Annotated in this window: 47 protein-coding genes and 1 tRNA gene (2 of these 48 cut by a window edge); 25 read left to right on the forward strand and 23 right to left on the reverse strand. The window is 69.7% G+C overall.

The window, feature by feature from the left end; genetic code table 11:
- The 6 genes from ACZ5CW_RS12585 to ACZ5CW_RS12610 form a co-directional block, all read left to right on the forward strand.
- A protein-coding gene (locus ACZ5CW_RS12585) for a glycerol-3-phosphate dehydrogenase/oxidase (RefSeq protein ID WP_468600352.1) crosses the window boundary here: on the forward strand, positions 1 to 388 show its 3' portion. Its footprint begins 1229 nt before the window's first position; only the last 388 of its 1617 coding nucleotides appear in the window; its start codon lies beyond the left edge, outside the window; it ends in the stop codon at positions 386 to 388.
- Positions 389 to 662: 274 nt separating this feature from the next.
- Positions 663 to 1247, forward strand: coding sequence for a 1,2-dihydroxy-3-keto-5-methylthiopentene dioxygenase (locus ACZ5CW_RS12590; RefSeq protein ID WP_468600354.1), 585 nt, complete (start codon positions 663 to 665; stop codon positions 1245 to 1247).
- A complete protein-coding gene (gene mtnC / locus ACZ5CW_RS12595) occupies positions 1244 to 1963 on the forward strand; it encodes an acireductone synthase (RefSeq protein WP_468600356.1) in 720 nt (239 codons plus the stop codon). The genes ACZ5CW_RS12590 and mtnC overlap by 4 nt, the downstream gene beginning before the upstream one ends.
- Positions 1960 to 2568, forward strand: a complete 609-nt coding sequence (gene mtnB, locus ACZ5CW_RS12600; RefSeq protein ID WP_468600358.1) for a methylthioribulose 1-phosphate dehydratase — start codon at positions 1960 to 1962, stop codon at positions 2566 to 2568. Before mtnC ends, mtnB begins: the two co-directional genes overlap by 4 nt.
- 97 nt (positions 2569 to 2665) lie before the next feature.
- The gene (locus ACZ5CW_RS12605; protein WP_468600360.1) at positions 2666 to 3337 is read left to right on the forward strand and encodes a FadR/GntR family transcriptional regulator; all 672 of its coding nucleotides are present in this window, start codon (positions 2666 to 2668) and stop codon (positions 3335 to 3337) included.
- A 167-nt stretch (positions 3338 to 3504) separates the two neighbouring features.
- The gene (locus ACZ5CW_RS12610) at positions 3505 to 4425 is read left to right on the forward strand and encodes a PAC2 family protein (RefSeq protein WP_468600362.1); all 921 of its coding nucleotides are present in this window, start codon (positions 3505 to 3507) and stop codon (positions 4423 to 4425) included.
- Positions 4426 to 4585: 160 nt separating this feature from the next.
- On the opposite strand, the gene mshC is transcribed toward ACZ5CW_RS12610, so the two are convergent.
- The 4 genes from mshC to ACZ5CW_RS12630 form a co-directional block, all read right to left on the reverse strand.
- The gene (gene mshC / locus ACZ5CW_RS12615; RefSeq protein WP_468600364.1) at positions 4586 to 5815 is read right to left on the reverse strand and encodes a cysteine--1-D-myo-inosityl 2-amino-2-deoxy-alpha-D-glucopyranoside ligase; all 1230 of its coding nucleotides are present in this window, start codon (positions 5813 to 5815) and stop codon (positions 4586 to 4588) included.
- Positions 5816 to 5926: 111 nt separating this feature from the next.
- Positions 5927 to 6766 carry an SCO1664 family protein gene (locus ACZ5CW_RS12620; RefSeq protein WP_468600366.1) on the reverse strand — a complete coding sequence of 280 codons (840 nt, stop codon included), beginning with the start codon at positions 6764 to 6766 and terminating at the stop codon, positions 5927 to 5929.
- The gene (locus tag ACZ5CW_RS12625) at positions 6730 to 7320 is read right to left on the reverse strand and encodes a DUF3090 domain-containing protein (protein WP_468600368.1); all 591 of its coding nucleotides are present in this window, start codon (positions 7318 to 7320) and stop codon (positions 6730 to 6732) included. Before ACZ5CW_RS12625 ends, ACZ5CW_RS12620 begins: the two co-directional genes overlap by 37 nt.
- A 92-nt stretch (positions 7321 to 7412) precedes the next feature.
- The gene (locus tag ACZ5CW_RS12630; protein ID WP_468600370.1) at positions 7413 to 8099 is read right to left on the reverse strand and encodes a histidine phosphatase family protein; all 687 of its coding nucleotides are present in this window, start codon (positions 8097 to 8099) and stop codon (positions 7413 to 7415) included.
- A 60-nt stretch (positions 8100 to 8159) separates the two neighbouring features.
- Between ACZ5CW_RS12630 and corA the strand changes: the two genes are divergently transcribed.
- The gene (gene corA / locus ACZ5CW_RS12635) at positions 8160 to 9155 is read left to right on the forward strand and encodes a magnesium/cobalt transporter CorA (RefSeq protein ID WP_468600372.1); all 996 of its coding nucleotides are present in this window, start codon (positions 8160 to 8162) and stop codon (positions 9153 to 9155) included.
- A gap of 6 nt (positions 9156 to 9161) precedes the next feature.
- On the opposite strand, the gene ACZ5CW_RS12640 is transcribed toward corA, so the two are convergent.
- Positions 9162 to 9950: a ferritin-like domain-containing protein gene (locus tag ACZ5CW_RS12640; protein WP_468600374.1), complete on the reverse strand. Its 789-nt coding sequence runs from the start codon at positions 9948 to 9950 to the stop codon at positions 9162 to 9164.
- 203 nt (positions 9951 to 10153) lie between these two features.
- Positions 10154 to 11209, reverse strand: coding sequence for an LLM class F420-dependent oxidoreductase (locus tag ACZ5CW_RS12645; protein ID WP_468600376.1), 1056 nt, complete (start codon positions 11207 to 11209; stop codon positions 10154 to 10156).
- A gap of 245 nt (positions 11210 to 11454) precedes the next feature.
- Here ACZ5CW_RS12645 and ACZ5CW_RS12650 point away from each other — a divergent pair, with 245 nt between their 5' ends.
- Together ACZ5CW_RS12650 and ACZ5CW_RS12655 are read left to right on the forward strand one after the other, a co-directional pair.
- On the forward strand, positions 11455 to 12438 hold the full coding sequence (locus ACZ5CW_RS12650) for an aldo/keto reductase (protein ID WP_468600378.1): 984 nt from the start codon (positions 11455 to 11457) through the stop codon (positions 12436 to 12438).
- Entirely contained in the window at positions 12435 to 14825 is a 2391-nt protein-coding gene (locus ACZ5CW_RS12655) for a helix-hairpin-helix domain-containing protein (RefSeq protein WP_468600380.1), read from the forward strand. The genes ACZ5CW_RS12650 and ACZ5CW_RS12655 overlap by 4 nt, the downstream gene beginning before the upstream one ends.
- A 69-nt stretch (positions 14826 to 14894) precedes the next feature.
- Here the strand turns inward: ACZ5CW_RS12655 and ACZ5CW_RS12660 are convergent, their stop codons facing one another.
- On the reverse strand, positions 14895 to 15599 hold the full coding sequence (locus ACZ5CW_RS12660; RefSeq protein WP_468600382.1) for a hypothetical protein: 705 nt from the start codon (positions 15597 to 15599) through the stop codon (positions 14895 to 14897).
- Positions 15600 to 15646: 47 nt separating this feature from the next.
- On the opposite strand from ACZ5CW_RS12660, the gene ACZ5CW_RS12665 reads away from it, so the two are divergent.
- The gene (locus ACZ5CW_RS12665) at positions 15647 to 15835 is read left to right on the forward strand and encodes a DUF5703 family protein (RefSeq protein ID WP_014671721.1); all 189 of its coding nucleotides are present in this window, start codon (positions 15647 to 15649) and stop codon (positions 15833 to 15835) included.
- 112 nt (positions 15836 to 15947) lie between these two features.
- Here ACZ5CW_RS12665 and ACZ5CW_RS12670 read toward each other — a convergent pair whose 3' ends face one another.
- The 3 genes from ACZ5CW_RS12670 to ACZ5CW_RS12680 all read right to left on the reverse strand — a co-directional run bounded on the left by ACZ5CW_RS12670 (position 15948) and on the right by ACZ5CW_RS12680 (position 18631).
- Positions 15948 to 16769 carry a chaplin gene (locus ACZ5CW_RS12670; protein WP_468600384.1) on the reverse strand — a complete coding sequence of 274 codons (822 nt, stop codon included), beginning with the start codon at positions 16767 to 16769 and terminating at the stop codon, positions 15948 to 15950.
- A 155-nt stretch (positions 16770 to 16924) separates the two neighbouring features.
- Positions 16925 to 17158: a chaplin ChpH gene (gene chpH / locus ACZ5CW_RS12675; RefSeq protein ID WP_468600386.1), complete on the reverse strand. Its 234-nt coding sequence runs from the start codon at positions 17156 to 17158 to the stop codon at positions 16925 to 16927.
- 147 nt (positions 17159 to 17305) lie between these two features.
- Complete coding sequence (locus ACZ5CW_RS12680) at positions 17306 to 18631, reverse strand: M20/M25/M40 family metallo-hydrolase (protein WP_468600388.1); 1326 nt, start codon at positions 18629 to 18631, stop codon at positions 17306 to 17308.
- Positions 18632 to 18890: 259 nt separating this feature from the next.
- Between ACZ5CW_RS12680 and ACZ5CW_RS12685 the strand changes: the two genes are divergently transcribed.
- Positions 18891 to 18978: transfer RNA gene (locus ACZ5CW_RS12685), tRNA-Leu, on the forward strand.
- Positions 18979 to 19220: 242 nt separating this feature from the next.
- Here ACZ5CW_RS12685 and ACZ5CW_RS12690 read toward each other — a convergent pair.
- A complete protein-coding gene (locus ACZ5CW_RS12690; protein ID WP_351335842.1) occupies positions 19221 to 21122 on the reverse strand; it encodes a hypothetical protein in 1902 nt (633 codons plus the stop codon).
- Positions 21119 to 22123, reverse strand: coding sequence for a hypothetical protein (locus tag ACZ5CW_RS12695; RefSeq protein ID WP_351335839.1), 1005 nt, complete (start codon positions 22121 to 22123; stop codon positions 21119 to 21121). The genes ACZ5CW_RS12690 and ACZ5CW_RS12695 overlap by 4 nt, the downstream gene beginning before the upstream one ends.
- Positions 22124 to 22144: 21 nt before the next feature.
- Here ACZ5CW_RS12695 and ACZ5CW_RS12700 point away from each other — a divergent pair, with 21 nt between their 5' ends.
- Positions 22145 to 22465: a helix-turn-helix domain-containing protein gene (locus ACZ5CW_RS12700; RefSeq protein WP_351335836.1), complete on the forward strand. Its 321-nt coding sequence runs from the start codon at positions 22145 to 22147 to the stop codon at positions 22463 to 22465.
- 210 nt (positions 22466 to 22675) lie between these two features.
- Here ACZ5CW_RS12700 and ACZ5CW_RS12705 read toward each other — a convergent pair whose 3' ends face one another.
- The gene (locus ACZ5CW_RS12705) at positions 22676 to 23197 is read right to left on the reverse strand and encodes a hypothetical protein (RefSeq protein ID WP_359505058.1); all 522 of its coding nucleotides are present in this window, start codon (positions 23195 to 23197) and stop codon (positions 22676 to 22678) included.
- A gap of 278 nt (positions 23198 to 23475) precedes the next feature.
- Between ACZ5CW_RS12705 and ACZ5CW_RS12710 the strand changes: the two genes are divergently transcribed.
- Positions 23476 to 24243, forward strand: coding sequence for an IclR family transcriptional regulator (locus ACZ5CW_RS12710; RefSeq protein ID WP_351335830.1), 768 nt, complete (start codon positions 23476 to 23478; stop codon positions 24241 to 24243).
- A gap of 24 nt (positions 24244 to 24267) precedes the next feature.
- Here the strand turns inward: ACZ5CW_RS12710 and ACZ5CW_RS12715 are convergent, their stop codons facing one another.
- A complete protein-coding gene (locus ACZ5CW_RS12715) occupies positions 24268 to 24714 on the reverse strand; it encodes an NUDIX hydrolase (RefSeq protein WP_351336011.1) in 447 nt (148 codons plus the stop codon).
- 374 nt (positions 24715 to 25088) lie between these two features.
- On the opposite strand from ACZ5CW_RS12715, the gene ACZ5CW_RS12720 reads away from it, so the two are divergent.
- The 6 genes from ACZ5CW_RS12720 to ACZ5CW_RS12745 all read left to right on the forward strand — a co-directional run bounded on the left by ACZ5CW_RS12720 (position 25089) and on the right by ACZ5CW_RS12745 (position 31755).
- On the forward strand, positions 25089 to 25595 hold the full coding sequence (locus tag ACZ5CW_RS12720; protein WP_468600392.1) for a hypothetical protein: 507 nt from the start codon (positions 25089 to 25091) through the stop codon (positions 25593 to 25595).
- A gap of 430 nt (positions 25596 to 26025) precedes the next feature.
- On the forward strand, positions 26026 to 27699 hold the full coding sequence (locus ACZ5CW_RS12725) for a DUF262 domain-containing protein (protein WP_351335821.1): 1674 nt from the start codon (positions 26026 to 26028) through the stop codon (positions 27697 to 27699).
- A 219-nt stretch (positions 27700 to 27918) separates the two neighbouring features.
- A complete protein-coding gene (locus tag ACZ5CW_RS12730) occupies positions 27919 to 30342 on the forward strand; it encodes an AAA family ATPase (RefSeq protein WP_351335819.1) in 2424 nt (807 codons plus the stop codon).
- Complete coding sequence (locus tag ACZ5CW_RS12735; RefSeq protein WP_351335816.1) at positions 30339 to 30788, forward strand: hypothetical protein; 450 nt, start codon at positions 30339 to 30341, stop codon at positions 30786 to 30788. The genes ACZ5CW_RS12730 and ACZ5CW_RS12735 overlap by 4 nt, the downstream gene beginning before the upstream one ends.
- A gap of 155 nt (positions 30789 to 30943) precedes the next feature.
- Complete coding sequence (locus ACZ5CW_RS12740) at positions 30944 to 31273, forward strand: plasmid mobilization protein (protein ID WP_351335813.1); 330 nt, start codon at positions 30944 to 30946, stop codon at positions 31271 to 31273.
- On the forward strand, positions 31270 to 31755 hold the full coding sequence (locus ACZ5CW_RS12745) for a PIN domain-containing protein (RefSeq protein WP_351335810.1): 486 nt from the start codon (positions 31270 to 31272) through the stop codon (positions 31753 to 31755). The genes ACZ5CW_RS12740 and ACZ5CW_RS12745 overlap by 4 nt, the downstream gene beginning before the upstream one ends.
- A 1087-nt stretch (positions 31756 to 32842) precedes the next feature.
- Here the strand turns inward: ACZ5CW_RS12745 and ACZ5CW_RS12750 are convergent.
- Positions 32843 to 33532 (reverse strand): hypothetical protein, encoded by a 690-nt coding sequence (locus tag ACZ5CW_RS12750; protein ID WP_351335807.1) that lies wholly within the window; start codon positions 33530 to 33532, stop codon positions 32843 to 32845.
- A 272-nt stretch (positions 33533 to 33804) separates the two neighbouring features.
- Entirely contained in the window at positions 33805 to 34275 is a 471-nt protein-coding gene (locus ACZ5CW_RS12755) for an ATP-binding protein (protein WP_351335804.1), read from the reverse strand.
- A gap of 168 nt (positions 34276 to 34443) precedes the next feature.
- On the opposite strand from ACZ5CW_RS12755, the gene ACZ5CW_RS12760 reads away from it, so the two are divergent.
- Together ACZ5CW_RS12760 and ACZ5CW_RS12765 are read left to right on the forward strand one after the other, a co-directional pair.
- Entirely contained in the window at positions 34444 to 35316 is an 873-nt protein-coding gene (locus ACZ5CW_RS12760; RefSeq protein ID WP_351335801.1) for a helix-turn-helix domain-containing protein, read from the forward strand.
- Entirely contained in the window at positions 35313 to 35498 is a 186-nt protein-coding gene (locus tag ACZ5CW_RS12765) for a DUF397 domain-containing protein (protein ID WP_351335798.1), read from the forward strand. The genes ACZ5CW_RS12760 and ACZ5CW_RS12765 overlap by 4 nt, the downstream gene beginning before the upstream one ends.
- A gap of 134 nt (positions 35499 to 35632) precedes the next feature.
- On the opposite strand, the gene ACZ5CW_RS12770 is transcribed toward ACZ5CW_RS12765, so the two are convergent.
- The 7 genes from ACZ5CW_RS12770 to ACZ5CW_RS12800 form a co-directional block, all read right to left on the reverse strand.
- Positions 35633 to 38398 (reverse strand): ATP-dependent helicase, encoded by a 2766-nt coding sequence (locus ACZ5CW_RS12770; protein ID WP_468600398.1) that lies wholly within the window; start codon positions 38396 to 38398, stop codon positions 35633 to 35635.
- Positions 38399 to 38520: 122 nt separating this feature from the next.
- Positions 38521 to 41283, reverse strand: coding sequence for a site-specific DNA-methyltransferase (locus ACZ5CW_RS12775; protein ID WP_351335792.1), 2763 nt, complete (start codon positions 41281 to 41283; stop codon positions 38521 to 38523).
- Between the two features lie 5 nt (positions 41284 to 41288).
- Positions 41289 to 44507 carry a BPTD_3080 family restriction endonuclease gene (locus ACZ5CW_RS12780; protein WP_351335789.1) on the reverse strand — a complete coding sequence of 1073 codons (3219 nt, stop codon included), beginning with the start codon at positions 44505 to 44507 and terminating at the stop codon, positions 41289 to 41291.
- Between the two features lie 78 nt (positions 44508 to 44585).
- Positions 44586 to 45950 carry an AAA family ATPase gene (locus tag ACZ5CW_RS12785; protein WP_351335786.1) on the reverse strand — a complete coding sequence of 455 codons (1365 nt, stop codon included), beginning with the start codon at positions 45948 to 45950 and terminating at the stop codon, positions 44586 to 44588.
- Complete coding sequence (locus ACZ5CW_RS12790) at positions 45947 to 47464, reverse strand: hypothetical protein (protein WP_351335783.1); 1518 nt, start codon at positions 47462 to 47464, stop codon at positions 45947 to 45949. Before ACZ5CW_RS12790 ends, ACZ5CW_RS12785 begins: the two co-directional genes overlap by 4 nt.
- Entirely contained in the window at positions 47461 to 48579 is a 1119-nt protein-coding gene (locus ACZ5CW_RS12795; RefSeq protein WP_351335780.1) for a hypothetical protein, read from the reverse strand. Before ACZ5CW_RS12795 ends, ACZ5CW_RS12790 begins: the two co-directional genes overlap by 4 nt.
- Before the next feature lie 88 nt (positions 48580 to 48667).
- The gene (locus tag ACZ5CW_RS12800; RefSeq protein WP_351335777.1) at positions 48668 to 49543 is read right to left on the reverse strand and encodes a hypothetical protein; all 876 of its coding nucleotides are present in this window, start codon (positions 49541 to 49543) and stop codon (positions 48668 to 48670) included.
- 136 nt (positions 49544 to 49679) lie between these two features.
- Here ACZ5CW_RS12800 and ACZ5CW_RS12805 point away from each other — a divergent pair, with 136 nt between their 5' ends.
- The 4 genes from ACZ5CW_RS12805 to ACZ5CW_RS12820 form a co-directional block, all read left to right on the forward strand.
- Complete coding sequence (locus tag ACZ5CW_RS12805) at positions 49680 to 51320, forward strand: PD-(D/E)XK nuclease family protein (protein ID WP_351335774.1); 1641 nt, start codon at positions 49680 to 49682, stop codon at positions 51318 to 51320.
- Positions 51317 to 52492 (forward strand): pPIWI_RE_Y domain-containing protein, encoded by a 1176-nt coding sequence (locus tag ACZ5CW_RS12810; protein WP_351335772.1) that lies wholly within the window; start codon positions 51317 to 51319, stop codon positions 52490 to 52492. The genes ACZ5CW_RS12805 and ACZ5CW_RS12810 overlap by 4 nt, the downstream gene beginning before the upstream one ends.
- Positions 52485 to 55919: a pPIWI_RE_Z domain-containing protein gene (locus ACZ5CW_RS12815; RefSeq protein WP_351335769.1), complete on the forward strand. Its 3435-nt coding sequence runs from the start codon at positions 52485 to 52487 to the stop codon at positions 55917 to 55919. The genes ACZ5CW_RS12810 and ACZ5CW_RS12815 overlap by 8 nt, the downstream gene beginning before the upstream one ends.
- 84 nt (positions 55920 to 56003) lie before the next feature.
- Positions 56004 to 57170, forward strand: partial view of a pPIWI_RE module domain-containing protein gene (locus ACZ5CW_RS12820; RefSeq protein ID WP_468600403.1) — the 5' end (the start) only. It continues 1704 nt past the right edge of the window; the window shows 1167 of its 2871 coding nt (coding positions 1-1167); it begins with the start codon at positions 56004 to 56006; its stop codon lies off the right edge, out of view.

The raw sequence follows: 57170 nt of genomic DNA on the forward strand, positions 1-57170 counted from the left end.
GCTCGGTGACGACTTCGAGCCGATCTCCTCGCTGCCGAAGAAGCTGCCGCTGCCGGGTGTCGCCAACCCGCGCGCGGTCGCGCACCGCCTCCTGGTGGACCATCCGGCACCGGGCCCGCGCATGGCCGCCGACACGGCCAAGCACCTGGCCACCCACTACGGTTCGCTGGCCTTCGACATCGCCCGCATGGCGAACGACAACCCGGAGCTGGCCGAGCGCGTCCACCCGGACGCCCCGGAGATCTGGGCGCAGGTCGTCTGGGCCCGGGACCACGAGTGGGCCGAGACGACGGACGACGTGCTGCGCCGCCGGACGACGCTGACCATCCGGGGCCTGGCCACGGACGAGGTCCGCGCCAAGGTCCAGGACCTGCTCGACAAGAAGTAGGCCACGGCCACCGGCCTCTTCCCTGACCAGGGCCGGTGACCGCCGCGGACCGGCCCCGCCGCACCGGGGCCGGGAAACCGGGAGGGGCGGCTCCGTACCGACGGAGCCGCCCCTTTCTCCTGCGCCGGGCGCCTCGCCCGGTGGGGACCGTCACGGGGCGTACGCGGCGAACACGCGGTCCCGCCGGCCGCCGAAGGCCCTCTTCCGCCGCGGCCCCTGGGGTGCTTGTCTCGGTATCCGGCCTGCCCGCCCCGTCGCTCCTGGAGCTGCCGCCATGACCTTACTGACGACCTGGCCCGAGTCCGGTCCCCGGACCGTGCTCCGCCGCACCTCGGACCCCGCCGAGATCGCGGCCGCCCTCAAGCCCCTCGGCGTGCGCTACGAGCAGTGGCCGGTCCGCGAGGACGTGCCGTTCGACGCCGGCAGCGAGACGGTGTTCGCCGCGTACCGGCCGGAGATCGACCGGCTGAACGCCGAGGAGGGCTTCACCACCGTCGACGTGCTCGGCCTGCACCCCGGCGACGACCCCGAGTACCCGGTGAAGGCGAAGGCCGCCCGCGAGAAGTTCCTGCAGGAGCACACCCACGACGACGATGACGAGGTCCGCTTCTTCGTCTCCGGCTCCGGCGTCTTCTACCTGCACGTGCACGGCGAGGTGCACGCGGTCCTGTGCGAGCGGGGCGACCTGCTGGGTGTGCCGCGCGGCACCACGCACTGGTTCGACATGGGCACGAAGCCGTCGTTCACCGCGATCCGCTTCTTCCACGAGGAGGACGGCTGGATCGGCACCTTCACCGGCTCCGCCATCGCCGCCCGTTTCCCGGACCACGACACGATCGCCGCCGGGTACGAACGGTGAGCCTCCGCTTCGACGTGGACGCCGTGGTGCTCGACATCGAGGGCACCACGAGCGCGACCGGGTACGTCGTGGACGTGCTGTACCCCTACTCGCGCTCCCGGTTCGCCGCGCTGCTCACCGAGCGTGCCGACGAGCCGGAGGTGGCGCGGGCGGTGGCGCAGGTACGGGAGCTGACGGGCGATCCGGACGCCGACGCCGTACGGATCGAGAAGACGCTGAACGCCTGGCTCGACGAGGACCGCAAGGCGACTCCGCTGAAGACCCTGCAGGGCGTCATCTGGTCCGAGGGCTTCGCGCGGGGTGACCTCGTCTCGCACTTCTACGACGACGTCGTCCCGGTCCTGCGCGCGTGGCACACGGCGGGCGTGCGGCTGTACGTGTTCTCGTCCGGGTCGGTGGCGGCGCAGCGGGCGTGGTTCTCCGCGGCGCCGCAGGGCGACCTGCGGGCGCTGGTCCACGGCTGGTACGACACCGAGAACGCCGGGCCCAAGCAGGAGCCGGAGTCGTACCGCCGTATCGCCGCGGGGACGGGTGGGGCGCCGAAGCGGCTGCTGTTCCTCTCCGACCGGCCGGGCGAGCTGGACGCGGCCAGGACGGCGGGCTGGCACACCGTCGGGGTACGGCGGCCCGGGGAGCCGTACGACGAGCAGGGAGTCGGCGACCACACGCAGGCGAGGACGTTCGAGGGGATCACCGTCTCGAGGAGCATCACGTGACCGACGGCATCAGCGCGCTCGACCTGAAGGCGGCGGGGGCGGTGCTCGCCGCGGAGTCCGCCCGTTTCGCCGCGTTCGGCTGGATGCGGGGCACCTCGGGCAACCTGTCCGTGGTGCTCTCCCGGGATCCGCTGCGGCTCGCGGTCACCGCGAGCGGCCGCGACAAGGGAGAGCTGACGCCCGACGACGTGGTGCTGGTGGACGAGCGGGGTGCCGCCGTGCAGGGCGGAAGGCCGTCGGCGGAGGCCGAACTGCACGCGCGCGTGGCCGCGTTGACGGGCGCGGGCGCGGTGGTGCACGTGCACACGGTGGCGTCGGTGGCCATGGGCCGCCGGGAGCCCGGCGGGATCGTCCTGCGGGACCTGGAGATGCTCAAGGGCGTCGGCCAGCCCGCCCACGACACCGAGGTGCGCCTGCCGGTCATAGCCAACAGCCAGGACATGCGGGAACTGGGCGACCGGCTGGAGGCGGCCCGCGACCCCCGGATGCCGGCGGTGGTCGTCGCCGGTCACGGGCTGTACGTGTGGGGGCAGGATCCGCGGCAGGCCCGCCATCACACCGAAGTGGTGGAGTGGCTGCTGGAGTTGGAGCTGGCGGTGGGCTGAGCCGGGCGCCCGGCCGCCGCGCTCACCCGAACAGCCCCAGGTCATCCCCGCATAATGTGGCTGAGACATCCGATGTCTGGCGACAGGGAGGCCGGTCATGGCAGTCACCGACGAGGCGATCGAGAAGATCAAGGGCATGATCGTCTCGGGTGCGCTGCGGCCCGGTGACCGGCTGCCGAGGGAGAGTGAGCTGGCCGCCGAGCTGGGCCTGTCCCGCAACTCCCTGCGGGAGGCCGTACGGGCGCTGTCGCTGATCCGGATCCTGGACGTGCGCCAGGGCGACGGCACCTATGTGACCAGCCTCGATCCGCAACTGCTGCTGGAGGCGGTGAGCTTCGTCGTGGACTTCCACCGTGACGACACGGTGCTGGAGTTCCTGGCGGTGCGCCGCATCCTGGAGCCGGCCGCGACCGCGATGGCGGCCTCGCGGATCGACGAGCGGCAACTGGACGCCCTGGCGGCGGGGTTGGACGCGCTCGGCACCGATCCCTCGGTGGAGGAACTCGTCGCCGCCGACCTGGAGTTCCACCGGGGCATCGTGCGTGGTTCCGGGAACTCGGTGCTGTGCTCGCTGCTGGACGGCCTGTCGGGGCCCACCACGCGGGCCCGGATCTGGCGCGGGCTCACCCAGGAGGACGCGGTGGGCCGGACCCTGCGCGAGCACCGGGCGATCCTGGGCGCACTGCGCGACCGGGACGCGGAGGCGGCGCGCTCCTGGGCGACGGTGCACATCGCGAGCGTCGAGCAGTGGCTGCGCAGCACCCTGTGAATCGTCCGGACCGAGCGGTCGGGTCTCCCGGCTGACCGGGGGTGTTCCACGGTGGTGAACGGGGCAGTGATCCGTTCACTGCCCCGTGCGAAGGGGGCTGCGGGCGCCCCCGCCGGACGCCGTAAGGTTGGTGAGTCAAGCGAGGGCACGTCGGAAGGAGGCACTGGGTGATCGAGCTGGAGGGGGTTCCCGAGCTGATCGACCCAGTCATGGTGGCCGCGTTCGAGGGCTGGAACGATGCCGGCGACGCCGCCTCCACGGCGGTCGCGCATCTGGAACGCGAGTGGAAGGGCGAGGTGTTCGCGGCGCTCGACGCCGAGGACTACTACGACTTCCAGGTGAACCGCCCCACGGTGTTCATGGACGGCGGTGTGCGCAAGATCACTTGGCCGACGACCCGGTTGTCGGTGGTCCGCGTCGGCGGCGAGAAGCCGCGCGACCTGGTGCTGGTCCGCGGGATCGAACCGTCCATGCGCTGGCGCTCGTTCTGCAACGAGCTGCTCGGCTTCGCGCACGAGCTGGGTGTGGAGCTGGTGGTCGTCCTGGGCGCCCTGCTCGGTGACACCCCGCACACGCGTCCGGTGCCGGTCAGCGGGGTCACGTCCGACCCGGACCTGGCCCAGCGCATGGACCTGGAGGAGACCAAGTACGAGGGCCCTACGGGCATCGTCGGCGTCCTGCAGGAGGCGTGCACGCACGCCGGTGTCCCGGCGGTGTCGCTGTGGGCGGCCGTCCCGCACTACGTGTCCCAGCCACCCAACCCGAAGGCCACTCTGGCGCTGCTCAACCGCCTGGAGGACCTGCTGGACCTGCGCATCCCGCAGGGCGAGCTGCCCGAGGACGCCCGAGCCTGGCAGGTGGGGGTGGACCAGCTGGCCGCCGAGGACAGCGAGGTCGCCGAGTACGTGCAGACGCTGGAGGAGGCCCGGGACACCGCCGAGCTGCCGGAGGCCTCGGGCGAGGCGATCGCCCGCGAGTTCGAGCGGTATCTGCGGCGCCGGGACGTGGGCCCTCCGGGCGGGAAGCCGCGGCCCCCTGCCTCCGGCGGCGGGGCCAAGGAGGATGACGAGGACGGTTCGGAGGACTGAGGTACGGCGAAGGGGCGCCTCCCGTGTCGGGAAGCGCCCCTTCTTCTTGTTGCCGACGCGCTGTGGGGTGCCACTACAGGCCGTCGGGCGTCCGACGGTCCGTAGTGGCCTGATCGCGCAGTTCCCCGCGCCCCTTACGGGGCGCTCGTCCTCGCGGCGTCTACAGGGCCACCCCGAGCAGCGCGTCCACAGCACGCGTGACGACGCCGGGGGCGCCGGTGTCGGTGCCGCCCTCCTGCTCCTGGTGAGCCGCCCAGCGGTCCACCGCCGCCAGGGCGGCGGGGGCGTCGAGGTCGCTGGAGAGGGCCTCGCGGATCTCCTCGACCAGGGCGTCCGCGGACGGGCCGTCGGGCCGGGACACGGCCGCGCGCCAGCGGCCGAGGCGGTCGACGGCGTCCTGGAGGACCTGGTCGGTCCACTCCCAGTCGGCGCGGTAGTGGTGGGCCAGCAGGGACAGCCGGATGGCGGCCGGGTCGACGCCGTCGCGGCGCAGCCGCGAGACGAAGACCAGGTTGCCCTTGGACTTCGACATCTTCTCGCCGTCCAGGGCGACCATGCCGGCGTGGACGTACGCCTTGGCCATGGGGAACTCGCCGGTGAGCACCTGGGCGTGCGAGGCGCCCATCTCGTGGTGCGGGAAGGCCAGGTCGGAGCCGCCGCCCTGGACGTCGAATCCCATGCCGAGGTGGTCGAGGGCGATGGCCACGCACTCGATGTGCCACCCGGGCCGGCCCCGGCCGAGGGTGCCGCCGTCCCAGCTGGGCTCGCCCTCGCGGGCCGCCATCCACAGCATCGGGTCGAGCGGGTTCTTCTTGCCCGGGCGGTCCGGGTCGCCGCCGCGCTCGGCGGACAGCAGCCGCATGGCGGCCGCGTCGAGGTTCGAGACCTGGCCGAAGTGCGGGTCGGACTCGACGGAGAAGTAGATGTCACCCTCCAGCTCGTAGGCGGCGCCGAGTTCACGCAGCCGTTCCACGAGCGGGACGATGCCGGGTATCGCCTCGACGGCGCCTATGTAGTGCTGGGGCGGGAGCATCCGCAGGGCGGTCATGTCCTCGCGGAAGAGGGCCGTCTCCTTCTCGGCGAGGGCGACCCAGTCGACGCCGTCCCGGTCCGCGCGCTCCAGCAGCGGATCGTCGACGTCGGTGACGTTCTGGACGTAGTGGACCTGCCGCTTGGTGTCGAGCCACACGCGCTGAACGAGGTCGAACGCGTTGTAGGTCGCCGCGTGACCCATGTGGGTCGCGTCGTACGGCGTGATGCCGCAGACGTAGATACGGGCGACGGGACCGGGGTCGAGGGTGACGAGGCCGCCGGTCGCGGTGTCGTGGATCCTCAGGTCGCGGCCCTGACCAGGCAGGGCGGGGACCTCGGAAGCGGGCCAGGCATGCATGTACATGAGCCTAACCGGCGTCCAGCCGCCGTTACGAACGGGATCGGGCCGGATGGCCTGTTAGGCGCTCTTGTACATCGGGCCGGATCGTGCTTGCACCGGCCGTGCCCCTCACACCGGCGGCCACGGGATGGCGGGCCACTGACCGCTCGGCTCCGGGTGCCGGCCGGAGGTGAGCAGCGCGTCGACCCGCGCGCGCGTGGCGTCGATCTCGACCGCCGTGATGAGCGGGGCCAGCCGCTCACCCAGTTGTGCGCCCAGGGCGTCCCGCAGTCCCCCGAGGACGTCGACGGCCTCCGCGGTGAGCGGTTCCCCCGCCCAGCCCCACAGCAGCGTGCGCAGCTTGTTCTCGGCGTTGAAGGTGACGCCGTGGTCGATGCCGTAGAGGCGGCCGTCGGCGGTGGGCAGCAGGTGGCCGCCCTTGCGGTCGGCGTTGTTGATCACGGCGTCGAGGACGGCGAGCCGGCGCAGCCGCTCGTCGTCGGCGTGCACCAGCAGCGCGGTGCGGCCCTCGCCGATCTCGGCCGGCCCGATCGCCTTCCAGCCCGGCTCCGGCTCCTCGCCGTCGACCAGGGCCAGCAGCTCGGCGTCGGGGGTCGCGTCGATCCAGAGCTGGCACATGCCCTCGCCGTACGGCCCCTCGCGCAGCACGGTGGGCGGTACGAGCCCCCAGCCGGTGGCCTCGGACACCTCGTAGGCGGCCACCTCACGGCCGGCCAGGGTGCCGTCGGGGAAGTCCCACAGCGGGCGCTCCCCTGCCACCGGCTTGTACACACAGGTGGCTTCCCGGCCGTCGAGGGCGACCGTGCAGAACAGTGCCGCGTTGGACGCCTCGCGGATCCGCCCGCGCACGGTGAGTTCACCCCGTGCGAGCAGCTCGGCGGGCTCCGTGTCGGCCTCCGCGTCGGCGGCCGTCACGCTCCGCGGCGGTATCCGTTCTGGCGCGGACATACATGTCCTTCCGGGTCGAGCGGGAGGCTGCACAGCGGGCACGGTGGCCGCCCGGCGTTGACGATGTCGAGGGCGCGCTTGGCGAAGGCCCGGGCCTGCGCGCCGGTCAGCCGGACCCGCAGCATCGGGGGCCCGTTCTCCTCGTCCTGGAGGAGCCGTTCCTCGGCCTCGGCGAGGTCCTCCTCGGTGTCGGCGTCCAGCTCGACGAGGGCCTGAGCCTCGACGATCATGCGCTGGTCCTCGCCGTCCCAGGCGAGGGCCATGGTGCCGACGCGGAACTCCTCCTCGATGGGGGTCTCCAGCGGGGCGGTGTCGGCGATCTCCGAGGGCGCCACGGCGGGCACGGCGGCGCTGCCGCCGCTACGCCGTACGACCTCGTCGAGCAGTTCGTCCATGCGCTCGGCGAGTGCGGCGACCTGGGTCTTCTCCAGGGTCACGCTGGTCACCCGGGGGCCTGCGGTGGCCTGGAGGAAGAAGGTACGGCGCCCGGGCAGTCCGACCGTGCCGGCCACGAAGCGGTCCGGCTGGTCGTAGAGGAACACCTGACGGGACACGTCCTGTCTCCATTGGATTCGAGAGTTTCAGCGGTGCGGGCCATGCGAACACGACGACAGTGTGGATCGCTTCACCCTACTGCGGCCGACGATCACGGTGCGCCCGCACCACCCCCGACCGGTGCGTCGCCCTCGCCGCGGTCCTCGCGCGGGGCGAGCGAGGCGAAATCGCCGGTGTCGCCGAGGCGGACGAGAAACGGCCTGAGGCGCGTGTAACGGATCACGGTGATGGAACACGGTTCCACGGAGACTCGCTGGAAGAGGTCGAGGTGCAGGCCGAGGGCGTCGGCGACGAGGGACTTGATGATGTCGCCGTGGGAGCACATGAGGTAGACGGCGTCGGCGCCGTGCTCGCGCTCCACGCGCGCGTTCCACTCGCGTACGGCCTCGGCGGCGCGGGTCTGCATGGCCCGCATGGACTCCCCGCCCGGGAAGGCGGCGGCCGACGGGTGGGCCTGCACGATCTCCATCAGCGGCTCGTCCTTCAGCTCGGCGAGCTTGCGGCCGGTCCAGTCGCCGTAGTGGCACTCCCCGATCCGTTCATCGGTGTGGGTGCGCAGTTCCGGGCGGGCTTCCAGCAGCGGCCGTACGGTCTCCTGGCAGCGCTGGAGCGGGCTGACGACCGCCTCGGCGATCGGCAGGCCCGCGAGCCGGCCGGGCAGCGCGGCGGCCTGCGCGGCGCCGCGCTCGTCCAGGGCGACGCCGGGCGTCCAGCCGGCGAGCACGCCCGAGGTGTTGGCGGTGGAACGTCCGTGCCTTACGAGGATCAGCGTGGGCATGCGGCAAGAGTAGGTGTTCACCGCTGTGCGGCGGTGGGCGGGCGAAAGGAGATGCGCCGCGTGATCGTGGACTGCGCCATCTACCGGCACGGGCACCGCAGCGAGGGACCCGAGGACCTGTCCGACGCGCTCGACGAGGCGCGGGCGGAGGGCGGTTTCGTGTGGATCGGTCTGCACGAGCCGTCGGAGCGGGAGTTCGACCTGGTCACCCAGGAGTTCGGGCTGCATCCGCTGGCTGTCGAGGACGCGCTCAAGGCGCATCAGCGGCCCAAGCTGGAGGTGTACGACGACTCCCTGTTCCTGGTGCTCAAGCCGGTGGTCTACGAACCCGAGGGCGACACCGTCTCGACCGGCGAGATCATGATCTTCATCGGGGACTCCTTCGTGGTGACCGTCCGCCACGGTGCGGGCTCGCCGCTCGCCGCCGTACGGCGCCGGCTGGAGGAGGAGCCCGAGATGCTGGACAAGGGCCCCACCGCGGTGCTGTACGCGGTCTCCGACGCCGTCGTCGACCACTATCTGGAGGTGGCGACGGAGCTGCAGACCGATCTGGAGGAGCTGGAGGCGGAGGTGTTCCAGCCGGAGGCCGGCGGCTCGCGCAACACCGCGTCCCGGATCTACACCTTCAAACGGCAGGTCCTGGCGTTCCGGCGGGCCACCGGGCCGCTGACCGTGCCGATGACCCGGCTGGCCGGCATCGGGCAGCTCGGCGGCGAGGTGCCGTTCGTGCACGACAAGGCGCGCCCCTTCTTCCGGGACGTGAACGACCACCTCGCGCGCGTGAACGAGTCCGTGGACGGCCTGGACCGGCTGGTGTCGGACGTCCTCTCGGCCCACCTGGCGCAGATGAGCGTGCGGCAGAACGACGACATGCGGAAGATCTCCGCGTGGGCGGCGATGGCCGCGGTCCCCACGATGATCGCGGGGATCTACGGCATGAACTTCGACCACATGCCCGAGCTGCACTGGTTGTGGTCGTATCCGGCGGTGATCATGGTGATGGCCGTTCTCGAGGTGCTGCTCTACCGCCTGTTCAAACGGCGCGGCTGGCTGTGAGCCGCCTCAGGCGTACTCGGGGGCGGCCGTAGCGGGGCCGCCCAGGGCGTTGCGGCGCCGGGGCATGCTGAGGGTGACCATGCGGCGCCAGCCGACGAGGCGCTCGTAGACGTAGACGGCGTGGATGCCCACCGCGAGCAGTACGGACCTGGCCCTCGGCCAGCCGATGACGCGGGCCATGTGGGCCATCACGGCGAGGCTGACGTCCCGGTAGACGCGGATCTCGGCGAGGGCGCACGCGCGCAGGGTCCGCTGGATCAGCCGGCCGTACCCGGCGGCGGCGAAGCGCAGCAGTTCCTCGTGCGTGTAGGCGAGGTGGTGGGCCTCGTCGTTGGCGATCATGCGGACGGCCCTGCCGATCTCGGGGTGGTGGGCGAAGTGCCTGAGGAGCAGCTCCATCTGCTCGGAGGCACGCTGTTCGGTGACCCGGCTGTGTGCCAGGTAGACGATGACGTCCCGCTCGGTGAGCGGTGTCTCCCGCCTGAGCCTGGCGTGGGCGAGGCCGATGCCGCGCCGTTCCAGGAGCATCGTGTAGTCGGTCTCGGGCGGGACGGGGACGGGGGTGAGGCCGCGCTTCCTCATCAGGGCGCTGAAGATGCGGCCGTGCTTGTCCTCGTCGGCGCCGTGGCGGGCGATCTTCGGGGCCAGTGCCCGTTGGCTCTGCGGAACCAGCGCGGCGATCCGGCCGTTCTCCCAGCCGCCCTGGGACTCGCCGCCGGCGGCGATCGAGCAGAAGAGCCGGAAGGACTCGTCGTTGTCGAGGATCTCCTGGAACAGACTTTTGGCCGACAGCATGGCAGACACCTCTCTGCAGGATTCCGCAAAGAAAGAGTCAAATGCGGACAGAGAGGACCTGCAACAGGGATGCGGTCCGACTCGGCCGAAAGAAGGACCACGGGGGTCGTAACCGCGCCGCGCCGGGCGCGTTGTTCCCCGTGACGGCCGTGGCGGGGAAGACCCCCCGAGCCCCCACCACGGCCGCTGAAATCCCCTCGGTGCTACGCGAGACCGGCACGCTCCAGCGCCTCGCTGCCGGCCCGCAGGGAGGCGATCCGCTCGTCCAGCGTGAATCCGGCGGGGGCGAGGCTGAGGGTGGTGACCCCGGCGGCGGCGTAGGCCTTCATCCGGTCGGCGATGCGGTCGACGGAGCCCAGCAGCGTGGTCTTGTCGATGAGGTCCTGCGGGATCGCGGCCGCGGCGCCCTGCTTGTCCCCGGACAGGTACTTCTGCTGGATCTCCGCCGCCTCCTTCTCGTACCCCATGCGCTGCGCGAGCTGGTTGTAGAAGTTCTGCTTGGCACTGCCCATGCCGCCGACGTACAGCGCGGTGTAGGGACGGAAGGTGTCCGCGAGGCGGGCCACGTCCTTGTCGTCGCCGACGGCGAGCGGGAGGGTCGGGCACACGTCGAAGCCGTCGAGCGTCTTGCCCGCCTTCTCCCGGCCCGCCCGCAGGTACTTCAGCGTGGTGTCCTCGAGGTGGTCGGCGGCGGGGAAGATCAGCAGAGCGCCGTCGGCGATCTCACCGGTCTGCTCCAGGTTCTTCGGGCCGATCGCGGCGATGTACAGCGGGATGTGCTCGCGCTGCGGGTGCACGGTCAGCTTGATCGGCTTGCCCGGGCCGCCGGGCAGCGGCAGCGTCCAGTGCTCGCCCTCGTACGTCAGCCGCTCGCGGGTCATCGCCCTGCGGACGATCTCGACGTACTCGCGGGTGCGCGCCAGCGGCTTGTCGAACTTGACGCCGTACCAGCCCTCGGAGACCTGCGGCCCGGAGACGCCGAGGCCGAGCCGGAACCGGCCGCCGGAGAGGGAGTCCAGCGTCGCCGCCGTCATCGCGGTCATCGCCGGCTGCCGGGCCGGGATCTGGAAGATGGCCGAGCCGACGTCGATGCGCTCGGTCTGCGCGGCGACCCAGCTGAGCACGGTGGCCGCGTCGGAGCCGTACGCCTCGGCGGCCCAGCACACGGAGAAGCCCAGCCGGTCGGCCTCCTGCGCCACCGCCAGGTTGTCCCCGTCCATTCCGGCACCCCAGTAGCCGAGGTTGATCCCGAGCTGCATGCGCGATTCCCCTTACCCGTGAGTAACGTCCCTGTCGGGGCGACCTTAGCGTGCGGCGGGTTTCCGGGGCAGGGTACGAAGGGGTGCGGGCCGGCTCCCGGGGGCGGGTGGTCATGGCTGGTCGCGCGGTCCCCCGCGCCCCTGGGGAGCCGCGGGTGCCTTCGGTCCGGTGGCGCCGTGGCCGCGGGCGACCGGTTGTCCACAGGCAACCCACCGCACCGGCTCTGGCCAGTAATCTCGCCCGCATGGAGCAGAGGCATCTCGGCCGTACCGGCCTGCGCGTGTCCCGCATCGGACTCGGCACCCTCACCTGGGGCCGGGACACCGACGAGCACGACGCCGCGGACATGCTGAAGGCGTTCTGGGAGGCCGGCGGCACCCTCGTCGACACCGCCGACGTGTACGGCGGCGGAGAGGCGGAGTACCTGCTCGGACAGCTCACAGACGGGCTGGTGCCGCGCCGGGACCTGGTGATCTCCACCAAGGCGGGCAGCGTGCCCGACCCCGACCGCCGCTGCGACGGCTCCCGCGGGCATCTGCTCGCCGCGCTCGACGCCTCCCTGGCCCGCCTGGGCACGGACTACGTCGATCTGTGGCACCTCCACGCCTTCGACCCCGAGACCCCGCTCGAGGAGACGCTCCAGGCCCTCGATCTGGCGGTCAGCAGCGGCCGGGCCCGGTACGCCGGCGTCTCCAACTTCTGCGGCTGGCAGCTCGCCAAGGCGGCCACCTGGCAGCTCGCGGCGCCGGGCAGCCGCACCCGGCTCGCCGGCACGCAGATGGAGTACTCGCTGCTCCAGCGGGGCGTGGAGCGCGAGGTGCTGCCCGCCGCACTCGACCTGGGGATCGGCCTGCTGCCCTCCTCCCCGCTCGGCCGGGGCGTGCTGACCGGCAAGTACCGGCACACCACTCCCCCGGACTCGCGCGGCGCCTCCGAGCATCTGGCGCCGTTCGTCGAGCCGTACCTCGACGACACGGCGACACGCATCGTGGACGCGGTGACGACGGCCGCCGACGGGCTCGCGGTCACCCCGCTCCAGGTGGCCCTCGCCTGGGTCCGGGACCGGCCGGGCGTGGCCGCGCCGATCGTCGGCGCGCGCAACGCGCAGCAGCTCACGGCGGCGTTGTCAGTGGAGGCCCTTAGTCTTCCTGACGAGATCTGCCGGGCGCTGGACGATGTGTCGGCGCCCGTGCACCGCTATCCCGATCACGACTGGAGCACGCTGTGAGCACGGAGCCGGAGACCACGGAGGAAGCCGGGCCGGGGACGCCGGACATCCCGGAGGCCGCGGGGCGGAACGCCGCACCCGAGGAGAGCCGTGCGGACGGCGACGCAACGGCGGACGACGCCGAGGAGACCGAGGGCACTGCGGGCGCCGCGGTGGTCGCGGGCGCCGAGGAGACCGAGGGCGCCACGGGGACCGGAGACGCCGCGGACACCAAGGGCTCCGGGGGCGGTGAGCGCGGCACGGGTGGCCCGGACCTCGAGAACGGCACCGAGAGCACAGCCGGCACGGAGAACGCGGACGGCACCGAGGGCACAACCGGCACGGAGAACGCGGACGGCGTCTCGTCCGATGCCGGTGGCGCCGCGGCCGAGTTGTCCGAGGCGGACGCCGAATTGGCCGCGCAGCGGATGGAGCGGGAGCGGATCGAGCGGCGCAAGGCCGACAGGAAGGGCCCCATCGAGAGCGGCGCCAAGCTCAGCGGCAAGGCGGCCGACCTGCTCGCCGCGGTACGGGCGGTGGAGAGCGGCGAGAAGCCGGCGGCCACGGTGTTCACCGAGCCCGCGCCGGCCCCGCGCCGCCCGGCCCCGGAGCCCGTGCGCCGGCCGCAGCCGGTCCCTGTCGCCGCCGTGTCCGACGCGCCCGCCCCGGAGGCCGTGGAAGCCGTGCGCCGCATCCTGGCCGAGGGCGGCGCGCCCGACGCGCTGGCCCCGAGGGTGGCGGCGGCGCTGGGCGAGGGCGCGGGCGACGCGCTCCGGGAGGACCCGTGGCGGCTGCTGCGCGTCGGCGGAGTACGGCCCGAGCAGGCCGACGGCTTCGCGCGGGCGCTGCTCGGCGCCGACTGCGGCCCGGACGACGAGCGGCGGGGCCGCGCGCTGACCGCCTGGCTGCTGGAGCAGGCCGCCGTGGCGGGTCACACCGCCCTGGAACTGCCCACGCTCACCGCGGCACTGGGCCGGCAGGGCGTGCCCGACCCGGACGCCGCGGTGCAGAGCGCCCTCGCCGAGGGCGAGGCCCTGATGTTCCAGGACGCGCTGGACGAGCCGGGAGCCCCGGCCCCTCAGGACGCGGACTCCGAGGACGACGACACGGAGCGGCCGGTCCGGGTCCTCGTCGGCCTGGAGCGGTACGCGCTGGCGGAGGAGAGCCTCGCCGACGGCCTGGCCCGGCTGGTCAATTCCCTCTCCGAGGACGCCGAGCAGGCCTGGGAGGCAGCCGCCTCCGGCGCCTTCGGCGGCGCGGCCGAGCTGGTCCGCGCGGCCGCCGGGCACGGCCTGGTGCTGCACACCGGCGCAGAGGCGGCCCGCGCCGAACCGGCCGCGCTGCTCCGTGCCGCCCGTGCCGCGGGTCTGCGGGTCTTCGCCGCCTGCCACATGCCCGACGGCCGCCACCGCCTCGCGGCGCTGCTGGGCGAGGAACCGGAGCCGGCGGAGGGAAGCGTGGGCACGGTCGCCGGTCTGCTGTCCGGCGCCGAGGGCCCCGGCCGGGACACGGACGGCGCGCTGGAACTCGACCTGCTGATCGTCCTGGACGCCCCCCAGCTGGATGTGGAGAGCGCCGCGATGCTGGTGGAGTCGCTGCCGGACGGGGCGCGACTGGTGCTCAGCGGGGACCCCGCGGTGCTGTGGTCGACCGGCCCCGGGCGGGTCTTCGCGGATCTCCTCGCCGCCCGCGCCTGCCCCCAGATCGCCTCCCGGGTCCCCGACCCCGGTCCGCTCGGCGAGCTGGTCTCCGGTGTCGGCGCCGGCGAGCTGAACCAGGTGGACGCGCCGGGCAAGGAGATCGTCATCGTCCCGGTGCGGGACGCGGGCGAGGCCGTGCACCGGACGGTGCAGCTGGTCGCGGACTCGGTGCCGCGCGCGATCGGCGTGCCGGCCGAGCAGACCGTGGTGATCACCCCGGGCCATGGCGGCGCCGCGGGCACCCGCGCCCTCAACGCCGCGCTGAAGGAGCGCCTCCATCCCGGTCCCGGCCGCTTCGGCGGCTTCGACCCGGGCGACCGGATCGTGCACTGCCCCGCTCCGGGCCGCTGGGTGCCGGGCGTGGTGGTGCGGGCCGACGCCGACGGGCTGCACCTGACGTGCGCGGGCGTCGCCGTCGTCGTACCGCCCGAGCGGGTGGAGGACCGAGTACGGCACGGCTGGGCGCTGACCGCGCACCAGGCGGCGGGCGTCCGCTGGCCGGCGGCGGTCGTGGTGCTGCCCGGCGACGCCGCGCAGGCCCTGAGCAGGCCGTGGGTGTACACGGCGTTCGGGCGGGCGGAGCGGCACCTGTCCGTCGTCCACGGGGTGGAACAGGCCCTGCCGAAGGCGGTCGCTCAGATCCCGGCCAAGCCCCGTACGACACGGCTCCAGACGCTGCTGCGCACCCAGGTGCCGACGGCGGGCTGACACCGCCCCTTCTCCCGGACACCGGCGGTGCCGCAGCGGCCCCAGGCCCTCACGGCACCGCCGCCGGCCTCACTTCTCGGTGCCGAGCGGCTCCACGTCCTCGTCCCCGGCCTCGACGAACTCGAGATCGTCCTCCTCGTCGGACCCGTCCTCGTCCGCGTCCTCCTCGTCGAACATCGCGCTGACGTCGAACCGGCACACCACCTGCTGCGGATCGACGTGCTCGAACGGCGCCTCGAGCCACTCCCCGGCCTCGGGAGTCTCCTCCGCCGCGGTGACCCAGAGCGTGGAGTCGCCCTCCTCCAGGCCGAACTCCTTGTGCCGGGAGGCGATCTCGTCCGGTTCGAACTCGCCGAAGAGGGTGCCCAGCGCCCCGGGGACCGTGCCCTCGGCACTCTCGTCGCTGCCGCCGATGTCCTGGTACTCCGCCGCCTCGACCCGCTGGGCCTGCGCCACCAGCCGCTGGGGTTCCGCCACGATGTAGTCGCGGCGGATCAGCACGCTGATCGCGTTCGGTTCCTCGGGGCCCGCGTACGGCGGCAGCGTGTCCTCCGCACCCGGGATCTCGAAGGGCGTGACCTCGTCGTAGCGGTCGTAGAGCAGCTCGTCGTACGCCTCGGCGGCCGCGGCCAGCTGGTTGAACGCCTCGGACACGGCCGGGTCGTCCTCCCCCGACCTGCGTTCGACCGCCGCCAGATGACGGTCGAGCGCGGTCTTGACCGCCTCGACGGCGGCGCGTACCTCGGCAGCGGTGGGCTGCGCAGCATCAGACATAGTGCAGACGCTATCCGTACCGGGCACCAGCCCGCACAATAGATGCGATGCCGGAATACGAATTTGTCGACGTGTACGTGCCTCGCGGGGTGTCCCGCAAGGAGGCCACACGTCTGCTGACGGACCATGCCGAGTACGGACACTGGGAGTTGGACCGACTGAGCCTGCTGCGCGACGGCAGCCGCAGGGTGCGGTTGCGCCGGCGGATCATCCGCCAGGTGCGAGCCACGTGGTGAGGCAGAACACATGAACGGAGCGGGCCCCGCCGGCATGGCAGGGCCCGCTCCGTCGTGCCGGGCGGTACGGCCTTGTTGCCGGGCTGTACCGCCTTCGCGACCGGCGTCGCCGTTACGCCGCGGCCCGCGCCTTGCGGTAGAGCACCGCACCCGCGAGCAGCGCGCCCGCGCCGACCGGCAGCGCGAGGCCCAGCGGTACGTCGCTGCCCGTGTGCGCGAGCTGGGCGCCGGCCGGGGATCCGGCCGAGCCGCCGCCGTGCGCCTCGACCTGGGTCGAGCCCTGGGGCGAGCCGTGAGACGGGTGGCCGCCCTTGGGCGGCGTGCCCGTTCCGGGCTCACCCGGCTTGCCCGGGTGGTGCGGAGTGCCGGGGTGGCCGGGCTGCCCCGGATGACCAGGCTGCCCCGGCTTCCCGGGCGGATTGCCGTGTCCGTCGCCGGGCGGATTGCCGTGTCCGTCGCCGGGCGGCTGGGTGTGGTGACCGCCGCCGCCGTTGGCACAGTCGTTGCCCGTGGTGGCGTTCCCGGCGCCGATGACGTTCACGCTGTTGCCGCAGGCGTTCACCGGGGCGTCGATCGGCACCTGCACGGTGTTGCCGGAGCCGACGCCCGGTGAGTCGCTGGTGTGGCCGTCCGCGTGCGAGCCGCCGGAGCCGGTGTGGCCGCCCGTGTCGCCGTAACCCCCTGAACCGCCACCGTGGTTGGCGCATGTGTTGCCCACCGACGGGTTCAGGAGCCCGACGACGTTCACGGTGTTGCCGCAGACGTTCACCGGGACGTGGACCGGCGCCTGCACCGTGTTGCCGGACAGTACGCCGGGTGAACCGGTGGCGGTGCCCTGCGCGCCGGAGTCGGCGTGGGCGTAGCCGCTCGCGGCGGCGATCACACCGGTGGCTGCGGCCATGGTCAACAGGCCCTTGCGGGTGCCCTGTCGCATATTGAATTCCCCCCTGCCTTCGATTGCCTGCGAATTCCCGGAACGACCGGTCCGGGAAAGGGACCGGTGCCGGAAAAGACCGGTCGGCCTCGGAGCGCATGGCGCGCACTCCGAGGCCGACGGCTCGTAAAAGACGCCCCCTCAGGGAGCCGACGTCACTTGTTGATGCAGGCGTTGCCGAAGGCGGGGTTCAGAAGCCCGATCACGCTGACCGTGTTGCCACAGACGTTCACCGGGACGTGCACGGGCACCTGAATGACGTTGCCGGAGAGGACACCCGGGGAGTGCACTGCGGCACCCTGGGCACCGGAGTCGGCGACGGCGAGGCCCGCGCCCGCGAGAACCAGCCCACCGGTGGCAGCCGCAGCAGCGACGACCTTCTTGATCATTATTCCTCCTTGTTGGCAATGCGATCCCAAGGTGCGGGGATCACATCACCAGTAACGAGGAGGAACTAATGAAGCTACGAGCCTATCGTCGCATTCACCCTTCTCAGTCGATCTCGTACGACTGCCCGATTACCCGAGGTCAGAACCTCACGACGCGTCGATGAAACGGTCGAGCACCCGCACGCCGAACTGCAGCCCGTCCACCGGCACCCGCTCGTCCACGCCGTGGAACATGCCGGCGAAGTCCAGCTCCGGCGGCAGCTTCAGCGGCACGAAGCCGAAACCGCGGATGCCGAGGTCGTCGAAGGACTTGGCGTCCGTACCGGCGGAGAGCATGAAGGGGATCGCCTTGGCGGTGGGGTCCTCGGCGAGCAGCGCGGACCGCATGGCCTCCACCAGGGCGCCGTCGAAGCTGGTCTCGACGGCCTTGTCGGCGTGCACGTCCTCGCGGCGGACGTGGGGCCCGAGCAGCCGGTCGAGGTCGCTCAGGAACTCCTCCTCGTGGCCCGGCAGGAACCGTCCGTCGATGTGCGCGGTGGCCTCGCCCGGGATCACGTTGACCTTGTACCCGGAGTTCAGCTGGGTCGGGTTGGCGGTGTTCCGCAGGCTGGCGCCGATCAGCTTGGCGAGACCGCCGAGCTTGGCGAGGGTGGACTCCATGTCCTCCGGGTCCAGCTCCGTGCCGAGCGCGTCGCCCAGCTCGTCGAGGAAGGCCCGGGTGGTCTTGGTGACCCGGACCGGGAACGTGTGCCGGCCGACCCGGGCGACGGCCTCCGACAGCTCGGTGATGGCGTTGTCGCGGTGGATCATCGACCCGTGCCCTGCCGTACCGGCCACGGTCAGCTTCATCCAGTGCATGCCCTTCTCGGCCGTCTGGATCATGTAGAGCCGCCGCTGCTCGTTCACGGTGAAGGAGAAGCCGCCCACTTCGCTGATCGCCTCGGTGACGCCCTCGAACAGCTCGGGGTGGCGGTCGACCAGGTAGCGGGCGCCGTACGTGCCGCCCGCCTCCTCGTCCGCGAGGAAGGCGACCACGATGTCCCGCGGAGGCCGCCGCCCGCTGCGCAACCGGTCGCGGACGACCGCGAGGGTCATGGCGTCCATGTCCTTCATGTCGACGGCCCCGCGCCCCCACACGCACCCGTCGGCGACCTCACCGGAGAACGGGTGGTGGGTCCAGTCGTGGGCGTTGGCCGGCACGACGTCGAGGTGGCCGTGGATCAGCAGCGCCGGCCGGGACGGGTCCTCGCCCTCGATGCGGGCCACCGTCGAGGCGCGCCCCGGGTGGGACTCGAAGATCTTCGGCTCCAGCCCGACCTCGGCGAGCTTTTCGGCGACCCACTCGGCGGCCTTGCGCTCACCGGGCCCGGAGTGGTCGCCGTAGTTGCTGGTGTCGAACCCGATCAGCTCGCGGCAGAGGTCCACGACCTCGCTCTCGCCGGTGACGCTCCTGGCCGTGTCCGTCTCGCTCACGCTGCTTCCTCCCGCTGTCACTACTGGCTGTCCGCCGGTCCCGCCCGTCGTCGTGCCGGAGCCGTCCCGCCGTCGGTCCGCTCATCCTCTCTCCGCCCGGCCCCTGGCCCCAAGACCGGTCCCGGCCCGTCACACGCCGTTCACGCCCGACCGGCACCGGGGCGGGGGTGATCAGCCACCCTCGAAAGCCTGGTAATGTTTCCTTCGTCGCCGCGAGGGAAACCCCGCCGAAAGGGAAACCTCGCACGACAGACACCTTGTCCGGGTGGCGGAATGGCAGACGCGCTAGCTTGAGGTGCTAGTGCCCTTTATCGGGCGTGGGGGTTCAAGTCCCCCCTCGGACACCAGCGGGGACGTTCACGAGATCGTCCCGAAGCGTTCACGAATTACCGGTCGAGTCATATGACTCACCGGTAATTCGTCATTTCTGGGGCCTCGAGCCTCGTGATCGGCTCGATGAGGAGGTGAGGCGGTGGCGGTCCAGGTACTACGCCTCTCACCTGCGGAAACAGGACATGCCTGCGCGACGGCTGGTAGCCGTGGCGCAGGCATGTGGGGTTTTCAGGGGGCGGAGCGCGGCGGAGGTGGGTCACTCGCGTGGCGGAGGCTCGACCTGCTCGGTCGGAAGCGGTCGCGCCAGGGGCGGGTCGGAGGGCTCGCAGGGTTGGGTTGCGGCGCTCTGCGCGCTGGCTTTGCGGGGCTGGATGCCCTGGTCGCGGAGGAACCGTCGGATGGCTCTGAGGTTTGCCACAAAGATGATGACGGCATTGAGCAGGGTCTGTGCGACGCGTCCGTGCGGCAGGCGGAGCTGGGGATTGTCGATGCTGTCGAGGGCGGACTTCTTGAGGTTGCCGTTGCCGCCCTCGTTCTGACTGCGCAGTCCGGACCAGGCTTCCTGCCACAGCGGGGTGAACAGGGGGTATTTCTGGCGCCACTTGGCCAACACGGTGCCCGGGACGGTGATGCTCTTCCCCCTGCAGATGTCTGGGTAGACGGGAACGTCCCGCTTGGGCCTGGGGATGGTGGGCAGGGCTGCCGGGGTACGGACAGTGGGGGCGTCGAGGTCGACGACGGTGGACGGGCGTGGCTGGGGCCGGCGGTAGCAGGTGACCGTGGCGTGGAGCCCGAGGGCGGGGCACTGTCGACGCTGGTCCCCTGCGGGCCCGTACTCCTTGATCTTGGTCTGGTAGTCCTTCCGGGACTGGATCAGGTTGAGCGCGTGGGCGCGGTCCTCATCCGTGCGGCTGTCGATGTATGTGGCGCCCGCGGTGATGAGCGGGGTGGGCATCAGCGGGCAGTAGAACTCGCCACCGACCAGTTGCATGCCGCGGAACTCTCCCTGCCGGTCGACCTTGTCGTCGTTGTAGTGCTTCACCGCGTTGAGGCCGAGTTTGAGCAGCTGCAGATGCAGGTTGTGAGGCTTGGCCTGGGTGATGCCCCGGTCGGCGCAGAACAGGTCTTTGACCAGACCTCGTTCGAAGGCCGGCTGGATGGCGCGCAGGGCGGCCGGGCCGGGTTCGGTGCCGGGAGTGTGAAGGATCATGCCGAGGCAGACCGCCGGGTAGGCGCCAGCGAGGTCGCCATGGCCATGGCCTGGGAACGCGGCCATCATGGCGTAGCGGAACTCTCTCTTCTCCGGCGCCTTGGCCTTCTTCTCCCGGGCCGACTTGGTCTTGCGAGGCACTGGCTTGTTTGCGGTGCCGCGCCGGGTGCCAGTGTTCGTGGAGGCCGCAGCTTTGCCGCTGGGCCCCGACTTCTTCTGCGTTCCTCCCTTCACGTACATCCCGGCGGTGATCTCAAGCGAGGCCCGGTCCTGGTGGTAGTCCGGCTCTTTGCCCCAGACCGGAACCGGAGTGTCGTCGACCGCGATGTGGCCAGGCCACTGAGCGAAGTCGCCGCGCCGGAAGGAAGCCATCACCGGAGCGAGGATCAGATCCTGGGCGATGGCCTCCAGGTTGCGCACGGTGTCCTGGTTGTCGCGGGCATTCCACTTCCGGCGGATCTTCTTGGCCTCGCTGAGCGACAGCCTCTTGCGGCGGTCGTGCGGTGCAGGGTCGAGGCGCCGGGTCATCGAGGCCCAGGACCGGTAGACGCGCTTCGACGTCGCGTATTGGTGGTGCGCGACGCTGTCGATTTCTTCTCGGGTTGCGCCCTCGCGGATGTGCAGGTCGACGTCGGGGACGTCAAGGAGGGCTTTGGACCCTGGAGACAAGGCGAAGAAGAGCGTCTCCCATGCGTCGTTGATGTTCGCGCTCTTGCCCATGTACTGCGACAGGATCAGGCCGATCAGCACTGTGCGGAACGGGAAGCCCTTCGGGCCTGGCCGGTGCTCGTTGGAGGGAAGGCGTTCCAGTGCTCCGCTGTGGCGCACGAGGTCGAAGACCTGCCTCACAACGCGGTCGCTGAGGGTACGGCCGGGGGCCTGCGGTGCAGGGCGTAAGGCGAGGCCGGTACGCCGGCAGGGTTTGTCCTCCGGGTTCTTCCTGCTCATGCCGCCGCCCCCCGCAACAGATCGGATGCCTCCGCTTCGGGCACGTCGTGGAGGAAGACGAGGTATCGCGAGAGGCTGTGCAGGGTCCCGAGCCCCGACGCTTTGAGTATCACCTTCAGCGGAATACCTGCATTCAGCAGATCGACGAGCCAGGTCGTGCGCAGCCGCTGGGTCTGCAGCACTGCACCGTCACAACGGCCGATGATCCGCGGGTACCTGGCCAGCCAGTTCGATGCGATGTGCTTGCTGGTGCGGTCCTGCCAGTCCGGCCGGAAGGCGTACGCGTCTGCCGGGATGTGGGCGGCTTCCGCCAGCAGCAGCTCCTCGTAGGCGTACCGGCATACGACAGTGCGCGGACGGCGCCCGTGCACCTTCACCAGTGTCCGGCCGGTGGGGCCCGCCAGGATGTCCCGCCCCCGAACGTACACAAGATCCTCAACGGCGAGCCCGCAACCAACACCGAGACAGAACAGAAGACAGGCGTTGCGCCGCTGGGCGGGGGTGGGCAGGCTCTGCGCCCAGATCAGCCAGTAGGCGATTTCCGCCGGCGGGTAGGGGGCCACTGGGTCGGCGGTGGCCTTCAGCCGGATCGGCGGATGCTGTCCGAGCTGGTCCAACAAGAGCGCTTCGGAAGCCCGGCGCAGCTGGCTGCTGCAGGTTCGGCGGCTGTTGGCGGCCATGTCGCGGCAGCCGACGAGGATGAACCGTTCGACGGTGCTCTGGTCAAGGATCACCGAGGGTTCGAGCGGGAGGCCCTGGGCCTCGACCCAGGCGACCAGCCGTGCGAGCGGTGTCATGACCACGTCTGGGCCGTAGGGTCCCGCTGCGACGGCCATGAATCCCAGCGAGCGGACGACCGGAGCGATGCGGCGCCACTGGGCGGGCGGCACCGTCTCCGCCTTCGGTGCGTAGGCCAGCAGGCGATTCGACACAGCGACCTCCAGGCGCAAGGCCCATGACAGGTGGCCGGTTAACCGGCCACTGGTGTCAGTGTCGATCACGATCTGAAGGAACGCATCTTTATGACCGGAGGCCGAGCGCGCACGGCGCCGCCATGGAGCTACGCCGTCGATCCGGAGGAGTGGCCGGATGCCCGGATCGCCGGGGAGCCCGCCGCGGCGGTGGTCCAGACGATTGCCCGCCGCCTCGCCGCCGCCCTGCGTGAGAGGCCGGAGCTCTCGCTGCGTGCCCTGGCCGCCCAGAGCCACGTCGGCAGACAGACCATCGGGGATCTGCTGGCGGGCGCCACCTGGCCGGATGTGCTGACGGTCTGCCGACTGGAGCGCGCCCTGGGCCTGGCGCTCTGGCCCGGATCGAGTACGACCCAATGTGCTCATGACTGATCCCCAATTACCTCTTTGAGGTCAGTCGTGCACGCTCAAGTACGTAATGGCGCAGACGCCCTCTAGCGCCACCCGTGGGGGCGCTAGAGTGAACGTGCGCGACGGACCGGAACCCTGCTAGGCGAAGCGTCCGTTCGCGTGTTTGGCGGCCTCCCTCGACCGCTAATCGAGGGAGGCCTGCTTGTTGGGTTAGGGTCGTTCTCGGATGGATCAAGCGGCCCGGGATGACAGCACGGCCCGGAACATTCCCGGTGCTACGTTTTCCACCTCGCCAAGTTGCTTCATGCGGTTGAGGGTTTTTCCTACGGATGAGCGGACCGTCGCGTCCGCTCCCGGGCGCACCGCCGCCGCGATATCGGTGATGGACATTGCCTCTTGAGCAGCGCACAGGAGTGTGAGGATCGCATCGCGCATGCTTCCGTTACGCGGTGGCCCCAGGGTCCGAGTGCCAATCCCCGGGCGCGCATCTTCGGACGAAGGATCCTCGTCGGCGACAGAAACTTCAGACGGACCCTCCCGGGAAGGCTGGGCGGTTTCCGCGTCCTCGCCAGTGTCCGGCGGCTCTTCGCGGACATCGGTGGATTCGGTGCCCTGGCACATCATCGCGTACACAGCTTCCAACGTCGCCAACTCGCCGCGCAGTGAAGTGATCAGCTCCTTCACGGCATGCCGGGCTTGGCCGATGTAGACACCCTTGTCTGACGCAGGTGCGTTGGTCCGGTATCCCGCCATAGCGAGCTCCTAAGGAAGGTCGCTGCCAGTGTAAGGACGGCACACTGTGGCACGCACGCAGTTCCTGTGAGGCGCTATCAAACGGTCAACAGTGCGCTCAAGCACGGCAAGTCCGGTCGGGGTTATCGCAGGACTCGACCTGTCTTGGCGCAGAGTTGGCTCGCCGGGTTCGTGCGATGCCGCACCGGAACTGTGAGACGTGCCATCACAGAATCCTGACGTGTGGATTCTGTCGAAGCTCCCGGCCTCCGGGAACGTTTGAGCGTTACGGTTCCTTCATGGTGGATGGCAAGCATCTGTCTGCGACAGAGGCCTTGGGGTCGGTGACGAAGGCCCTGGATGTTCTCGTCCTGGCGTATGACCGGGGGGAAATCGGTGTTACCGAAACCGCCCGGGAGCTCGGTATCTCACGTTCCACTGCACACCGCATCCTGGTCACCCTGCAGCGCACGGGTTTCCTGCGTCACGATCCTGGCCAGCACGGATACTCGGCGGGTCCGCAGCTCGTACGCATGGGACTGGCCGCGATCGCCCAGCTGGACGTCCGACGACAGGCGCGCAGACCCCTGGAGGAGCTCTCCGAGAAGCTGCAGGAGACGGTGTGCCTGTACTCCCTGGATGCGGCCGTCGTCCGACTACTCGACGGAGTCGAGTGCCGGCATGTCCTGCGCGTCAGCGTTCCGCTCGGACAGGAACTCCCCGCCCACGTCACAGCGGCGGGCAAGGCCCTGCTCGCACTGCGCGACCCGGCAGATGTACGCGCGACACTCCCGGCCGCGCTCCCTGCTACGGCGGCAGGGAGCATCACTGAGTGGCCGCTGCTTGAGGTGGAGTTGGAGGAAGTCAGAGCCCGGGGATGGGCGGCAGACCTTGAGGAAAGTGCACACGACCTGCACGGCGTAGGCGTGGCCATCCGCAACCGCATCGGGGAACCGCTCGCCGCGATCTCCGTGTACGCACCCGCCGTACGTCTGCGTGAACAGGACATGCCAGCGGTTGCTGCAGCCCTACAGGAGACCGCCACCACGATCGCCAGGGCAGAGTGACAGCGGGCGCCGAGGTACCGGGGCTCAAGGCCCCAACGTGATCCGCCCGTCCGGGATCCACCCCTCCAGGTATCCCGTCAACAGCACATCTACATCTGGCAGATCGCACCGTGTGCACAACTCCTGCCACTGCTCAGGCCCCGCCCAGCGTGTCGCTCCCCTCCAGGACAGATGATCCGGCGGATCACCAGCTTCAGCGAGACGAAAGATGAACACGTGCGCCTCTCGACGGCTCCGGCCTACGGGCACAGGCACCTGAGCCCAGCGGCATCCTTCAACAGTGCCCCCGCGCACCGGCATCGCGCCGACCGCATCGAGGAGTACGCGTACTGCCGCCTCACGGTAGGTTTCTGTGGCTCGGACGGATCCTGAAGGGAGTACCCATCGGGGAAGAACTCCAGACAGGTCGTCTGCCACCAGCACAAGCCGCCCGTCCGAGCTCAGCACCGCGACGAACACCACCCGCCGCATCCTGGGAGGCGGCACGGCAGGGAGCCCCGAACTCTCGGCAGCGTCCAGGAAAACAGGCACGGTCCGATCCTGACATGCGGCCGCTTAACCGGCCAGTTTTACCCCGCGCCGACGAGGGTCTTATCGCGGAGATGAGCTGGCGAACCTGGTCGGCCTATGGGCTCCGGTATGCCGAATCTGGATTGAGTAGGCGCCGATTAGGAGCGGCCGGATGGTCTCGAGTTCCGCAAGAGATTTCGATGGCCCGAAGGCTGGGGGGTCTCGCTCCCGGACAGCGGCCGGTCGAACGTGTACGCATCGGGCAACCTCCACGGCCTGGACCATCCCGTCCTGGTACTGCTCAGCCTGGTCGCTCCCGGCTGGCCGGACGGCTCATGGACGACCCCGAACGGTCTGACCTGGCGGTACCGCAGCTACGAGGACCTGCGTGCCGCGCTGCGGTCCTGTCCGCCCGATCTCCGGCGGGCGGACGGGTTGGCGCCGATGTGTTCGAGCACTGGCTCGACCTGATCGACAAGCTCGTGCGACTGGCCGCCGAGGTCGGCACCCCCGCGGGGGCCGAACCGTTGCTGGTGCCAGAGGAAGTAGTCGCAATCCTCAAGAACGCTCGACTGGACGCGACCGTGCAGAAGATGCCTTGCCTGCGCAGCCTCGTCCGGCCAGAGCTGGCGCAGGAGATGGAACAGGTCGGCGTCATCGTGCGGACCGCACTGAACCGAGACCAGGGCATCGTGGAGATGTTCACCGCGGAGACGACACCCTGTCCGGTTGGCAGATCCAGGAAGGCCAGTTCTGGCTGGTCCACCTGGCCGGCCCGGCCCGACACGGCGGGCAGTCCGCGAACAGGAGGCCCGCGCCTACGGCGACTACTTCTGCTTTGACCGGGCACGTACCCTGCTGGACGACATGGGTCCCGAGCGACCTGCAACCGCCCCGCATGCTCCGTTGGCATTCAACGGGTTCGCGCCCGACTTCGTCTACCGGAGCATCCCCACGCCGGACCTGACGATCGAGCAGGTCGTCCAGCTCGGTGTGACCTTGGTGCGCAGGACGTTGACGTGGCACGCAGACGCGCGGGGCAAGGGATACGGGTGTCGCTGAGCGCTGAATGAGAGGGATGACAAAACTTCCGGTCCCTGTCGACCCTCATGCCGGACGTGGCGGGTGCTCACGCTGTCGTCGATACAACAGTAGATGGTGAAGCCCTCGTCCAGGCGTGGGTGTCCCCGGCTCCCGTGGAATCGCTGCCAGAGGAAGGAAGTTGCGTCGGATTAGTGCCGCAGAGATCTATTTTTCCGACATCATCGGGGCATGCAGAAGCTCGAGGCGCACGAGATGCCCTTGCACAAGGTGTTCAGCAGTGACTACGACTTCCAGATACCTGACTACCAGCGCCCCTATGCCTGGCAGGAGGAGCAGGCGGCTCAACTGCTGATGGACCTGCAGGAAGCCCTGGACCGTGGGACGGATGAGCCGTACTTCCTCGGATCCGTTGTGCTCGTCAAGAACAGCGCAGTCCCGACGGCGGACGTCATCGACGGCCAGCAGCGCCTCACGACCCTGACTATCCTCCTGTCGGTCCTCCGCGACCTCACCGAGGATCCGGAGCTGCGTGGCGACCTCGACCGGCTGGTCATGGAGCCGGGTGCCAAGATCCGTGGGCTTGCCCCGAGGCCGCGGCTCACTCTGCGAAGCCGTGACGCGGACTTCTTCGAGAAGTACGTGCAGACGAAGGGCGCGGTGGACACTCTGCTGACGCTCAAGGAGGAAGCCCTGCGGACCGACGCGCAGAAGGCCGTCCTCCGCAACGCGACAGTCCTTCACCGCAGCCTCACCGCGTTGACCGAGGGACGCCGGCTGGAACTGGCTCAGATGCTCGCCGAGCGGACGTTCCTTGTCGTCGTCAGCACTCCTGACCTCGACAGCGCACACCGGATCTTCAGCGTCATGAACTCCCGCGGGCTGGACTTGTCTCCCACCGACATCTTCAAGTCGCAAATAATCGGGGATCTCGGGGCGGAGGCGTCTGAGGCGTGCGCCACCACCTGGGAGGACGCCGAAGAGATGCTGGGGCGCGACGACTTCGCGGAACTCTTCCTCCACCTGCGGATGATCTTTGCCAAGAAGCGGGCGGAACAGGAGCTGCTCAAGGAGTTCCCTGAGCAGGTACTCAACCGCTACCTCCCCGGCAGGGGCGAGGTCTTCGTCCATGACGTCGTCCGGCCGTATGCCGAGGCTTATGCCCAGATCCGTGAAGCACGTTATGAGTCCGCTTCGGGTGCGGAGGCGGTCAACGCCTGGTTCAGGAGGCTCCAGCAGGTCGACAACTACGACTGGCGGCCCGCCGCTCTCTGGGCGCTGCGTCACCACGAGGACGACCCGGCATGGCTCGACACGTTCATGCGGGCCTTGGAGCGGCTGTCGGCCAGCATGTTCGTCCGCCGCGTCTACACGACTCCCCGCGTCACGCGGTACGCCGAGTTGCTTCGGCAGCTCGACGAAGGACAGGGCCTTGCCTCCCCGGCCCTCGAACTGAGGGACGACGAGAAGGCCGAGACCCGGTCCAGGCTCGACGGCGATCTCTATCTGGTCGGCAAGATCCGCAAGTATGTGCTGCTCCGGCTCGACGAGCTGCTGGCCCGCGGGCAGGGGGTGACGTACGACCACCCGCTCATCACCGTGGAGCACGTGCTGCCGCAGAACCCGAAGGCCGATTCGCAGTGGGTCGGGCTGTTCGACGAGGAGCAGCGTGCCCAGTGGACACACCGCCTGGGAAACCTGGTGCTGCTGAACCGCGCCAAGAACTCGGCGGCCCAGAACTACGACTTCGCCGCCAAGAAGGCCAAGTACTTCACCGGCCGCGGGGGAGTGGTCCCTTTCGCGCTGACCAGCCAGGTGCTCCAGCACGTCGAGTGGACCCCCGACGTACTGAAGGCCAGGCAGGAGGAGCTGCTGGGGGTGCTCTTCGAGGAGTGGCGTTTGTGAGCGCGGGGGCCGGGGCGTCACACCCCGGCCCTGAGTCCAATGATCTCCATGAAGTTCCAAAGAGTTCCATTGTCGGGTCTGTGTGGGCTATGGTCGTCCACAACTCAGGTCTCACGGCCCCGCGTTACAACGCTGCTCCCGTGTGTCCCCTGTCGTTCAGTTGCCGTCGACCTGTCCGGCCGTACGCTCCGCAGTCGTCGCCTCCACGGGAGTCCCGTCATGCCCGTACCCGCCGATCCCGCCCCGGACCCGTCTCCCGCAGGGCCGCCCGCCCAGGAGCCGTCGGTCGGCACCCTTGCCAGTCTCATCGCCGGGCGGCTCGCCGGCTCGGACCTCGACGAGGACACCCGAGCCCTCCTGCTCACCGCCTTCCAGGACGACAGCGGGGCGCGCGGCCGGATGCCGGGCGCCTACCTGCAGTCCGTCACGGTCAGCGGCTTCCGCGGCATCGGCCGTACCGCACGTCTCCCCCTCACCCCCGGCCCGGGACTCACCCTGGTCACCGGCCGCAACGGCTCCGGCAAGTCGAGCTTCGCGGAGGCCGTCGAGATCGCGCTGACCGGCGACAACGCCCGCTGGCGCGGCCGCAGCGACATCTGGCGCAAGAGCTGGCGCAACCTCCACCACGGCCAGGAACCCCAGGTCGCCGTGGAGTTGCGCCTCGACGGCGATCCAGAGCCGGCCACCGTGCTGCGCACCTGGCACGGGGACGACGTTGCCGACTCCACCGCCGAACTCGACCGGCCCGGCCACGACCCCGTCCCCCTCCCGGGCCTCGGCTGGCAGGAGGATCTGGCGACCTACCGCCCCTTCCTGTCGTACTCCGAGCTCGGCCAGGTGATCGGCGGCAGGCCCAGCGAGATGTACGACGCCGTCGCCTCCATCCTCGGTCTGGAGCAACTCGCCGCCGCCGACAAGTGGTTGCGCGACCGGACCCGCGAGTACGACGCGCCCGCCAAGGAGGTGAAGGCCGAACTCCCCGCCCTGCTCACCCTCCTGGACGGCACCGACGACCCCCGCGCCCAGAGCGCCCACACCGCACTGAGCGGGCGGTGCCCGGACCTCGCGCGGGCGGCCCAACTGGCCGCCGGGACCGGCCCGGTGGACGAGGCCCTCCTGTTCGACCTGCGCCGCCGCTCCACCCTGACCGGACCCGACATCGAGGCGGTCGCCACGGCGGTGACCCGGCTGCGCGAAGCCATCGCCTCCGCCGAGGACCTTCGGGGCACGTCCGCCGAGGACGCGCTGCGCCGAGCCGAACTCCTCGCCCGCGCGCTCGCCCACCACCGCGCCCACCCCGCCCTCGCCACCTGCCCGGTGTGCGGCGGCGTGGCCCGTCTCGACGAGGAATGGGCACGGGACGCCGCCGAGCAGGAAAGCCTGCTGCGCGCCGAGGCCGAGCAAGTCCTCGCCGCCCGCAGGGAACTCGACGCGGCCGCGCAGGCCGTCCGCGACCTGGCCGTCCCGCCCCCCGACTGGCTGCCGTCCGAGATCGCCGCAGCCTGGGACGACTGGCTGCGGTGCCGCACAGTCTCCGACCCGGCCGTACTGGCATCCGCCGCCGAGAACGCCGCACGGACCGCCGCCGACGCCGCACGGGTCACCCGCCAGGAGGCCGCGGTGCGCCTCGCCGACCAGGACGACACCTGGCGCGACGCCGCGCGGGCGCTCGCCGCCTGGCTCGACAAGGCCCACGCGGCCGAGCAGGCGGCCCCGCACCTGGCCCGCGTCAAGGCCGCCCAGAAATGGCTCAGGGCCACCCACGACGAGATCCGCGCCGACAGGATGCGTCCCATCGCCGAGGACGCCCAGCGCATCTGGTCCAACCTGCGCCAGCAGAGCAATGTCGCCCTCGGCCCGGTCCATCTGAGCGGCTCCGCAACCCAGCGCAAGGTCGCCCTCGACGTGACCGTCGACGACATCGACGCCCCCGCGCTCGGCGTGATGAGCCAGGGGGAACTGCACTCCCTCGCCCTGTCCCTCTTCCTCCCGCGCACCTTCCTCCCGGAGAACCCCTTCCGGTTCCTCGTCATCGACGACCCGGTGCAGTCCATGGACCCCGCCAAGGTGGACGGCCTCGCCCGCGTCCTCGCCCTCCTCGCCGAGCACCGTCAGGTCGTCGTCTTCACCCACGACACCCGCCTGCCGCAGGCTCTGAAGTACCTGCGGCTGCCCGCCACCGTCCTCACCGTCGACCGCCGTGAGCGCTCCGCCGTACGCGTCCGCTCCGGCGACGACCCCGTCAAGCAGGCCCTGTACGACGCGAAGGCGCTCGCCAGGACCCGCGACCTGCCCGGGGACGTCGTCGCCCGGGTCCTGCCCGGCCTGTGCCGCACCGCCCTGGAGGCCGCCCTCCTCGAACCGGCCCGGCGCCGGCTCCTCGGCACGGGCCTGCCCCACGACGAGATCGAGCGACGCATCGCCAAGGCACACAAGCTCACCGAACTGGCCTCTCTCGCCCTCTACGGGGAGACCGACCGGGTGGGCGAGACCATGACCGACCTCACCCGGGCCTACGGCCAGCAGGCCACCGACCATATCCGGTGGTGCAACAGGGGCTCCCACGAAGCCGTGCTCGTCAACGACGCGGAAGAGATCATCCGCCGCACCGCGGACCTCGCGAAGGCGGTGCGATCCCTGTGACCACGATCCCCCCGGCCACACCCGTCCCGACCGCGCGCCCTCCCCGGCTCCCCGCACCCCTCCCGCCTCCGCAGCCGCCCACCTCGACCCCTGAGGAACTGCTCGCGGGCGCGGACCGGTTGCTCGGCACGGCCACCGCCTCCACCACGGGAGTCTGGCCACGCGCCGTGGCACTGCTGCTGCGCCACGCCCTCGAAGAGGCCCTGCGCCGCTACTGGCAGGCCCGCAAACCGCAGCTGGCTCGCTGCGCGCCGCACGCACAGGCCCTGTGCCTGGAGTCCTACGCCGACCCCGACACGGCCCGCCGCTGGTCGGCGACCTGGGCCGGCCTCAGCCGGGCCTGCCACTACCACGGGTACGAGCTGGCTCCCACGCACGCGGAGTTGTGTGCGTGGCGGGACGACGTCGAGCGGGTGATCGGGGCGCTGGCGCCCCGGACGCAGTGACGGATCGCAGTCGGACCGCGGGTCCGCCGCGTGGGACGGGCGGCGGAAGCCGGTAGGCGGGGCGGGACGGGGTGCCGGGGAGAGGAGACGTGCCCGCTTGTCCACCTCGACCGGCCGCACTCGCACTGCCGTCATACGCGTATTACGATGCCTTTGTGGCAAAGACGCGTATCACCATCAGCTTGGAGCAGGACCAGGCCGAACGCATCAGGCAGCACGCGGAACGGGCGGGCATGGACGTCTCGGCCTACCTTGTGCATGCCGCAACGCGCCAGATGGCCGAGAGCGATGCCATAGAGGAGCAGTTCGCCGAAGTGGACGCACTTATCGCCCGGGCAGAGCGGGCAGCGGACGGGCTGCCCGCCGAACCCGTTTCGGAACCGGCCGCGGAACTCACGGAGCAGGAACGCCACGAGGTCGAGGAGGCCCTGGGCCTCGTCCACGGCCGGGACCGGAAAGCCCGTCGTCCGGGACACGCCGCGTGAGCGCACGGGTACCGGTCTACGACACCGGCATGCTCATCGCACTCGCCGACCGCAAGGCGAAGGCCGTGGCTCTCCACGAGGGACTACGCACGGTCCCGCACCGGGCCCTGGTGCTCGGACCGGTCCTCGCCCAGGTGTGGCGCCCCCAGCCGGCGCTGGTGCACGCGCTGGCCGGTGTCCTCAAGGACTGCACCGTCCCTCAGGCCCGTACGGCCGAGCCGCCCATGCGCGAGACGAAGGCGGGTCGTCCGGAGTGTCTGGCCTGCGTGACGGGCCCGGACCTCGCGGACTGGCGGCGCATCGGTACGGCGCTTGGGCGGGCGGCCCTGCCGACGAAGAAGAGGCCGGACGCGGTGGACGCCTGGGTGGCCCTGGCAGCGGCCCGGCACGGCAGCGCGGTGATCTTCACCACCGACCCGGGGGACATCCACGCCTACCTGACGGTCCTCGCGCCGACGGACGTGCACGTGGTCGCCGTCTGACGGACGGGAGTCACTCTCCGCCCCGCCCAGATGGGTCGCGCAGGTGGTGAACGAGCCGTCGGCAGGAGCGGGGCGCGGGGCTCGGCCCTGCGCAGGCTCGCTCCGCGAGCGGGTGCCGAGGCGATCAGCTGGCAACGGTAACGGCCATCCAGTGCCACGGCCTCCCCGCGCGCCGACCGCTGAACTCGCCGAGGGTCCTCCACCCGCTTCGCCATTTACCACGGCCGTGGTACTTGGCACGGCAGGAGCACGTACACAGAAAGCCCTGGGCGTTCTGGCAGGAAGAGTTGCACCTTTCACGCGGGTTGTACTCACGGCCGATGAGGACGCTCGGGTACCTGCGGAGCAGCTCGCGGCTTATGTGCGGGAAATGAGCGCTGGCAACCGTCCAAGACTTCTCTTGGCCGTCCCACCGGAACGATCGATCACTTCCGACCCAGCCGGAGAGTTTCCGCTCGTGCTCCCACATCGTGTGAGCCGGGAACCAGACACTGAACCATCCATTGGCGGGCAAGCCGATTGTCGGCAGGTGCTCACCCCGATAATTCGGTAGCCACTCAGGGGGCTTGAGGGACTCAGTCTTCTTCCGCCGGTCACGCCTGCGTCCTTTGCCCCCGCCCGCAATCTGCCGCCTGCGTCGAGGTCCGGGCCCCCACTCGACCGACACGAGTGCGGCGAGCTGACCGGAGGCATGGCAAGGGAGATGACTTAGCGGCCTGTCATGGGCGACCACGCGGCCGTCCTGGTCGACCTGGATGGAGTTGCGGCACTTCAAACACGTGCGGTTGAATCTTCCGCCACCCACAAGCACCCCCTTGGTTGCGCTGGTGTCTCCCCTATCCGCTGTTGTGTCCTGCCGGTCTCGGCCGGCACCTCGTCGGCTATACCCTGACGCCCAACTGCACGGCATTGGTACCAGGGGTGCGTGCTCGTGAGGTGCGAGTTCCTTGGTTGGCGCTCCTCCGGCTCTGCGCAGGCGGTGTAGGTGCCGGAACCGACTGCGGTGGCGGAGGCGGGGCGCCCGACGCCCTTCAGTGCGCCGAGGGCCAGTCAGTCGAGTTCTCGGACTCTGGCGGTGTGCTGCGCGTCAGCCATCCCACGACGTCGGGGGTGGGCCAAATGCGCGACGACCGGCCCTCACGGCCAGAGTGGCCATGGCAGCGTTGGCGCCACCACCAATCACAGCGCCGATACCGAAGGGTGCAACTCGACCGAGAACGATGATTCCCTGCTTGGTCCCGTACTTCGTGATGAAGTTCTTCCCCAAGACCTTGTTGATCTGACGCAACGTCTCGACGGGCACCCTGGCGACAACCTGACGTCCCCAATGTTGCCCCGTACGCTCGGCGACTTTGGTAATGGTGGCTGAGCCGCTCCCGCCGAGCATGATTCCCATCACGATCGTTCGACGGCGCTCGATCTCGTCGATGGGGACTCCGTGGACTTCGGCGAGCGAGAGCGCGAAGAGGGCGCTCAGTTCAAGAGACGAGAGAGCCTCGCCCGCCGACAGCGCCAGTGCGACTCCCGTGCCGACGCCGGGCGCGGCTGCAGTTCCTCCAACCGCCGCACCCGTTCCGGTCAAGGCACTGACGTACATCCGCTCCAGATTGCGGATTACCTGTTCTGGCGTCGCCTCTGGGTTCCGCTGGCGGGCGCGGGCGATGTTCTTGCGTATTAGTAGGCTCTGGCTGTCGATTGCCTTATCGAGGAGGTCGAGGACTCGCTGCCCACGTACGTCTGCTTCCGGAACCTGTCCGTCGTGAGCACCTGTTGCCATGCCTTGAACTCCTTCGGTCGTTAGGTCCCAAGTTTCCCACTCAGGACGCCAGTTATGGAGCGTTTTCCCGACAGCTCCTACCTGTCCGGGCTCGGAGCCGTTTGCGGTCCGCGCCATCGGCTGCGAGATCACTGTCAGCACCTGCCCAGCCTCGTCGAACCGGAGTGCGGCGACGGCTCACCTGGGCGTCTGGCCTGACCTCATCGACCGGGACGGAAGGTTGTACTCAGCCGCCTGCCGCGCACCGGGTGAACCGTGCCCAGCCGTCGTGGTCAGATCCGCCCGCTGTGCGTGTCCGGGCCGGGGGTCTCGCAGGCGCATTCAGCCCAGACCGTCTTGCCGCCGGGCGGGTACGGCTCGACGCCCCAGCGGTCTGCGAGGGCAGTCACCAGGAGGAGGCCACGGCCGGACTCTGCGTCCGGGGACGGTCCGCAGTCCGCAGGCGGTGACGGGAGGCGCTCGCCCCGGGCGTCGGTGACGGCGATACGGAGCTGGCCGGCCGCGGTGTCGAGGGTGAGGGTGAGCCGGAAGTCGCGGCTGTTGACACGACCGTGCAGGGCAGCGTTGGCGGCGAGTTCGGCCACGATCTGCTCGGCGTGCTCGGTGACGCCGGGTGACACCGGCCACGCGCGGAGTTGCTCGGCGGCGAGAAGGCGGGCAAGCCGGGCTCCACGGCGGGTGGACGACAGGAGCTGGGTGAACGTGTGTGCGGTGATGGCGAGTTGGGGTGTGGTTGCGCTCATGGAGCCACGGTGACCGGTGCGCGGGGGCGCGTTCCAGAGCTGCGGTCCGTACGCTGCGTCAGCGTACGAGCACATTCCGTGGACGATACGACGGTTCATGCGTCACGCTGGGTGTCGTCGGGTGGGGGACGGCGCACAGCGCGTGTACGGAACCGGAGGTGGCCGCGGATGACCGGCGGCGGTGTGGTGGACGACGAAGACATGCCGGGCGGTGAGGCGGACCGGGAGCCTGATCCCTCGGACAGCCTGCGGACGTTCGGGGCGGTCATGCAGGCACTGCGGGAGCACGCGGGGTACAGCCGAACCGAGTTCGCGGACTTAGTGCGTTTCTCCAAGCACACAGTGGAGTCGGTGGAGTTGGGGCGGCGGATGCCCGACGTGGCGTTGGTGGAGCGGTCCGAGGAGGCGCTGGGCAACACGGGGGCGCTGCGGAAGTCGTCGAAGTACGTGACACGGGGACGCGGGGATGTAGGGCTCGCGGCCTGGTTCCGGCAGTGGGCCCGGCTGGAGCGGGTGGCGGTGAGCCTGTGCACGTATGAGTGCCGGCTGGTGCCGGGGTTGTTGCAGTCGGAGGGGTATGCGCGGGCCCTGTTCGAGAACCGCATTCCGCTACTGACCGACGAGCAGTTGGAGGCTCAGGTGGCGGCGAGGTTGGATCGGCAGAGGATGCTGCTGGAGCGGCCCACTGTTCCCTTCCACTTCATCGTGGAGGAGGCAGTATTCCGGCGCAGGCTGGGTGGTCGTGACGTGCAGCGTCGCCAGCTGGACTACGTGCTGGAACGTACTGCGCCTCGCAACGTGACACTGCAAGTCATGCCGTCGGATGCGGAGTTGCATGCCTGCATGGACGGCCCCGTGCGCCTTTTGGAGACGCCGAAGGGGCAACGGCTGGCGTACTCCGAAGGGCAGGAGAACGGCCGGTTGATCTCTGACCCGAAAGAGGTGAGCCTCCTCTGTCAGCGCTATGACACACTGCGCTCGCAGGCCCTGAACCCCAAAGACTCCCGGGGTCTGCTGAAGCGACTCCGAGGAGAGCTATGAGCACGTCGGAACTGGCCTGGTTCAAGTCCAGCTACAGCGGCAGCTCGGGCGACGACTGCGTCGAGGTCGCCGTCACCGAACAGGCCGTGTGCGTACGGGACTCCAAGGACGTGTCGCGTCCTCACTTCGCTGTTGGCCGCGAGGGGTGGTCGCAGTTCCTGGGATTCGTATCGGAGGCGTGACGTCCCTTCGGAGGTGAGCGGTAGCCGAGCGTCCGTGTCTGCCAGATAGGGACGCAGACGAGACCATGCACCGCTCACGGTCGATCCTTCCTGGCCCATGCCCTTGCACGGGCCAGGAAGGAGCGGAGTGCCCGTCAGCCTTCGCGGCTACGGCAGATGCCCGCGAAGTCGCAGCCGGCACAGGAGGTGCACCAGTTCTCCAGGCGGGACAGCCGGTTGGTGCGCAGTGAATTCGCCGCCTCCGTGACCCGCTCGCCGAGGTCGGTCATGACCTTGGGGTCCACCATCTCCCGGGTGTCGCGTCCCGCCTTGTCGAGGTTGAGGACCTCGACGACGTCCGCGTCCTGCCCGGTCAGCTCTCGGTATCCGAGCACGTACAGGTGCAACTGGTCACGGGTCAGGTCCTCGGCCTGGGCGCGTTCGCTGGACTTGAAGTCGACGACCGACGTCTCGTTCGTGTCCAGCCGCTTGATCAGGTCGACGCGGCCGGTCACGGTAACGCCGGGGACCGGGTGGATCTCGACGGGCTGCTCGGAGTACCGCGTCTGGTGCAGGGTCGCGCCATGGCGCTCAAGGTAGCGGCGCACGGCCGTTTCGGCGGCGGGGCGGAGCTGGTCGGCCGCCGCCTTGTTCGCGAACGGGAGGTTCAGGTGGCGGTCAACGAGACCCTCCGCCTCCTCGGAGGTGGCGATGTCGCCCTCGATGGCACGTTTGTGGATCTCGGCCATGACGTCGTGCAGGGACTTGCCATAGCCGAGTTCCTTCTGCAGGGGCGAGTCGAAGCCGTAGAGCAGGCGGAGCTTGAAGGAGTATGGGCATTCGAAGAGGTACTTCAGGTCCGAGAAGGACATGACGACCTCGGGGGTGCCGCGCCTGGGGGTCGGCGTCAGTCGGTCATCGGGGGAGGGGACGACCTCCCGGGTCAGGACCGTGTGGACTCCCGTGGCTTCGTTGAAGAAGTCCGAGCGTTTCTTGCCAGTGCGCTTCTCGCTGGGAGCGAAGGAGAGCGCCAGGTACTTCTGGGCGCGGGTGACGGCGACGTAGAAGAGGCGCCGCTCGTCCGCCTCGGTGCCCCGGTAACGGGCCGCGCCCGGGATGAGGTCCTCCTCGACCACGTGGAAGACGCCGAGCCCGCCCCGGCCGGAGGCGGGGAATGTGTTCTTGCGCAGGGCGGGCAGGAAGACGGCGGGCCACTGCATGCCCTTGGCCTGGTGGACGGTGGCGATGACGACGGCGTTGGGCTGGGCGTAGCCGTTGTCCCCGTCGGACTCCTCGTAGTAGTCGGGTGCCTGGTGCTCGACCCACTTGGCGAACGCGTCGAACCGCTGCTGGGGCTCGCTGGTGAGGTGGATGCGCTCGAAGTCCCCGATCGCGGTGGAGAAGCGACCGAGGTTGTAGTAGACGAGTTCACCCCGCTCGCGCGGAACGCGCTCCTCGCGCAGCTCGACGGCTTCGAGGAAATCAAGGAAGACGCCTTGGAGCGTGGTGGAGTCCCAGGGCTTGGACGCGTCCCACCGCATGGCCGCGGTGAGCACGGGGAGTCCGGCGCGGACATCGCCCTCCGTGAGCCCGACGCCGGCGTCGACCCACGCGTCGATCACATCCTGCTCGTCGGCCTCCCCCGCGACGAACCGGAAGCAGCTGACGGCCGCCTGGACCTCCGGTGTCTCGAACAGTTTGGTCAGGCCCTTGATGACATACGGGATGTCGCGGCGCCGGAGTTCTTCGACGAGCGGGCCGGCGTCGGCCTTGACGGAGCGGAACAGGACGGCGAAGTCGGACCAGTCGAGTCCCCGGGGCTCGCTGCCTTCCCGGTCTTGGAACGGCACGCCGCGCAGCCGCTCGATGCGGTCGACGAGCCAGCCGGCCTCCGCCTCCGTGTCCGGGAATTCGAGTGCCAGCAGGTCGCCGCGCTCGAAGGTCTGGTGGCCCGCCGCTGTCATCGCCTTATTGAGGCGTTCGCCAGGCGGAATCTGCTCGACGACTCGACGCGCGAGGTCGACGATGGCGGGGCTGGAGCGGAAGTTCTCGTTCAGCGTGGCTCGGCGGACGCCCAGGTAGCGGTTCTCGATCGTGAGGATGTTCTCGACGGCACTGCCGCGCCACTGATAGATCGTCTGGTCGTCGTCACCGACCACGCAGAGGTTCGCCCCGTGGCGGGTGAGTCCGTGGATCAGCTGCTCCTGGACCGGGTTGGTGTCCTGGTACTCGTCGACGACGACGTACCTGACGGTCTCCTTGACATGCCGCTGGAGGCTCAGGACGGACTCGTCGCCCTCGTCGTTGTCGTCGTTGAGCAGGACCGCGGCGTTGTGGAGGATGGCTGTGTAGTCGAAGTACGCGCGTTCGCTGAGCAGTCGCATGTACTTGTCGAGCCCGTCCGCCACGTCGGAGCGGAGCCCGTCCAGATCCACGTCGTCCTCCCGGAGGATCGACATGACCTGCTGGTACAGCTTGGAGTTGACCCAGCGCCGCAGGGGCTTCGGGGTTCCCTGGACGATCGCGTTCGTTGTGGTCAGCCCTGACTGGGTGCTGTACTTGTCGATGATCAGGCGGGTCTGAACGTCGTTGAGGACGTTGTACTTGAACGCCTCGGGCACGTGGCTGTGCAGCAGGTCGAGGGCGTAGCCGTGCATGGTGCCGATGTACATCTCGGCGAGGCCGTGCACCTCGCCGTGGAGTTCGCGGATCCGTGTGTGCACACGCTCCTTCAACTCGCCTGCGGCCTTCTCGGTGAAGGTGAAGGCGACGATGTTCCTGGGCTGGACACCGGGCCGCCCGATCAGGCGGGCGATCCGTTGCGAGATCACCTCCGTCTTGCCGGAACCGGCGCAGGCGACGATGAGGAGGTTGTCGTCGTGGGTGTCGATGGCGGTGCGCTGGGCGTCCGTGAACTGCACTGTTCCCCCCGAAACTGGCTGTTGTGCTGGTGCTGGTGCGGTGACGTGGTGCTTTCGTGTGGCGTGGTCAGTGGCGGGTGGGGTGCGTGCCGTGGCGGTACGCACCCCACCCGGTGGTGGTGTCAGATGTCGATGGCTTTGAGGACTTCGTCGCCGTAGTAGTTGACGACCTTGACGGCGATGCGTCCGGACTCGGGCTTGGGGAAGGGGCGGGACTTCGTGGTGAAGAGGGTGGACAGCGCCTCGTCGTCGATCTGGCCCTTGAGCGTCTTGCCGAGCCGCTCGTACGGGTTGAGCCCCGTGGACTTCCCGTTCTCGCCCGAGAAGTAGACGTGGCGCACGATGAATGCCTCGGCGTCGTAGTCCGTGTCGATGGACCACATCATGATGTCGTCAGGACCTTCGGCGCGGACGTCACCCGTCGTCGGGTTGTAGATGTCAAGGCCCTTGATCTCGGCGACGAGCTGGCCGTCGCTCGTCTCCGTCAGCTCGATGTCGGGCTCACCGAAGACTGTGAACAGGTTTCCGGCGCCTGTGTTGGCGAGTTCGTCGCCCATGGCGAGGTCCGGGTTCATACGCACGTTGAGCACGGCCATCTTGCCGACCTGACGCTGCTGGATGACGGAGAACTCGCCTCGCTCCTGGTTGATCTCGTTGGTCGCTTCGGTCGCGTTCGCGTCGAAGGCGAAACCGAGGATGAGTAGAAGGTCGATCTCGCCGAACCGGAGCGCTTCACGGGCCGCGTTCTTGATGAACAGGGAGTCGACGGTTCCGTACTCGGGACCGAGCGCGATACCGACGCGGGCCGGTGTCCCCTCCTCGGCGTCCTTGCGGATGCCGACGGCGGTCAGTATCCGCCCGGACACCGGTTCGACCGACTCGAACTCCAGCCGCTCGTTCCGGTAGCCGTTCTGCACGCCGGCCTTCTTGACGTGCTCCAGGATCGTCTCCTCGTACGAGGCGCCGGACGGCATCATCTCGGCGGCCTTCTCGGAGGCGGGGACATCTTGGTCGAAGGAGACGGAGCGGTGCGGCGAGAGCGACTCGACGGTGAAGGGGCCGGCGACGCGGACGGCCTTCTTGTTCTCGTAGGGACGGTCGTACAGCGTCTCGAACTCGGCGTGCTTCTTGATCGCCTTGTCGATCTGGTCGCGGGTCATCCCCTCCTTGATATCGGGGTTGTTCGCGATCGACTTCAGCGTGATGTGCGGAACACGCTCGTAGACGAAGCCACGGCGGATGTCGTGCTTCGAGGGCGAGCGGTCGAGCGGCTGCTGGCTGAGTTCGGCTTCCTTGGACTTTCCTTCGGGGGAGTCGGCGAGGAGGTATGAGGGGTACAGAGCGCCCATAATGCGGTGGCGGGCAAGGGCGATAGCGACACGGGAAGAGTCGATGGTAATCCAGCGGCGCCCGTACTGCTCCGCTACATAGGCGGTTGTTCCAGATCCGCAGGTGGGGTCGAGAACCAGGTCGCCCGGGTCAGTGCACATGATCATGCATCGCGTCACAGCTGGAAGAGCAGTTTGAACGACGTATACCTTGTCGCCTCCGAATTGGTTCTGCCCCAGTGTGTCGGTCCAGACATCGCTCAACGGCATGGCCGGAAAATCGTCAAGATAACGAACGTAAGAGAGATTCTTTCCGCTGGTCGGGGCGACGCGGCCTGCGGCGATCAATTTTTGCATACCGGGCTCGTTGGTTTTCCAGCGGGCCTTAGGCCCGGGGTCGAATGATCGTCCCCCGATCTCTACCCTGAACCAAGATGCCGCACCCTCTCCCTTGGTGCGCCCCATGCTTTGACTTGTCAAATTATCGCCTGCGAAAATCCTGGCACCCTGAGGGAGAGTGGAGTTATCTGCGACCTCCGCCTTAGTTAGTGGCCGAACGGTCCCGTCAGCTAGGCGTACACGCGTGTACCCTGAACCGCCTGCGCCGCCGGTGGCTTTTTCTCGGAAGAGCTGGCGAAATTTCATGTCTTGCCGTGACTTGGCGTACCAGATAATGTAGTCGGCGGTGCCGCCGAATGTACTGGTTGAGCTGCTGGTCTTTAGGAATGTGATTTGCGAGACGAAATTCTCGCCTCCGAATACTTCGTCCAGGAGGCATCGCACAAGGTGTACGTTCTCGTCTCCGATTTGGACGAATACTGAGCCGGATGCCGACAGCAGGTCGCGCGCCGCAATCAGCCTATCCCTCAAATATGCTAGATATGAGTTGATGCCCAAATCCCACGTATCGCGGAAGGCCTTGAGTTGCTCCACTTCCCTCGTTGCTGAGGCGAGGGCCCCGTCCTTTACGTCCCGCGACCGTGCAGATACCTGCCAGTTCGAGTTGAACTTGATCCCATACGGCGGATCGATATACACCATCTGAACCTTGCCTCGCAGATTCTCCCGCTCCGCGAGGCTCGCCATCACCTGGAGCGAGTCGCCCAGGATCATGCGGTTGGTCCAGTTCATCTGGTGGTTGTACCAGTCGACCTTGTCCAGCTCATCCGGGATACCGTCGTCGAAGAACTCGGTACCGAAGAGCGAGAGTTCCTCCCGGGCGCTCTCACTTCCCTCGCTCTCCCGCCGCCTCTTCGTCTCGTCCATCAGCTGCTTGACGAGGTAGCGCGGCTCGATCCGCTCCTGCCGGAAGATCGGGGGGGCCGGGACCTCCAGGTCCTCGCGGTCCTGCTCGTCCTTGCCCTTCCAGACAAGCTGGGGGTCCTTGGCGAAGTCGCGCTTGCCACGCCAGGTCATGGCAGCCTCGACTGCCTCCGTGACCAGGTCGAACGCGTCCGCCGTCGGGTTGTTCACTCGTGTTTCCTCATGCTTTATGGCCTCTACGGCCTTGGTGCTGTTCGCGGCGGTCTTCGCACTGCGCTTCCGGGGAGCGGCCATCGTGCTTACTTCCCTTCCTCGTCGTCGTTGCCGTCGTGCTGCCGCCGCTGCCGGGATTCGCCCTCGGCCTCGCGCGCCGCGCTGAACAGGTCGTCGTCCCAGGGGTAGTCATCGTCGCCCCAGTCCGCTTCGTCATCGTCGCTCTTGAGCCTGTCCAGGCTCTTGAGCCCTTCCTCGCACAGCCCCGTCAGCGCCCCGTCGCCGTAGAGCGACTCGATCGCGGCCGCCAGGCCGGACTTGAACGTGGTCGGGTTTTGAGACAGCTCGACATAGCCCCACTTGCCGAAGCCGCCGTGGTTGTTCACGGCCGCGCACCACATCCGCGCGGTCTCCGCCTTCACCGCCCGCTTGCCGGCCGACTTGCGCGAACCCGAGACCTCCACGATCAGGTGGCGCTGCTCGTCGTCCTCGTCCCGGGGCTTGAGCCGGACGATGAAGTCGGGCAGGTACCGGTGCGTACGTCCCGCGAAGAGGTAGGGGATCGCGAACTCTAGGTGGTCGTTCTTGACGTACGACTGCACGTTCTTGTTGCCGTCGAGCAGAGTGGCCAGGATCTGCTCCCACGTGTTGCCGTCTATCCCGTCGAGCACGACGTAGTTCACCGGCGACTTGTCCTCGTCGGCCTCGTAGACCGCCTTGGTGGTGTAGAAGTCCACGTTGTCGGTGGAGCCTTCCGGCGCATAGCGCGCGAAGATGGGCAGCACCTTGGACGTGTTGTTGCCTTCCTGGCGGTTCAGCGCGGCGAAGAACAGCTCAGCCGCCCGTTGCCGCTCCTCGGAGACCTGGGAGATGATCGCCAGGGCACGCTGGTTGTCAGTGCCGACGCAGTGTGTGATCCAGTCCTTGGCGAGCCGTACCAGGTTCGGGAACATCCACGGCTTACGTCCAAGTTTCGGATCCTCCAGCAAGTCCAGTGCGTGTTTGGCCAGTTGGAAGGAGACCTGCTGCACGCGGATGTCCCTGCCGTCGACCAGCGTGTGCCGGGCCTGCTCTCCGACGATGCCCTCCACATCGGCCCGCGTGGCGACGCCCTCGTCGACCTTGAACGGCTCCGCCTCGGTGAAGTCCGCGTAGAACTGCGCCTCCTCCACCTCCACCCGGTATCCCTCCAGGCAAGGGAAAGTGATGCGCAGGTCCTCCCGGTCCCTCATGGCCCGGACGTGCTTCGGCTCCGGTCGAGGCTTGGACTTCAGCTCCCGGTTCGGATCCGTCTGGATGAACTGGAATGGGATGCCGTAGACGTCCGCGTACTCCGGTTCCAGCAGCCCCTCCTCGTTGACCGAGTACGAGATGCGGCGCAGACCGCGGCCCACCACCTGTTCGCACAGCAGGTGGCTTCCGAAGGCACGCACGCCCAGGATGTGCGTGACCGTGTTGGCGTCCCAGCCCTCCGTCAGCATGGACACGGACACCACGCACCGCACGTCCTGCCCGAGCTTGCCCTTCTTGCCGACAGTGTTCAGGACTTCGCGCAACAGATCGGCGTCCTTCAGCGCCTCCACGTCGCGGTCCGGGAACCGGGTGCGGTACTCCTCCTTGAACGCCTCCAGTTCCTCGGCCGCCGCTGCCTTGAACTGGGCGTCGAGCTGGGGGTTGTCGGACTCCAGCTGCGCCGAGTCGACCAGGATGGTACGCGGGACGGCATAGCGGCGGCCCTGGGCGTCGTAGTTGGAGAAGTGTTCCAGCATGCCCGGCTTGCCGAGTCCGTCGGCGTCCGGGAGCTCACGTCCGGCGATCTGGTCGTACACCCACTTCGAGACCGTCGTGTTGTTGCAGACGATGATGAACACCGGGGGCGTGGATCCGGTGCCCCGGGTCTCCTCCTCCCACCGCGCGAACGCCTGCGCGTAGTTCCGGTACAGGCTGTGGGCGGCACCTTCCAATACCGGGGGGAGCGTCTTGTCCGCGAGCGTCTCCGGCTTCTGGGCGCGCGTCGGCATCTTGTCCCTGATGTGCTCCCACAGGTTCAGGTACGAGACGTCCTTGTGTTCAGCGTCGTCGTCCACCGGTACACGCGGGATCTTGACGAGGCCCGACTCGATGGCGTCCAGGAGTCCGAAGTCGCTGACCACCCACGGGAAGAGGGTGCCCTCCGGGTAGCCCGAGCCGTTCAGGTAGAAGGGAGTCGCGGAGAGGTCGTAGACGGTCTTGATGCCGGTCTTGCGCATGATGTGGTTCAGTCCGTCGAACCACTGACGAGCGTGCTTGTTCTCCTCCTCGGCCTGCTTCTTCTCCTCCCCCTTCAGCTCGTCCAGGGTGACGGCACCCTCCAGGGCGGCCCCGCGAGTCTGGTAGCAGTGGTGAGCCTCGTCGTTGAAGACGATGATCTCGCCCTTGCTCCCGCCAAGATCGCGCAGGACCCGGTTGACCATCATGGGGGGCGTCTCGACGAAGGGGTCGTCCTTGGACTTGGCCAGGAGCAGCTTCTTGGTCTTGGACGCGAGTCCCTGACCCTCCCGCGTCGTCCGGAGCATGAACGTGTGGTAGTTGGTGATCGCCACCTGAGCCTGACCGAGCGCACCCCATAGGTCTGCGGGGACGATGTCCCGCTCCTTGTAGTAGTTGTTCGGGTCGGAGGGCATCAGCACGCGCAGCCGGTCCCGGATGGTCACACCGGGCGCCACCAGGAGGAAGCGCTTGGCGAACCGGCGGTCCTGCGGGCCGGCGACCTTATTGAGGGTGTTCCAGGCGATCAGCATCGCCATCACCACGGTCTTGCCCGCGCCCGTCGCCATCTTCAGGGCGACTCTGGGCAGGCCGGCGTTGTGCTCCTGATTGGCCTCGTCCAGGTGGGCACCGATCCACGTCTTGCCGAGCTTCGTGCCCACCTCGGTCAGGTAGATGGCGGTCTCCACGGCTTCCACCTGGGCGAAGAACAGCTTCCGCTCCCGGGTAGCGTCCGTCCAGTACTCCAGAAGACGACGAGTCGTAGGCGTGATGTTCGGATACCCGGCCTGGCGCCAGCGGGAGACCTCGGCTCGGATGTTGCCGATGACGTCCTGGCCTTTGCGCTCCTCCAGGATGCCGTCGAGAAACAGCTCGTGCTGGACGCCGGCGCCGGTCTTGCGTCCCTTCCTGGCACGCGGTACGGGCATCCAGGTCTCGCTCGGGCGGCGCCCGGCAACCCGCTCGCCGGTCGGCTGGCCGCGCTGGTCCAGCTCCCAGTGCCAGGCCGGTTCAGCGTACGGCGAATTGATGATCGGGTTCTCGATCACTGCTGCCATGTTCTGGATATCTCCCTCACGCCACGTCTGCGTGGACCGTACAGTCTGCCACCGACAATGACCCCATTCGTCCCATGATCACGTCGCCCGCACCCGGTGCTCCCCCCGCTCCAGCCACCCCATAACCACCTGATGCGCCCGCCACCCATCCGGAAACTTCGGCGGCACATCCAGGTACACAGGACTGCTCCGCGGATGCCGGTCCAGCAGGTCCCTGATGCCGGCGCGGGCCACCACGACGCACGCGAAGCGATGTCGGGACAGCAGGACGCACAGGCGGCCCGTCTCCAGGTGGAAGGCGGAGGCGTCCTGGCGGCCGGACAGCGGGTGCCAGACCAGGGTGACGTCGAATTCGCGGCCCTGGAGGCGGTTGGCGGTGTCCACGGTGATGTCGGTCAGGCCGCGGGCGGCGAGGCGGGAGCGGACCGCGTCCGCCTGCACGGTGCGTGCCGTGCCGATCGCGATGCGCGACGCGTTCAGGGGCTCCCCGTTGACCAGCGCGCCGCGCTCCAGCAGCCGGGCCGCCGTCGCCGCGAGGGCGTCCGCCACCTCCGGGTCCTGGTCCAGGGTGTGGCGGGCGGGGAGTTCCAGGTGGCCCCAGCCGGAGTCGGCGGCCCGGGCAAGGACGTCGTCCAGTGGGGTGGAGCCGTGGGACAGGCTGGCGTACGACAGGACGCGCTCCGGTGCCGTCGTACCGGGGACGAACCGGTAGAAGGGGTAGAAGGCTCGCTCGACCAGGGGTGCCGCCGTCTCCGGGAGGCGCCAGGAGACGGGGAGCTGGTGGCGGAGGAGGTCGGGGTTGTGGGCGAGGGTGACGTCGACCGCGTTGCGCAGGGGGTCCCAGGTCAGGCCGTGCCAGCGGTCGGTCTCCACGGTGGCGAAGGGGTCGAGCTGGCCGGGGTCGCCGACGAACAGGACCTGCGAGTCGTCCTGGGCGAACAGCGGGGCCGTCGCGAGCAGCCCGTCCGAGCGCATCTGGTACGCCTCGTCGACGATGGCCCACCGCCACGGCGCGCACTTGTCCGGGGTGACGAACGACCACTTCTTCGCGGTGGACACCACGACGGGCAGGTCACGCAGGTCCGTCACCTGGTTGCTCCCGGTCACGTTGGGGTGCCGGGTGACGCGGGGCGGGAGGACGTGGCCACTGGCATGGAGGCGGCCGAGTGCCAGACCGGGGTGCTCCCGCGCGATGCGGTCCACCAGGTCGTCGACCTGCTCGTTGGTCTGCGCGACGATCATGAGCTGGTGGCCGGCGGACGTGAGGTGCCCGGTGGCCTTCACCACCAGCGTGGACTTTCCAGCTCCGGGCGGGGAGTCCACGACGACGCCCCGGCCGGGCGCGGTGTCGAGGCTGGTCAGGATCCCCGCGACCGCCCGGTCCGCGCGTTCGCCGGGGGTGAGGGCTTCGGGCTCCCCGGTGTCGGGAAGGAGGGCGGTCACTCCCAGGTCTCCTCTGCGTCCTCGTCGGTGGGCTCGTACGGCTGCGGCGGACCGCCGTGGGTCCAGGGGGTGTTCTCCTCGTCGGGCAGGGCGGACGGCATGGCCGTGGGGTTGAGCGTGGTGTACGTCAGCTCCTCGCCGGCCTCCGCGAGGGTGCCGGACGGCGCCGGGGGCTTGCGCTTCCTCTCGAAGCCGCCCTCGAGCTGGAGCACCACGGTGTGGCCGCCGTCGTCCTCCCGCCGTACTTCGAGGATCCGAGCTCCTTGGCCGGGCCGGGCGGGGGACTTCACCTCCGTGCCGACCGCGAGACCGACGCGGGCGTCGGTGCCGGTGCGCAGGCTGATCGTCGGGCGCCAGACCTGGGAGCCGGGACGGTCGCCGGGGGCGAAGCGGTCCTCGTCCCTGGCCGTCACCGTGCCCGTGAACGCCTCGCCGGTCAGCTCGTACTCCGCCATCACCAGCGGGTCGTCGAACGCGCGCTCCGCCTCGTAGCGGGTGACCGCGTCCTCCAGCCGGGCCAGGCGGCGGGCGGCTCGGACGGCCTGGTCGCGGCGGGCCTGCGGGCGGCCGTCGGCGTCCAGGTACTCGGCGTACTCGGAGAACCAGCGCCGGTCTCGGGACCAGCGGTCGGAGACGTGGGTGCCCTCCGGCAGCCCGCGGAGCAGTTCCACGCCGTGCCACATCAGCCGCCAGGTGGGAAGCATCTGGCCGCTCAGCTCACGGTCGATCTGGCGGCCGACCGCCTCGCGTCCGCGGTCGTCGGACGCCTCGTCGTAGCGCGTCATCAACTCGTGCAGGGTCCGGTCGAAGACCGGGTCCGTGGACGGACCGGCCGGCGGCCACACAGCGGGGTCCTCCGCCTCCCGTGCCGCCCGCGCGCCGTCGTTGTCCTCCGGTGGATCAATCCAGGAGAGCAGGGACGCGAGGTGGGAGTCCTCGGAAGAACTCTGGCCGGTGGCCCAGTTGGCGGCGAGCAGCCGTGTCATCGCGAGCATCACACCGGAGTCCGGGAACTCGGCCAGGTCCGCGAACCAGGTCAGCCACTTGCCGAGGGTGGGCACGGACGGGTCGACCGCGTACGGCCCCTCGGTGGCGCGCAGTCTGGTCAGCCGGCCGAGCAGGCGCACGTACGCGATGCCCTCGCCGTTCGGGACGAGGAGCTGCGGAGCCCGCTGGAAGCGCAGGCGTTCCTCCTTCTCCTTGCCGCGGCCGACGGTGTAGGGCTCCGTCTCCGTCCGGCACCCGTCGATGTACGCGAGGAGGAGTGCGGCCAGGCGCTCGGCGAACCGGAAGCGTTCGGCGCGGTTGCGCGGCTGGCGGACGGTGAGGAGGGTCGGGTGCTCGGGGTCCGTACCCGCGAGCGCGGCCAGGGGTGCGCACGCCTCGCCGGCGAGGGTGAGCGGCACCAGGACGAACGGCTTCTCGTCCAGGTGCTGGTGGCGGACGGTCGTCAGCGGTTCGGCACGGCCGGTGCGGGACGCCGTGAGCGTCGCGACGGTGGACAGGACGCTCATGCGGCCCCCCGGCGGAGTCGGCGCAGCTGGGCGGCGGCGCGCAGCAGGTCGGCGGCTTCCGCCTCGGCCTCTCCGGGGGCGGCGACGCCGTCCAGGTAGTCGAGCGCGGTGCGGGTGGAGTCGATGCCCGGCAGGTCGTTGCGTACGCCGCTGCCCAGGCGGGCCGGCGAGGCGCATCCGTCGGCCTCGTCGCGGCAGTAGCGCGCCATTTCGCAGAAGGACAGGCAGGAAGGCGTGTACGACGCGTCCAACGCCTCTATGGAAGAGGAGAGTTCGTCCGCGCTTCGGGTCGTGTCCAGGGTCGCCGTCTCGGGGAGCCGGGCCGCGAGGTCCTCGGCGCGCCGCAGCCGGGAGAGCTGGAACTGGAGGGCGTCGAGTTCCTGCCGGAGGTCGATCAGGCGGCCGTAGGGGCGGTTGGAGAAGTCCTTGGGGCAGACGAGCAGGAACTCGTGGGAGATCTGCTCGGTGGGCAGGCCGGCCGTCTCGAAGGCGCGGTGCAGGGCGAGGACGTACACCGCGGCCTGCTTGGCCGCCTCGGCGACGGCGGTCGGATTGGCCTGGCCGTCGATCGCCGCGAACGAGCGGATGAGGACGACGTGGAACTTCCCCCCGATGCGGTGGGTGACCGCGTCCGGTTCCAAGTACGCCGTCTGACCGGCGACTTCGAGGGTGAGCACGGGACGGTCGAGGATGAGCCGTACGTCCTGGCCGGAGGCCACGTGCGCGATGAGGCGGCGGGTCTCCCGCTCGCGCAGGTGCAGGGCCGTGTTGCCCCCTACGTCGTTGAGGTCGGTGACATGGGCCTCCGCCACGGGGACGGAGAGCTGCTCGCGCAGCAGCCGGATGAGCTCGGCGTAGCTGCCCCACTTCACGAGGCCGTGGAACGCCTGTTCGCGGGCGAGGGCGAAGGGGGACTGGCCGAAGCGCGGCTCGTATCCGACCTGCTGGGCGAGCAGTGCCTTGTCCACCCCGGCGGCGTCGAGGACGGCGCGGCGGGCGCAGGCGGGATTGGCGGTCAGGGCGGTGATCTTGCGGGCGGTGTACGGCTGAGGGGGCTGCGGTCCACGCAGCCGTGCGAGTCGGTCGTCGGGAGGTTCGGACTGCTGCGAGGGCATCGTCTCTACTTCGGGAACGTCTTCGGGAACGTCTTCAGGAGCTCACCGGCGTGCGAGGCGTCTGACGTCATCCGTCGGAAAGGGGTCGTCAGGACAGGGTCCCACTCGCGTCGCGCAGGGCGTCACGCATCGGTGCCGCACCGAACAGCTGCTGTACGTCGGAGAGTTGGGTACGGGCGCGCTGCGCGGCCGCTTGCCGTTGCTGGTCGTCCTCCTGCTGGTGGACGGCCGCTTCGGCGTGGGCGGCGGCGATCACGCGGGCGGGGTCGGGCTCCGGGGCCGCGGCGTCGTAGGCGCCCGGGATCGTGAGGGCGAAGCGGCGCAGCAGCCGCCAGGCCGCGTCTGGGGCCGGATGCCCCGCAGTGGTGAGTCGCTGGATCTGCTCGGCGGTTCCCACCGCGTGAGTGAGGAAGTCGGTGCGTGGGCTGAGTGGGCCGATGATCCGCCGCTCCACGGGCCAGGTGGACAGGGCTAGGAGTCCGCGTGCGGGGACCAGGCGGTCGTGGGTCAGTGCCGCGCAGATGTAGTACGGGCGGGCATAGCCCTGTGCCGTGAAGGATCGCTCCTCGTCGCGGCGGAGGGACGCGAGTTTGGTGGCGACCAGCGACTCGGTGAAGAACGCCTCGTACGTGGACGAGATGAGCTTCGGAGAGGCAGGGGCGCCCAGCAGGGTGAGCGCCTGGTGGACCTGTTCGCGGATCGGGATGGAGCCGTGCGCCGGGCGCTCCGTGCGGCGTGGTGCGCCTGTGGTCGCCGACGCCTGCGGGGCCGGGGGCTCGGCCGGGAGTGTCTCGCCGTCCGGTTCCGCCTCGGTCTCGAGGGCGTGCTCCCAGGCGGCCTCGGCTTCGCGCAGCGCGCGACGGATGCGCGCGGTTTCGGCCTTGTCCCGTGCGCGCACGGCACCGCGCAGCTCGGTGCGCAGGTGGGACAGGCGCTGCTCGAGTTCCTCCAGTGATGCCGCCATGTGGGGCAGCTTAGCGCAGCAACCAACCTATGCCAAGAACTTCCAATGAGTTCCAAGATTACCTGCTACGGTCGAGTGCGGCGGCGCACCCGGCTGGTCCGAAGGGTGCCGTCTGTTCCGAGACAAGGGGGAGGCAATGAGTCACGACACGACGGCATGGCACAAGCCGCACTGGCTGACCGGGAATGACGACCTCGTTCGCGTGGGGCCCGGTACGGGCGGGAGCGAGGAGCACACCTGCCCCTCGCACGCCGCTGCCAAGGCCCGGCCCGGTCTCTGGCCGGCCCGGCGTCTCCGTCTTCCGAAGCCGGAGCTCGAGACGTTCACCCTCGGGCCTGTGATGGACGCCGTGGACCGGGTCGAATTCCACGGTGAGACACCCGACCAGGCCCTTGCAGGGCTGCGCTCCCGCACCCCCGCCCTGCACCCCGGTCACCTGACGTATGCCGAGCACGCCCTCCGTACGTACATAGAAGCGTGCGCCGACGATGGTGAGCAGCGGCTGCGGCCGGTCCGTCCGTACTGGGTGGCCCAGCGGGAGAACGGCAAGTTCTGGGAGATGTACGCCTGGTGGCGCAGGTACGAGTCGGCCGACGGACGCCTGCGCGAGTACCGACGGTTGCGGCACGGCGAGGCCAAGGACTCCGAGCCCGGCGAGATCGCCATCGCCGTGTACGTGGCCGTTCACGGGCGCCAGGCGGCCTGGCCGCGGAAGTGGGCGCGCGCGTTCCAGCCGTATGGCCCCACAGCCCGGCCCGAGCGGGTGCGTGTCGTCGAAGTCGGGCTCTCCGACGGACGGCCGCGCGTGCAGTTCGACGGGACGGCCGAGGAAGCCGAGGCCTACTACGCCGAGCACGGGCACGCGCACGTGGCGCGTGTCGTGGCGGGCGGCAGGCCGGCACCCGGCTCATCCTGCGTGGACTGCAAGCAGTTCACGGGCTGCGAGGCCGTGCCGCGCAGGCCGGGGGTCCTCGGCCTTCCCTCGCGGGTGGCACCGCTGAGGAAGGTGTCGGTCAGCGATCTGCGCTATCACGCGGCCTGCCCCGCACAGGGGTTCCTCCGTTCTCTGCACCTGCCCAAGTCTGACGAATACGGCAGCGCGGCCAGGCTCGGCCAGGCGGTGCACGGCTGGATCGAGAAGCTGCACCGGCGCCCGGAACAGCCGCCGTGCGCGGTCGGCGACATGCCCCCGGCGGGCGAGAACTGGACAGAGGGACGCTGGCGGGTCTCCGACGAGGACGCCGCGACCGGTCGGGACATGCTGCTCCACCACGTCGACGCCTGTCCCTTCCAGGACGCCGCACTCATCCAGCGGGTCGAGCCCGAAGCCCTCCGAGTCGTCCACGACACCGCGGCGCAGGCCGTCGTCATCGCCAAACCCGACCTGCTCTACCAGGAGGACGGCTCGTGGGTGTGGCGGGAGCTCAAGACGACACGGAAGCGGCGCCGCCACCACGAGGACCTTCTCGACACCTACCCCCAACTCGCCTTGGCGGTTGCGCTCCTGGCTCAGGGTGCGCTGGGCGGCGATCCGGACGGCTCGCGCGTCGAGGTGGAGATCCTCCGGCCGGACGGTTCCGATCCCCACGTGATCGACCCGACGGACCCCGGCCGACAGCGGAAGGCGCTGTCGGTGCTGCGGCGGTACGCCGGCCCGTGGCGGGAGGACGAGACATGGGACGCCCGCCCCGGACCGCATTGCCGGTCCTGCCCGGTCTCCCGGTGGTGTCCGAGCGCCGCGCCCGACGGCGCCGTCGCGGGAGAGGGGGAGTCGTGACCACGACCGACATGAGGGAGGCACGGTCCGAGGACGCCGTCGGCACGGACGAGGGGTTGCTCCGACAGATCGCCAGCGCCCTGGCGTGCCTGTCCCGGCAGCGGACCGTACCCAACCCGGTCTACCCGGCGAAGGTGCAGAACGCGTACAACCGCCTCGTCCTGCACTGCCTGCGCCGGGGCGAGGAACCGCCGGGCAGCGTGCCGCAGATGGTTCGCTGGGCTGGTGAACGGCCGCTGATCGAGTGGCCGTTGGAGCTGCCGCCCGACAACTTTCCCGGAGCGGCCCTGCTCGTCGATCCGGAGACCCGGCTGCCGCACCAGCTGTGTCTGGAGTGGGAGGTGAGCGCGGCCGACCCGGCGGCCGAGCTCTTCGAGAACGAACGCATCCGGGAAGCCCTCGCCGTGTGCCGTGCGGCCAAGGCCCCGCAGGCCTACACCGCGTTCCGGGCTCTGCTCACCTCCAGGCCCGTGCTGACCGGCGCCGAGCTGGCGCTGCTCGGCGGCGATCCCGACTGCGGGATGCTGCTGCACGACGTGATCAAGCGCTGCTACGAGCCTGTGCCCGCCTCCTATCTGAGGCGGGGCACGTACCGGCAGTGCGCTCGCTGCCGCTGCCTGATGGTGCCGCTGCTGCACGGCAGCCACCGCTGCGAACTGGACCGGTGCCGCCGCGACGGCACATCGGACGAAGGCACGCCGCTTCGTGCCGACAAAGGCGGGGTCTTCCAGCTCAGCCGCCCCCTGCGGATGTTCATCACCAGCCCTGGGCTCGCGGAGACCGATCTGCAAGCCGCCCTGGAGGAGAAGTTCGGGATCACCGCCGAGATGTGGCCCAACTACGACGCGTATGACCTCCGCGTCCCCCTGCCGGGGCGACGGCACTGGGCGGTGGACGTCAAGGACCGGGTGAACCCCGTTCTCCTGGCGCGCTCCCTCAAGCCGTTCAGGAACGAGCCGCCGTACGACCGGGCGTTCCTCGTCGTGCCCCGCTACCGCTTCCGCGACAACGAGGCGTATGGGCGGCAGTTCCGCCGAAACCTGCCGGAGGACCTGGCCGATCGGGTCACCCTGCTGGACGACCAGGCCTTCCTGCGGCTGGTCGCCGATGAGATCTCCACCCCACGTGACAAGGCGGGGGACCCGCGTACCGAAGGAGGACGCCGTGCGTGACCGTAGGGGATGGCACCGGCGCTGCTCGCCGCAGCAGCTCACCGAGGTGTGGCCGGCGAACCTCGGCAGCTTCCGCCCCGGCGACCTTCTCGACGTCGAACTGGGCCTGTATCTCTTGCAGGACGTGACGCCCACCCGCACGGCCGCCGATGTCTGGCCGCTGTTGGGCGGTTACCCGTACAGCGAGGTGTTCGGAGACGTTCGCAGCGACGAACAGCGGCTTCGTGTTCTGCGCGCCCGCCACTATCTGTGGGACATGCGGCGACGGCACGCCTGGTCGGAGGCGCTGATCGACTACCTGAAAGTCCCCCAGCACCTGCGCGGATACGACATCGACGGACCCGGCTCCGTACCACGCCGTCGCGAGCCGTCGCGCGCCGCACGCCGTTTCGAGATCTTCGAAGAACTGCTCAGCACCGCTCCGCGGTTCGCGACGCGGTCCATTCCGTTCGCCGAGGAGGGAGAGCACACCTTCCGGGTGCAGGACCGTACCCACTCCGTGGTGTTCGACGAGGAACTGCTGACGGACACCCTGCCGCGGGCCCACGCGCTTGACGCACCACCGGCCGGGCGTGGAGAGCCCGTCGACGTCACCTGGGAAGAGCTCGAGAAGGCCGCCGACGAGATGGACGCCGTCGAGGCGACGGCACAGGGGCCGCGCAACGGCTGGGCCGGGCGGCTCCGGCGGGTGAAACTGCTCGTGCGCGACGCGGAACTCGGCCGCTTCACAGAACAGGGACGGCTGAGGATCGACCGGCTGCTGCACCTCGTGGGGATGGTGGGAGCCGGCAAGTCCACCCTCCGGGACATCCTGACCTACCACCTCGTGACCCGGACACCCCGCCGGGTCACCATCGTCGTCGGCGATGTGGCCGAGACGCTCGCCGTGGTGGAGCAGTTCGACCGGCTCGGTGTGCGGGCGGCGCCGATCCTCGGGCACTCCACCAGGGAGCGCAACATCAACCGGCTGCACCGCCGCACTGCCACGGCCGGCGCCGCCACCATGCTCGGGCACGACCACGCGGGCTTCGCCTACCTCAGCAGCGCCTGCCCCGTCGACGTGCTGCGCGGCCTGGAAGCCCGCCGCCCGCTCGGCGTCCGTGAAGCACCGTGCATCACGCTGTACACCGTCCCCGAGCAGGAGGCCACGGACGGCGATCCCCTCCTCGACGAGGAGTACAGCACGCAGCGTGACGCACAAGGCCCGAAGCCGCAGCGGAGACTGTGCCCGTTGTGGAACCGCTGTCCGCGCCACCGCGGGGCTCGTGATCTGGTCGACGCACAGGTGTGGGTCGCTACCCCGGCCGGTCTCGTGCACAGCTCCGTCCCACTGCACCAGCACCAGGAACAGCTCCGGTACCTCGAACTCGCATGCCGAATCAGCGACCTGATCATCGTCGACGAGGCCGACCGGGTGCAGATGCAGCTCGACACGGCCTTCGCGCCGGCCAGCACTCTGGTGGGCAAGGCCCCGAACTCCTGGTTCGACGAGGTCGCCGTCCACAAGTTCCAGCAGATGGCCCGGGATGGCCGGCTCCAGCTGTCCGCCCGTGACGTCGACGACTGGACCAACGCCGTCAACACGGTCAGCGCCGCCACCGACCGCCTCTTCGCCCTGCTCGTCAAGGACGACAAGCTCAGGCGATGGATCAGCGTCGACTACTTCAGTGCCTTCACCCTCCACAACCTGCTGCTGGACAGCTGGTTCCCGGGGCGGAAGGAGGGCGAACGCCCGCCTGCGGCGGCCCGGACGCTGGACGGTGCGCTCGGCCGGTTCCGCGACGACCCGCTGCACGAGCAGCAGAGCACGGGAGACGACGATGGAGTGACACCCTTGGTGAACACCTTCGTCCACCTCGCCCTGGAACTCCTGCACGCGCCCCAGGGAGCACGGACGCGTGAGAGGCTGCGCGACACCCTCACCGACATCGTCGGAGACGACAGCACGGTGCTCGCGGACGCCGACCTCCAGGCCCGGCGCTTCGAGTTCACCCTGCTCCTTTCCGCTCTGCACAGCCGTCTCGACTTCATGACCACGCTGTGGCCGCGCGTCGAGGCCGCCCTCAATCTCGAGAGCGCCTCGAACGTGCTCTCCCGCAGGCCCCCCAAGGACTACGAGGCGGTCATCCCCGAGTCGCCCATGGGTAACGTGCTCGGCTTCCAGTTCCGCCACGACGACCGTGAGCGCGATGGTGACCGCAGCGGTGAACTCCGCTTCTTCCACTGCAACGGCGTGGGCCGCGAACTGCTCATGCGGCTCGGTGACCTGTGCGCCGTGGACGGCCGCCCGGGCCCGCACGTCCTGCTCATGTCCGCAACGAGCTGGGCGGGCACGTCGAGCAGGTACCACGTGCACGCCGACGTCGGTGCCGTTCTGCGTCCTCACGACGAGGAAGTCGAAGCCGTCCTGGGCAGCGAGTTCCGCAAGGAGTTCTTGTACTGGCCCGGAAACGACCGGCCCAAGCCGCTGCGCCTGTCCGGCTGCGACCCCGAAGAACGGCCCCAGGCCCTTCTGCACATGCTGCACCAGCTCGCGGTGCCCGACCGGAGTCTGCCCGACGCCGAGAGCATGCTGGACGCCGAGCTGAAGGAGATCGACGATCCGGACCGCCGCCGCATCCTGTTGCTCGTCGGCAGCTACGACGAGGCACGTCGGGCCGCCGAGTACCTCAACCAGATCCCCGAGTGGAACGGTCGCGTCACCCGACTGGTGTCCGACGACGCGGACTCCGACACCGCCTGGACCCGGCTGCCGGAGGACGCTGCCGCACGGACGCTGCCCCGCGGTGACGTGAAGGCTTTCCCTTCGGTCGGCGGCGACATTCTCGTCGCGCCGCTGCTCGCTGTGGAGCGGGGACACAACATCGTCCTGCGCGATGGCAAGGCGGCCATCGGCACGGTCTACTTCCTGGCACGCCCACACCCTCGGCCCGACGACATCGCGCTCGCCATCCAGTCCATCAACGACTGGGCCGTACGCCAACTCCGGGATGCTGACGGATCCTTCCGGCAGAACGCGCTCGCCGCCGCCACCCCCGACCAGGCGGCTGTGGCGTTCCGCAGCCGCGCACGCCGTCAGTGGAACCGCTTCCTCACCCGGCGGCTGGCCTGGTCCAGCCTGCGGGACGAGGAGAAGACGGCGTTCACCTGGGACCAGCTCGTCGTCATGTGGCAGGTCATCGGTCGTCTGGTGCGCGGCGGCGTGCCGGCCCGGGTGGTCTTCGTCGACGCGGCTTTCTCTCCCAGAGAAGCCGGATTCCAGGACACGGACACCCCAGACACCAGCCTACTGGCGAGCATGCGTGAGGTGCTCGCCCCCTTCTTCGAGGACGGGAACACGGCGGAGCGGCACCTTGCCCCGATCGACAAGTCCCTGGTCCGTGAGCTGTACGAACCGCTCTACCGCGCCCTGGTGGACATGGGCTGACGGCATCCGTCACCACACCGCACCCCCGACGTGTTCGCGTCGCGTCCGAAGACTTAACGCCTTGCTCCGAGGAGAACCGACACCATGGCCTACCAGTACAACCGTCCGGCGGCGTACCTGCCCGACCCGGCACGGGGACCCTTCGTCTTCCCGATGCACACGCTCTCCCTGCCCGCCCACTGGGAGGAACCACTCCTGCGCCTTTACCACGGCGGAATGACAGAGGGGCAGGCCGAGCGACGGCGCCGCGTACCCACAGCGGCTGTCAACCAGCTGATGCGCGCCACCGCGCCGGACATCGTCACGGTCGACTCCACGGCACGGTTCGGTTCGGAGAACCCCTGGCTGTACTGCCAGGACGCGTACCCGATGGCGGTGACGAACCTCTACATCGCCACCTGGCTCAGGAGCCTCCCGCGCGATGCCGGCGATCCCGAGACCGCGGCCCTGCTGATGAACTGCTTTCGTGACCTCGACACCGCGGCTCTCAGCTGGCGGCCCGGCAGGGTCGACCTCCTCGAGCAGAAGGTGTCGCCCGGAGGAACCGCTCTGCCCGCGCCCCACGTGTACCGGTTGCTTCCCGACGTCCTCGCCGAAAGGATCGCGCGCCAGGGACCGTACGAACACCACGGGCAGCAGCTGTCGTTCCGACAGGTCGCCGGCCGCACGGGGGCCAGGGGGCAGGGAAGCGGGGGTGCCGAGCTGATGTCGAACGTGATCGAGTACGTACCCGGGCGGCGTGGTGGCGGCGACGGCAAGCCGGCCTACTACGCGGCGACCCTCCGCATCACCGTGCGCACCGTTCCCTTCTCACCCGTCCCGCGCGTCCACGTGGCCGCCGGCGTACGTCGGTTCGCCACCGGCAAGGTCTACATGCCGTACGGCAAGGGCGTGTCCGCGTACCTGCTCCCGGACGACTCCCTCGTCCACGATGGCCCGCAGTCGCAGCGTTTCGCCGTCGCCATGCTGGAGTGGAAGAACGGCACCACGGACTGGCGTCAGGGCGGAGCAGAAGGAATGCTCGCCGGGATCAGCGCACTCGACGCACTGCCGTCCCCGGACCGGCTGGTGAAGGAGGCCGACCACTGGATCCACGGCCGGGACGGCATCCGGATCGCGATCGGGCACCAGGCGGCCATGGGCAGGCACACGATCGGCACCGGACTGATGCCCAGTGAACGCCGACGGCTGATCGAGTGGGCGGAGCAGGCGATCGCTCCCGAGTTCGTCTCCGTTCCGAAGCTCGAGCGC

It is taken from the genome of Streptomyces sp. NPDC031379, assembly GCF_055569615.1.

Bases quoted from the DNA above. Each gene is read 5' to 3' on its own strand.
- ACZ5CW_RS12795 (WP_351335780.1), bottom strand. From the start codon at position 48,579: ATGCCCTCGCAGCAGTCCGAACCTCCCGACGACCGACTCGCACGGCTG.
- ACZ5CW_RS12590 (WP_468600354.1), top strand. From the start codon at position 663: ATGACCTTACTGACGACCTGGCCCGAGTCCGGTCCCCGGACCGTGCTC.
- ACZ5CW_RS12710 (WP_351335830.1), top strand. From the start codon at position 23,476: ATGGTGGATGGCAAGCATCTGTCTGCGACAGAGGCCTTGGGGTCGGTG.
- ACZ5CW_RS12620 (WP_468600366.1), bottom strand. From the start codon at position 6,766: ATGTCCGCGCCAGAACGGATACCGCCGCGGAGCGTGACGGCCGCCGAC.
- ACZ5CW_RS12660 (WP_468600382.1), bottom strand. From the start codon at position 15,599: ATGTCTGATGCTGCGCAGCCCACCGCTGCCGAGGTACGCGCCGCCGTC.
- ACZ5CW_RS12715 (WP_351336011.1), bottom strand. From the start codon at position 24,714: ATGCGGCGGGTGGTGTTCGTCGCGGTGCTGAGCTCGGACGGGCGGCTT.
- ACZ5CW_RS12775 (WP_351335792.1), bottom strand. From the start codon at position 41,283: ATGGCCGCTCCCCGGAAGCGCAGTGCGAAGACCGCCGCGAACAGCACC.
- ACZ5CW_RS12630 (WP_468600370.1), bottom strand. From the start codon at position 8,099: ATGCCCACGCTGATCCTCGTAAGGCACGGACGTTCCACCGCCAACACC.
- ACZ5CW_RS12645 (WP_468600376.1), bottom strand. From the start codon at position 11,209: ATGCAGCTCGGGATCAACCTCGGCTACTGGGGTGCCGGAATGGACGGG.
- ACZ5CW_RS12720 (WP_468600392.1), top strand. From the start codon at position 25,089: ATGGACGACCCCGAACGGTCTGACCTGGCGGTACCGCAGCTACGAGGA.
- ACZ5CW_RS12755 (WP_351335804.1), bottom strand. From the start codon at position 34,275: ATGAGCGCAACCACACCCCAACTCGCCATCACCGCACACACGTTCACC.
- ACZ5CW_RS12730 (WP_351335819.1), top strand. From the start codon at position 27,919: ATGCCCGTACCCGCCGATCCCGCCCCGGACCCGTCTCCCGCAGGGCCG.
- ACZ5CW_RS12665 (WP_014671721.1), top strand. From the start codon at position 15,647: ATGCCGGAATACGAATTTGTCGACGTGTACGTGCCTCGCGGGGTGTCC.
- ACZ5CW_RS12750 (WP_351335807.1), bottom strand. From the start codon at position 33,532: ATGGCAACAGGTGCTCACGACGGACAGGTTCCGGAAGCAGACGTACGT.
- ACZ5CW_RS12605 (WP_468600360.1), top strand. From the start codon at position 2,666: ATGGCAGTCACCGACGAGGCGATCGAGAAGATCAAGGGCATGATCGTC.
- ACZ5CW_RS12780 (WP_351335789.1), bottom strand. From the start codon at position 44,507: ATGGCAGCAGTGATCGAGAACCCGATCATCAATTCGCCGTACGCTGAA.
- ACZ5CW_RS12700 (WP_351335836.1), top strand. From the start codon at position 22,145: ATGACCGGAGGCCGAGCGCGCACGGCGCCGCCATGGAGCTACGCCGTC.
- ACZ5CW_RS12765 (WP_351335798.1), top strand. From the start codon at position 35,313: ATGAGCACGTCGGAACTGGCCTGGTTCAAGTCCAGCTACAGCGGCAGC.
- mshC (WP_468600364.1), bottom strand. From the start codon at position 5,815: ATGCATGCCTGGCCCGCTTCCGAGGTCCCCGCCCTGCCTGGTCAGGGC.
- ACZ5CW_RS12650 (WP_468600378.1), top strand. From the start codon at position 11,455: ATGGAGCAGAGGCATCTCGGCCGTACCGGCCTGCGCGTGTCCCGCATC.
- ACZ5CW_RS12760 (WP_351335801.1), top strand. From the start codon at position 34,444: ATGACCGGCGGCGGTGTGGTGGACGACGAAGACATGCCGGGCGGTGAG.
- ACZ5CW_RS12705 (WP_359505058.1), bottom strand. From the start codon at position 23,197: ATGGCGGGATACCGGACCAACGCACCTGCGTCAGACAAGGGTGTCTAC.
- ACZ5CW_RS12800 (WP_351335777.1), bottom strand. From the start codon at position 49,543: ATGGCGGCATCACTGGAGGAACTCGAGCAGCGCCTGTCCCACCTGCGC.
- ACZ5CW_RS12670 (WP_468600384.1), bottom strand. From the start codon at position 16,769: ATGCGACAGGGCACCCGCAAGGGCCTGTTGACCATGGCCGCAGCCACC.
- ACZ5CW_RS12805 (WP_351335774.1), top strand. From the start codon at position 49,680: ATGAGTCACGACACGACGGCATGGCACAAGCCGCACTGGCTGACCGGG.
- ACZ5CW_RS12725 (WP_351335821.1), top strand. From the start codon at position 26,026: ATGCAGAAGCTCGAGGCGCACGAGATGCCCTTGCACAAGGTGTTCAGC.
- ACZ5CW_RS12640 (WP_468600374.1), bottom strand. From the start codon at position 9,950: ATGCTGTCGGCCAAAAGTCTGTTCCAGGAGATCCTCGACAACGACGAG.
- chpH (WP_468600386.1), bottom strand. From the start codon at position 17,158: ATGATCAAGAAGGTCGTCGCTGCTGCGGCTGCCACCGGTGGGCTGGTT.
- ACZ5CW_RS12690 (WP_351335842.1), bottom strand. From the start codon at position 21,122: ATGAGCAGGAAGAACCCGGAGGACAAACCCTGCCGGCGTACCGGCCTC.
- ACZ5CW_RS12790 (WP_351335783.1), bottom strand. From the start codon at position 47,464: ATGAGCGTCCTGTCCACCGTCGCGACGCTCACGGCGTCCCGCACCGGC.